Genomic DNA, 57,671 nt, shown 5'->3' on the forward strand with positions numbered 1-57,671 from the left:
ATATCAAAAGAAGGAAGCTGAAAACCGGCGGTTTCAACGGGAATATCACCCTCACCGCCTTACAGGGAAGGTACCCGGGTACTACACAAAGCCTCAATTTTAATTATAGCAACAAGCATATTAATTTTTATGGCAATGCCGGTTATAGTTACCGGAAGAGTTTTGAAGATTATTATATTGTACGTAACTTCCGGAATGCGGATCAAAAGGAAATAACCAGTATTTATGACCAGCATACTTACACCAAAACGACCGCACAAAGTGTTACAGCAAAATTGGGATTAGACTATTATGTTAACGCTAAAACCACGGTAGGCATCGCAGCGGGCGGTTTTCACAATCCTTCAGACGCCAGTAGCACCAATAATACGCTATTGAAAACCGGTGAAGGAGTGGCTACCACCAGGGTAGATGCACCAGCTACTACCAAAGGTAAATGGGACAATATGGAAGCAAATGTTAGCCTGAAACATGTATTTGGTACTGCGCATGAACTGCTGGTAAATGCTGATTATTTGTCGTACAACAGTACCAGCAAACAGCATTTTGATAATCATTATTATAAACCCGACAGCAGCGAGGCAGCACCCAACAAGCTATTCCTGGCAGACCTGCCGGCAAAAATAAATATCTACAGCCTGAAAGCAGATTATACCCATCCGTTTTCTGAGGATACCCGCCTGGAAGCAGGGGCGAAAACCTCCTTTGTCAATACCGATAACAATGCACAGTACTACGACGGCGTAAATGGTAGCTGGATAAAGAATGATACCCTGAGTAACCATTTTCTCTATAAAGAAAATATTAATGCCGCCTACCTGAATCTCCGTCATAAGCGCAATCAGTGGGAGTTTCAGGCTGGACTGCGCGCAGAACAAACCTGGCTGAAAGGAGAACAGAAAAATAACGGACAAACATTTTCACGCAGTTACCTGCAATTTTTTCCCACCGCTTTCCTGGCCTATGATGTAGATAAGCAAAGTAAAGTGACGTTTTCGTACGGCCGCAGGATAGAGAGGCCGGATTACCGTAGCATGAACCCGTTCCGTTTTTACCTGGACCAGTACACCTACGATGAAGGGAATCCATACCTGAATCCGCAGTACAGCCATAATTTTGAATTGAGCTACAGCATTTGGGAAGGTGCACTAACGACCACGTTGCTGTACAATAAAACCACCGATATCATCCAGGAAGTAATATTGCAGGATGCCGCAAAGAATGAAACCTATCAGCGCCCGGAAAACCTGAATACCCGCAAGGTATTAGGAGCTAATATCAATGCCCAGATCCCGTTAAACGATAATATGACCACCATTATCTACATGGACTATAACCATTATGATTATTCCGGTACCATCAATAACGGACCTTTCCAGCTAAAGGCAGGCGTTTTTACAGCCCAGCTGATGCAGCAGGTGAAGCTGAAAGATGGCTGGGGCTTCCAGTTTATGGGCACGTGGTCTTCCCGGAGCATCGACGGCACCTTCCTGCAACAGCCAATAGGTACGCTGCACGCAGGTATACAGAAGGATGTTCTTGGCAAACAGGGTACTATCCGCCTGAGTGCCTCCGATATATTCGCCTGGAGCCGGTACAACGCCACCAGCCGCTACCAGAATATTGACATTCATATCCGTGGACAATGGCAGTCACAGGTATTGAAGCTGACTTTTACTTATCGCTTCAATAAAAATGATAAGAAAGATGCCACGGATAAAAGGGAAAGTGGCGCAGCCGAAGAGCAGAAAAGGGTAAAGACAGAAAAGCAATAAAACAATTTTGAAAACCCTAATATTTTTATCATGACCCAAGCATTGAAACGTTTAGTGACGGTTGTAGTGATATTGCTGAGTACCATTTCTTTTTTAAAAGCACAAACCGCCAAAACCACCGCGGGTAAGGAAGATGTGGTACTGATGTTGAACGGGGAGGAAAAGCATGGCAAGATCACTGAAATGCATGCCAATACGATTAAATTTATTCATACCGGGGAAACGCTGGTGTATGAACTGAAGAAAGCGGACATCAATAAAATTACCTTTGCAAGTGGAAGGGTAGAAGTGATCAGCGCGCCATCTGCTAACGCAGACAAGGAGCCAATTGATAATGGCCGCCCTATTGAGCCCGGACTGGTGGCTATTCTGCCGTTTAAATATATCGCGATGAATGAACCCTTGCAGCAGGTGGTAGAGAAAGGGGAGAAGTTGCAGAATGATACTTACCTCTACCTGAGCAAGCGAAACGGATCTTATAAATTCCAGGACCCTGCCACCACCAACGCATTGCTGTATAGAAAAGGCATTGATGGCAATACCATTAAGGGATATACCTACGATGAGCTTTGTAAGATATTGGGAGCGGAATTTGTATTGCAGGGCACTTTGTCCCGTAGCGTAAAGGAGAGTGTGAACTCGTCCAGCAGCAGTACCACTAAGTATGAGGACAATAAAAAGCAACACGATAATTCCAACAACACTACCGTTGAAAACCAGTATGAGAATGAAGTGACCCTGGGGATTTTTAATAAACAAAATGAGAAAATATTTGCCAACAGGCGTACTGCTTTTTTAAATAATGAAGGATCGTACCACGATGCCCTGTTTTATATGTTGAAGAGAAGTCCCGTGTATAATAAATAAACGGCTGGTTGTGTGGGAGAATTTTGCTTAACTTTCCCGCGATCCAATGTACCATTCATGACAAGTGAGGAAATGATCGCCATTAAAGCGAATTTAAAACAGGCAGGGCTGCACATCATATCAGATCGTATTGCCGTTACTAAAGCGGCAATGGATAGCGCACAGGAGGCCGCCAACAACGAAGGTAAAAGCTCAGCCGGCGATAAATATGAAACTGGGAGGGCCATGGGGCATCTCGAAAAAGACATGTATGCCAGGCAGCTGGCAGAAACCATGAAAGAACTGGCCAGGTTACAGGAAGTAAAAGCCGACGTTATTTACACCACCGTTCAAACCGGCGCTTTTGTACAATGTGAAGAACAATCTTTTTTTATCGCAGCGGGACTAGGCAAGCAGCTGATCGATGGCCGCCCCATTTTTTTTATATCTCCCTATACTCCCCTGGCGAAATTGTTACTACACAAGAAAGCGGGAGATAATTTTCCGTTCAATAAAGTGGATATGGTGATCCTTGATGTATTCTGAGAATTATCCGATCTTAGCAAGATGCTTAGAGAATTTCAGATTGTTCCCGCTCAGCAGGCGTTGAATCAGCACCAGGTACAGATAAAGGTCCTTGAAAGTGAAGAAGCTTTCATGGATATGATCGGCACGGATGGCTATTTTTATGTACATAAGGGCGACCTTCACCTGGAGGGCGACTTGATACTCGATACCGATAAACTGGATAAAATGCCCGATGGCCGGCCCCTACAGGGGTTTGTGGTAATCGGTCATCTCACCGTCGATGGCGGCATACTCAATGAAGAAGGCGACTATGGCCCTTTCTTATATGTGGCCGGCAACCTCACCTGCCGCAATCTACTGATCGGTGGGGCGCCTGTTCGCGTGGAAGGAAATGTCAATGTGGCCGAGGTGATCATGTTGCACTATAACCATGGCTGGATGCGATGCGATGGTATATTTACCGCACCCATCATGGTCGTGGAAGATTATTACCTGATGCCCTTCCGTAAGGAGATCAGCCAGTTTTATTATAATGACCGTGATCCGGAAAGCCCCGAAATTAATCAATGCGGGGAATCTGACGACGGATCTCCGGTTATTTCGGAAAACTTACGGATGTTGCTCAGCAACCCTATGACCACCGACTTTGAAGAAATCCGCCGCGACCTGGCTGCCGGGGAGAGTGTAATACAACCACAGGAAAGGCCCCTCGAATATTGGCGTAACAAAGTTCGCCGTAACTGGCGCGATCTGAAACGCGTGCCCATGGAAATGCGTACAAACAACCTTTGCCAGGAAGCTATGGCCTATTATATCGGGGCGTTGCAATATTTCCCACCGGGAGCTATTACCCCCGAACTGGCTACTGCCGCAGCTGCACGCGATGGAAAAGCGTTACGTTACCTGCCACCCGAACTGATCACACGGGAACTCTGCTATATTGCCGCCGAACACGGGGCTATCCTGAAATATGATATACCAGAACGGCTATACGAACATGCACTGTTATGTACCGTCATCAAAAAGAATGACTGGCAGATGGAACATGTCCCCGTTGTTTTTATTACAGAAGACATGCTGGTGCTATATGTCAAGAGCGGTCGCGGTGCATGGCTGGACAGGTACTGTCAACAATCAGGCGTATCCAAACAGAAAGTACTGGAGCGGGTAATAGCCGATGATATTAAATACCTGGAGAATATTTTCAATTGGCACCTGTCGCCCGCTACGTATGCCTATGCGCGGCAGCGTTACGACAAGCCCGAATATGCGGAAATGTGGGAGGCGCTTCAACAGCGGTTTGCACGGAAAATAGGGCGGTTAAGTACACCGCCGTTGTAGTGCGGCGAAATACAGCGATGGAAAGTTGAAAAAACTGTTTCCCTTACAACCCTTCTTCCAACACCAGCTTCGCTACCCGCAATGCCGCAGGGAAATCTTTCACCACATAGCGCTTCCCGATCCTGAAAAGCAACCGGCTTTTCTGGAATGACTCCCTTACGTCAGGTTGCAGTCCTGATACAATAAGCCGGATATGCGCCCTGTCGCAGGTACGCAGTACGTCTTTGATCGTATGCAGGCCGGTGGCATCAATCACCGGTACATTGCGCATACGCACAATAAGCACACTGGGCTTTTTCTCGATCAGTTGCATGGAGTCCTTGAATTTGTAAGCGGCGCCAAAGAATAGGGGGCCGTTGAGTTCAAATACTTCCACGCCCTTTGGGATATTGAATTTGTTGACCGCCAGCGGATCATCTGTTTTGTCGTTTTCCTTTAAAAGGATATTTACGTCGCTGATCTGGATCATCCGGCGCATGAAGAGGAATGTGGCCAGCACCATACCTACTTCGATGGCGATAGTGAGATCAAACAATACGGTCAGGAAAAACGTAGTCAGTAATACAGCGGCATCGCTCCGGGAGCCGCGGGCAATGTCGAAGAAAGTTTCATATTCACTCATATTGTAAGCTACTATCACCAGTATCCCGGAGAGGCAGCTCATCGGGATAAAGGTGGCCCATTGGCCTACGAGCAGCAGGATGACCAGCAGCGTAATGGCGTGGACGATACCGGCAACCGGCGTGCGACCGCCATTCTTTACATTGGTGGCCGTGCGGGCAATGGCGCCTGTTGCAGGGATGCCACCAAAGAGGGCAGACGCAATATTGGCTCCTCCCTGGGCTACCAGTTCCATATTGCTTTTGTGATGACCGCCTATCATGCCATCTGCCACTACTGCGGATAACAGTGATTCTATCCCTCCCAGCAACGCAATGGTGATGGCAGGTTGAATGGCATCCCTGATCGTATGCATATTTAGGGGAGGAAGGATGGGCAGGGGTAGTGAGGACGGGATATGTCCAAACCGGCTGCCAATAGTTTCAACAGGTAAATGTAATAGTTGTACGGTGAAGGTAGTTAAAATGATCGCCACCAATGACCCGGGTACTGCCCGGGTAATACGTGGGAAAGATATGGATACCAGGATGGTAACCAGGGCGATACCCGCGGCATACCAGTTAATGGTTGATATATGCTGGAAATATGATTCCCATTTACCAATAAAATCGGCAGGTACGGCGCCCATTTGCAGGCCCAGAAAATCTTTTATCTGTGAGGAAAAGATAATAACGGCGATCCCGGTTGTAAACCCGACTATGAGCGGATGAGGAATATATTTGATCACGCTTCCCAAGCGGGCAAAACCCATCAGCATCAGTAATATACCGGCAATAAAGGTAGCGATGATCAACCCGTTTACTCCATTGGTCTGCACAATCCCATATACAATAACGATGAAGGCGCCGGTAGGTCCGCCTATTTGCACGCGGCTGCCGCCAAAGGCAGAAATAATAAAGCCGGCTATGATGGCGGTGTAAATCCCCTTTTCCGGGGAAACACCGGAAGCTATGGCAAAGGCGATGGCCAGTGGCAGGGCCACGATACCTACTATCACGCCGGCCAGCAGATCCTTCACCAATTGTGCCCAGGTATATCCTCTTAGTGTTTGAAATAGTTTTGGTGTAAACATGACGCTTTAATGGTTGTTACTGACCGTGGATATGCATTTGACTATTTTCGGGGAAATACAGGGATAAGGGGTGTGGGCGGGAAATAGTTGTAATATTCATACTGCAAAGGTACCTTTGTTGTAAGTTCGTTACATTGCAATTTCTCAATTCAAAAATTGATAAAAATCAATTTTTCTATACAGGTATATTTATGAGTTTAGAGGGTCTTTTCCCTATTGATAAATGGAACTTTAAATCACAGTCCATATTACATGATCTTCCGGCCGAAGAACACGAACAACTATTTGCCCATGCAACGGAGCAACGGATCCATAAAAACGAAGTACTGTTCAGAGAGGGGACTTTCCCCAAAGATATTTTCTTTATCAAACAGGGTAAAGTGAAAAAGTACCGGACAGACAGAGAAGGAAAAGAACAGATTATTTATATCGCGAACAACGGGGAGTTAATCGGCTATCACGCGGTATTGGCAGAAGAACGATATCCTGACGCCGCCGCCGCCCTGGAGGATAGCACTGTTGTATTCATACCCAAAGAGGACTTCCTCCTCACCCTGGAGCATTCAACCACCCTGTCGCAAAGGCTGCTTAAAACATTAAGCCATGAATTTACGGTGCTGACCACCAGCATTTCGGTGTTTGCGCAGAAATCCGTGAGAGAGCGGCTGGCCATTGCCTTAATTGTACTGCGTGAAAAATTCAAGGAAGGGGCTGCTGTCGGAAACACGGTAGAGATAGGCATTTCGCGGAGCGATTTGGCGGGTATAGTAGGTACCGGGATCGAAAATGTGGTCCGGGCTTTAACAGAATTTAAGAAACTCGGTATATTGGATACGCAGGGAAGAAAAATATTTATCTATGATGTAAAAAAACTAATCGATCTTTCTGGTTATACGCCAGCTTCGTCCTGATAGTCTACTTCCTCAGAATTTTCTCCAGTGCCTTTCCCTTAGCTAATTCATCTACCAGCTTATCTAAATAACGCACCTGTTGCATGAGTTTATCTTCGATATCTTCTACGCGATAACCACAAATGACACCGGTGATTTTTGAAGCATTCGGATTCAGCTGCGGCGCCTGGGCAAAGAAAGTTTCCAAATCACTTTTGTCGTCAATTTTTTGTTGTAATGTCTGCTGGTTATAGCCTGTCAGCCAATATATAATTTCATCTACTTCTGCTTTGGTACGACCTTTTCTTTTAGCTTTTTGTATGTATAACGGGTATACACTGGCAAAGATCATTTTGTAAACTCGTTCGTTATTATTCATGATAATTTTTTACAGATAATAGGTTAAAATAAATGGCATGAAAGCCCGGCACCGCGGCTTTGGTGCAAAAATAGGCAATTTTGTTTCGAAGAAGAAGGGTGCAGTTATCACAGGAATTTGATATCTTAAATTAAAAGAACTAAAATGCTTCCAGATTTAAGATCCTTAACTGTACTTGTTATTGTTTTGTCTAGCTCTGCGGCTGGTCTGGCGCAGGGAAAAAACAAATACGCCACGTTGTTTTATAACGGGAAGGACTATAGCCAATTAATTATTGACCGCATTCCTGATTATGGTATTGCCGGTAGAGATGGATGTGTCATTCAGAGAGAGATAAAACTAACCTTGAAGAATATAGATGGGGAAAAAGCGGCCGGTATGGTACAGGATGTAGAAACCAAAGAGCTGCTTCGGGGGGCCCGGATTAAGCTGAAGAGAAAGGACGGGAGTGATGAAGTCATTGATGCCGACGCCCAGGGCCGGTTTGAGGTGGGTACTTCTTCTCCGCTAAAGGAACTCCAGGTATATTATGTCGGTTATCGTACCTTAAAAGTCAAAGGTTCTAGGGGGCAATTGTTTTAGCAGCTATATTTATCGGGAGAAAATCAACAAAGATTGCCCGTTGATGAACCATTTTCTGTGAAATTCTTTTTTTTGTGTATGTTACACCCATATCGTACTATCAACACCCACTAAAATACCGGATACCCTTTTAAAAATAACCCAATAAAAATTTTGCCATGAATGAGAAAATGCAACCCACTGCGCCACAACAGGCATTCAACGACGCCCAGTGTGCTGTAACGAATACCCCTATAGGTGATATTCCATATGCGACAACGCCAACTTCAGAAAATTTGAGCGACGCCGAAAATGCGATTGCGAACCTGACATTCCCTCTTATCTGGGAACTTCCGCCTTACAGGACTTCATTAGGCACCATATTTTTGGAAGTATTTGCGGTTACTAACGACGGTGGCCGTAACTGGAAAATAATAAATGGATTGACAGGTAATAGCAGTATCGCAGATATTGAGATGTCGGGAAACCTGGCAACAGCATCCACTAGTGAGCGGCGGCAACATGTGTTGCAAATGGTGCAGTCTGCATTAACCGAGAGTCTGCAAACAGGGAAACAGGTGGCTGTTAATGGGCCATGCAAATAGTCATCGTGATGTATACAGATTGCAAGGGGGACATTTAATGTCCCCCTTACTTATATCATTAGTTATTCAACTGTAATGACGCAGGCCCAAATTCTTCGAAGTGAATCGACCCGCTATCCACCCCGTTTTCTACCAGGAAACCGTAGTGCTTGGCGATAAATGGCGCAGGGCCGCAGATATAGTAATCTGCATCGGTTTGTAATACTTCTTCTTTAATTTCAGCAAGATCTACCCAGCCGGTATGTTGTGCAGGTGCTCCCGGCTGATCATAGAATATATGACTACTCAGCTGGGAGTAAGTACCAGCTAATTCGTTCAGCTGGTCTTTGAATGCGTGTACCGCTTCATTGCGGCAACCATGTATCCAGGTGACCGGTGTGCCGGCCTGGGTATCGGCAAGTGCTTCCAGCATGGCCATCAGTGGAGTTTGACCTACGCCGCCACTGATGAATACCTTGGGCCGGGAAGTGTTTTCATTCAACGTAAAAGTACCCGCAGGCGCTGATAATTCTACAATATCTCCCTCCTGGACGCGATCGTGCAGGCGGTTAGAGATCAGCCCATCCGGGTGGACAGCGCCAGCTTCCCTTTTCACGGAAATGCGATAGTATTTGCCATTAGGCGCGCAGGAAATGCTGTATTGACGGGGCTGCAGGAGGTTCAACTCCGGCAGGAACAACCGGAGGCTGATATATTGCCCTGGCAGGAAATCGGCCACCGCGCCGCCATCGGCGGGGTGTAGATAGAAGGAGGTGATTTCGGACGATTCTTTTACTTTCTGTTGTACGATGAAAGGTTTCCAGCCGGTCCACCCCCCATTTTTACGTACCTGTTTCGCATAAAGACCTTGTTCATGACCTGTCATGATAGCGGCCAGTTGCTGGTAGGCTGCTGCCCAGGCATCCATCAGCTCCGGCGTAGCCGCCTCTCCCAGTACTTCCGAGATAGAAGCCAGCAGGTGATTGCCAACAATAGCGTAATGTTCCGGGCGGATATCCAGGCTGGTATGTTTATGCCCGATGCTATCTACCACCGGCATCAGTACAGCGGGATTTTCAATGTGCTCGGCATAGGCCAGTACAGCCATTGCCAGGGCAGTCTGTTGTTTCCCGTTTTGCTGGTTGCCCATGTTGAACACATGCTTCAACTCCGGGTTGTACGTAAACATGCGGTTATAAAAATGAGTGGTCAATAATACGCCATGCTCCCTGAGCACTGGCACTGTAGCGGTAACGAGCTGTTTCTGTTCAGTTGTCATCTTATATCTCTCTTTAATTAATAAAAGACTTTTTTATCCTTTATTATTATAAAAAAAACTATTTGTTCAGCGTAAACTTTCCCTTGATCAGGCCCAGGTTGAACTTCCCGATAGTGGTCGTGTGCAACATATGCGTGAGCTGGTTTCTCACTTTCTTAAACTCTTCATGCAGCGGGCAGGGATTGCTCTCGGAACAATAGGTGAGCCCCAGTCCGCATCCGGTAAATATATCATCGCCGTCAACTGCCGTCACTACATCCGCCAGCGGCCGGTTTAAGGAAGCGGCATCAAAGTAAAAGCCGCCGTTAGGACCTTTGGTAGACAGGATCACCCCATCCCGGCTGAGCTGCTGAAGAATTTTAGCCAGGAAAGGCTCAGGGGAGTTAATGTGTCCGGCAATTTCTTTAATACCCACCTTGTAGCCTTCATGGGACCGCTGCGCTACGTAGAAAACCGCGCGCATGGCATATTCGCATGTTTTTGAAAAGATGGCCATATAACTGCCTGAAGATTTAATGACGGCACAAAGATAAGCCGGGAATGATAAAAGACAAAAATATCTTTTATTGAAGTTGGGATAAATTCCGAATGGCAATAAGAAGGGCGTTCCGGATTAACGGAACGCCCTATACCAGGTGCTTTCGCAGCGCTATGGTTTATTCTTTATTTCCAATATTGATTTTGCACCATGGCAGGATTGGCATTTAATTCCGCCTGTGGAATAGGGAAGTAGTCGTTTTTTGCAGGCACAAAAAACTGGCGCCCTACTTTGTCGCTGTTGGTGAACTCCTGCTGGAGCAGTCCCCATCTTTTAAGATCGTAGAACCGCTGGCCTTCACGGGCAAATTCAAGCATCCGCTGGTGCCGTATTTCAGCCATCATCGCATCTTTGGAAAGGCCGTTGGCCAATGGACCAAGCTTAGCTCTGGTACGTACGGCCTGTAACCAGGGATAAGCTTCGGTGGTTTTACCTTGCATCACCAGGGCTTCCGCCAGCAACAGTTCAATATCCGCATACCTTAATGCCCGCTCATTATTGCTGGAAGCATAGTCGGCGGCGCCGCTGCTGCCAGATAGTTCATTAGCCTGCAGGTAATTCTGGTACTTTTTGAACATCGACTTATACCCAAACTGCAAGGTGAATGCACTGAACGGCTTCCGGTAGAAAACCGCACCGGGATAATCCCAGATCAGCGTGGCATACATGCGGGGATCCAGTTCGAGGGCGACAGTTTTTTCTTTCTGGAATTCATTGAAAAGTTTATCCGTAGGACTTACCTCAAACCAGCCGGCAACTTCCGATGGCGCAAATTCCTGCGCGGTAGTTACACCCAGGGCCTCGTTGGCATTTTCACCGGCCCATGGGTTAGTACCGCCCACATCGGCCAATTGTATTTCGAATACAGACTCGCTATTATTCTTCTTGGCCGCTGTGAAGTTATCGCTGTAGTCGGTAGTGAGACTATAGTTGAACGGGGCGGTGGTTAGCTGTTTGAGTGTTGATGCTGCGTTGGCCCAGCTCTTCATATACACATATGCTTTACCCAGGAAACCCAGCGCAGACCCTTTGGTGGCCCTGCCTGTTTCCGATGGGTCGCGTGTAGGCGGAAGGTCGGCAGCCGCTTCAGTGAAGTCTTTTACAACTTGCGCCCAAACGTCAGCTTCCGGAGATTTGGCAACGAAATAGTCTTCTTTCTTGGCAGGAACACTGGTACGTATCGGTACATCTCCAAAGTTGGTAACCAGGATAAAATAATTCAGCCCACGGATAAATTTAGCCTCAGCGATATAAGCTTTCTTTTTTTGATCAGTGAGCCCCGCTTTATCAATGTTTTCCATAATCTGGTTAGCACGGAAAATAGCCCGGTAGGAGATGTTAAACACATTGGTGGCTGCGGAGTTATCCGGTGTATTCGTAAACGTAGATAACTGGTACAGGTAACTTACATCGTTACGAATAAAGAAATCATCACCACGGCCATTGGATAATTCCACGCCACGTACGCCCCAATATCCGCCGTCTACGTTTTTGAATAACCCGTAGGTCGCTGCCATAGCGCTTTTAACATCATCTTCATTTTTCCAGAAAGTCTCCGTCGTAATCTGGTTCGGGTTAGTGAGTTGCAACGTATCGCGGGAACAACTGGCAAACGCCAGGGTAGCTGCGACCGAAATCAATATCTTTTTCATACGTTTCATCATTTTTTAAAATTACAGTGTCAGTTGTAAACCGATAGAAAGCACCCGCGCGAGGGGATAGGCCACATGGCCGAAATCAACGCCGCGGTCAAGGATGCTGCCCGTCCTTCCGATATCCGGGTTAGACCCGCTGTATTTTGTAATGGTAAAGAGGTTGTCGGCACTCAGGTAAGCTCTCAAACTGGTAATTCTCATCCGTTGTACCAGGCTTTCAGGAATGGTATACCCCAGCTGCAGTGTTTTCATCCTGAAATAGGAACCGTCTTCCAGGAAACGGGAGGATGTCTGGTCATTGAAATTCGGATCGTTGATCACCGCTCTTGGAATGGTGGTATGCGTGTTCTGTGGTGTCCAGGCATTGAGAGTAGCGCGGCTGTAGTTGAACTCCAGGTTCATCCCTTCCAGGTCCTGGCGCAACCCGTTATAGATCTTATTCCCGTGTGTTCCCTGCATGAAAATGTTGAGATCAAAATTATAAGCCTTCAGGTTAACGCCTACACCGTATTCAAAATTGGGGAAGGGGCTGCCGCAGTTAACACGGTCAGAATTGCTGATGATACCATCGCCATTGGCATCCAGGAATTTAATATCGCCTGGCGCCGCATTGGGCTGTATTAACTTACCATCTTTATCTTTATAGGCATCTATCTCGGCCTGTGATTGGAAAATACCCAATGACTTAATGAGATAGAAGGCGGCAATTTCGCCACCGGCCTGTGTGAGGGTGGTGGAGGCCCCATGGTGGGTTGGTTGTCCACCGAAAATCTGCTGTGAGCCAGTGCCCAGTGCGATCACTTTATTTTTCACGGCAGAAAAAGTACCTGTTACACTATAGGTCAGCACTCCCACTGTATTGGTATGATTTAATCCCAGTTCAAACCCTTTATTCTGGATGGTACCGGCATTGATGACAGGATTGGTGGAAGAGCCGGTAGAACCCGGAATCGGCACATTCAACAATACGTCGGTCGTGTTTTTCCGGAAGTAGTCGGCGCTCACATTCAACTTACCATTCAGAAAACTGACGTCTGCTCCGATGTTCATCGTCTCTGTATTTTCCCACTTAATATTGGGAGAGGCAAAGGCGGTTTGAATAGCGCCAAACCATTTTTGTTGATCGGCCCCGGTAACGTAGTTGATATTGGAGGAAATCGCCGCACTGTATTGGTAGTCGCCGATTTCCTGGTTGCCAAGTATACCATAGCTACCCCGCAACTTCAAGGCAGATATAATCCGGGGAGGTACAGACCAGAACTTTTCATTGGAGATATTCCAACCAGCTGCAATGGAAGGGAAGTTACCATATCTGTTGCCCGCTCCAAACCGGGAGGAACCATCACGGCGGAAACTGGCAGTGAGCAGGTAGCGGTTATCATAAGAATAGATAACGCGACCCAGCACCGACAACAGGGTGCTCACGGTGCTGTTACCGGCTACGTTGGCCGTACCGGAAGCGGCGTCCAGTTCTTTTAAGCCATCAGGAAGATTTGTTTTGCTGGCCAGCCAGTAGTTGTACTGTGTTTTCTGGTAAGAATAACCTGCCAGTGCCTGTATGCTGTGCTTGCCGAAATCTTTGGTGAAATTGAGCGTGTTCTCAGCTAATACGAGGAGATTGCGGTCTTTCGACTGGCTTAGATCATTTGTTGGATGCGAGAAAAGAGATCCTACATTGTATCGCCTTGCATAGTCGTCTGTGTTACCGAAGGAACTGGTATAACCGAGATTGAATTTATATTTCAGAGAAGGGAGAATAGATACTTCTGCAAACGCATTGGCAAGGATAGATGTCACTTCATAGCTGATATCTTCCAGGTGCAACTGTGCAACGGGATTGGCTACATTCACCACCGGGCCGGTAGCGCCGGAATATCCGCCAACAGCTGTACTATCGTAAATCTGGAATACCGGGATCATTTTAGCGGCGGAGCCTACTGCGTTTCCTCCTTGTCCGCCCCAGCCCCCCGGCATACGTATCCATTTCTCGCGGGAAAGCAACACGGTTTCGCCCACTTTCAGAATGCCTTTGGTGGTTTCCGATTTTACCCGGGCGCCGTATCGGCTGTATCCTGTTACATCTACAATGCCATCCTGTTTGTTATAGTTGCCCGATACGCTGAAGCGCGACGTTTCACTGCCGCCGCTCATGGTGAGCTGGTACTGCTGAATCATCGCCGTCCTGTAGATGGCGTCCTGCCAGTTGGTGCCGGCGCCCAGTTGGGATGGATTAGCGGCGATCGCCAGCCGGGGCAGGTTGGCCGCATCGTGCGCTGCATTGCTGACAGTGGCCCATTCCGACGCATTTAACACGTCCCAGGGATGATCAATTTTTTGCCGGCCGAAGTTAGTGCTGAACTGGATGACCGCCTTGCCCGGCTTGCCGGTTTTGGTGGTCACCAATACTACGCCGTTGGCTGCACGCGATCCGTAGATAGCTGCCGCGGACGCATCTTTCAATACATCCATCGATTCGATATCGCCCGGGGCAATGTTATTGATACCAGCTACCGGTACGCCGTCTACCAGGTAGAGAGGCGTAGCGTTGCCTAATGTACCCACGCCCCGTATCAGGATGCGGGTACCGGCTCCAGGATCACCACCGGCCGATTCTACGGTTACTCCCGGCAGTTTACCCTGCAAGGCCCTGCCTACATTGCTGACGCCTTCCGTTTTAAGGTCGGCTGCTTTCAGGGAGGCGATAGATCCCGTGAGATCTTTTTTCTTAACGGTACCATAACCGATAACCACTACCTCGTTGAGGCCGGCAGTGCTGCGCTTGAGCCGGATGTTCAGGGCGCTTTCGGCGCCCACAGTAACTTCCGTGGACTCAAATTCCATAGAAGATACCAGCAGCTTATCGCCGTCTTTTACCATGAGTGAAAACTGTCCTTTGTCGTCCGTTACCGTGCCCCGCGTGGTGCCTTTGACCTGGATAGACGCCATAACAACGGGTTGGTTAGTCGCTTCTTCGATTACCTTACCGGTTACTTTCTTCTGTGCATAGGCCGCAAAGCCGGATAAGATAAGAATAACAAGGAACGCATGCCTGCACCAGGCAGGTGGTGAAATACTCACCCCAGTGTAATTTTTCATACGGGAATTTTTAAAATGTCTGACTTTAGTTGATGACTTTATTAAGTGTCTAATATACATTTAAAAATTAATAATCAGATGGATAATTAAATTTTTTAGATGGACTATATTATGATTTTTGGAAAGGGAAGATCAGTGGTTTAATGGATCTATGAACGCAAGGAAGCCGCCTCAGTCAAGCTAGGCGGCTTCCTTGTGTTTATTTCAGCGCCGGTTTAGAAATCTACTTTTATCGTATCTATGCCCCAATTGGGGTTTACTTTTACCTGTACGCCGCCACTGGCAGGAATACTATCGAACAGGTAGCCTGAAAGAAGCGTGGTTTGATTATTTTTCAGGATAACGCTATTAATACCTCTTGCACCTATCATAGTATTGGCAGCATCTTTTACAGTAATGGTAATATCGGCGCTTATTGGCCCGGAAGGATTCATCATATAAGTAGTGACCGTAAGTCCTTCACGGCCCACCAACGAATCGGGTACGGGATAATCATAGGGACCATAAGTAAAATGCTGACTCATCATATTGGTACCCGAGTATAAATCAAGTAGCGAGCTTAATGCGTAGGGATCTTCCACTATATAAGGCCATATGGAAACTGTCTTCGCATTAAAAGGTACCCTGCCTTTGAATTGGTAAACTAATTTTGAAACGACTCTGTCAAGTACCATATTGGCATCTACACTGTTGTTTACACTGATAATAGCTCTTTTGTAGAAGACATCACTGCCCTGTTGCGTGAGCGCTACACCAGGAAAATCTATGGTAGTACGATAGGCACCGGTGGTGTCTTTAATACCGGTTACTGTTACTACATACCTGCCTACCGGCAGTGAGTCTCTGAACTCCCCAAAGGTAGTATCACCGGCGATGCTGGCTTGCTCACTTACAACTGCCTTTGTATTGGCATCGAATACTACATAAATAAGCTTCTGTGCATTCTGAAGTACACTGGTGTCGGCACTTCGGGCATTGCCAACAATGACCTGGGAAAAGCCGGTTACTTTAAAATTAACTGCAAATTTTTGTGTACTTCCCCCTGCACCTGGGCTTGGGTTGGATGACGGTTTCTGACATGCAAACACGGCTAACAGTATTGCCAGTAACGGCAAATAGTGCTTTTTCATAAAGATGTAGTTTAAACAATAAAGAAATAGGTGCTTGTCAACTATGGCCGGTCGGGTTTTCTTTTGCTGGGCTAAAATTCTACTTTTATCGTATCGCTCCCCCAATTGGGATTTACTTTTACCTGTACGCCACCGCCGGCGGGAATGCTATCAAACAGGTAGCCCGACAGGAGGGTAGTTTGATTGGTTTTCAGCATCACTTTGTAGATGTCCGCCCCGCCGAGATGCGGGTTTCTTACAGGCAAATACAGCTAACAGTACTGCCAATAACGACAAATAGCGCTTTTTCATAAAGAGTGGTTTAAGCTATAAAGAAATATGGTTATTATGAGCTACTGCTTATCGGGTTTTCTTTTTTTGAGAGAGTGTGACTATAGTTGTACGTAAATATATTCTTTATTTTTATTGGCTATATCATATTTATATATGAAAAGTAACGGACTGGTATCCACAGTGATAAATGACCGCTAATGACTAGCCCGTGCTTCCCATAAGCAGGTTCATGTTCCCCAAGCCACTGAAGACTTTTCTGTGGTGGCTTTTTTACTTCTCTCTGCCATTATCGGTCTGCCCGCATTTGTTTTATCTGAATTATATTTGTATATATGTATAAGTATTACATTTATAGGATATTTTGTAGTGCTGTAGTAGCCTTGTAGTTGCTTTTTTTCTGAGAAGTAGTCATTTTGTAGCAGGCCAGAAGTGGGTATTCATCTGTTCTTTCATCAAATTTGCAACAGGTTATGCTGATCTTGTTGTGTTATATTATTGCTAACAAAGAGGATGAATAGAACGGTAGCTCGGTGATTAGTGATTATTTTGCAGCTACCCGGAAAAGAAAAACCGGCTGTTACCCCGGCAGAGTATCGGAAACCGCTTTTAAAATGCTCACCATATGGGATTACCATTTATTGAAGTCATTGAATCGTTAACACCTGATCCGAATGCACTGATGTGGAAGTTTGCAGACGCAGACAAAGAAATTAAGAATGGCGCAATGTTAACCGTCAGGGAAAGTCAGCATGCGCTCTTGTTAAATGAAGGGCAGCTGGCAGATGTATTCCCCGCCGGAAGGCATGTGCTCAGCACAGAAAATATCCCTGTACTTACCCGGCTCCGGGGCTGGAAGTATGGTTTTGAAAGTCCCTTTAAGGCAGACATCTACTTCTTTAATACCCACCAGTTTGTGAACCTGAAGTGGGGTACCCCTGCGCCGGTATTAATGACCGACGCGGTTTTCGGACAGGTGCGCATCCGCGCATTTGGTACCTACAACGTACGCATTACAGACGTAGGACGTTTTTTCAAAGAATATGCCGGCACCTGGCCACGGCTGGGCATCACGGAATTGGAGTTGCAGCTCCGGGATTTTATTGCGCCTAAATTTGGCGAAGTCTTGTCACTGGCAAAGATCCCAGTAGTAGAAGCTGCGGCCAATGTGCCGGCATTGAATGAAAAAATACAGCCATTGATTCAGCCTTATTTCACTGACTTTGGCCTGGAAGTAACGCGTTTTACCATCACCAGTATAACCTTGCCGGAAGAAGTGCTCAAGCAATACGATAAGGTAACCGGCATGAACATGGTAACGGATATGAATAAGTTCAGCCAATACAGCATTGCCAACGCCATGGACCACGAGCGTTCCGATGTAGGCGACGGCGCCAGGCAGGCAGTGGTATTGGGCATGATGAGTAATATGATGAACCAGGGACAGGCGCAAAACAAACCTGCACCTGCAGAAGATATTACAGAAAGACTTAGAAAACTAAAGACGCTTTTTGAGGCACAGTTGATCACGGAAGCCGAGTATACGGCAAAGAAAGAAGAACTGTTGAAATTACTCTAACCAATGTAAACAGTATGGCAGAAGAGAAAGATAATAAACTTTCATCTTACCTGGAACGGCTCAAACAACAGGCCGCTACCCAGCAGCATTACGGTGGGGATATTACCCCGGAAGAGGCGAAGATGGACATGCGCGATTGTCCCGCATGCGGCGCCGGACGCGCCTTTGAAAAGGGCTTAACCTCCTGCGCTTATTGTGGCTTTGTATTCATGGATATAAAACTGACCGACGGGGTTAACATCAAAAAGGAAAATAATTCATAAAATATGTTCGGCTTTTTTAATAAGAAATATGATAACCCCGCGCTCCTCGAAGAAATGAAGACAAGACAGGAACGTTGGTTCGCGTTCCTCGATAAACTGGAAGCCCGGATGCAGGAGCTCACAACTGCTGCTATCCCCGGGCTTCGGGAGATCTTCGATCAGGACGCAGATCCGTATAAACGCGCGCATAGCAACATGCTGCAAGGATTGCTCGGGCAAATCAATCATATGCGCCAAAAAGCCAACGATATCAAGGACGAACAGATTATAGACTTTGTATATCAGGCGGAGGCAATGGTGCCGGCTGTCACCTCCACGGTGGGCCGCGACTATCACAATCGTATTATGAACTTCAGGATGGCTTGCCTTAACCGGCATTATATTTTTGATGAAAAACTGAACAAATGCATTCAGCGCCTGCAACTAGCGGCTGGGGAACGCGATCTGGAAAGGGCCTACCAGGAACAATTGCGGGCATTTGAAAGCATCCGTGATAAATTCAGCTGCCGGCAGTGTGGCGGCAATATCACCATCGAAAAAATGTTTTTCATCGATACTTATGTTACCTGTCCGTTTTGTCATTCGCAGAATACATTCAGCCCCTCTACCGGAGCACGCATGATACTGCACGATGCCCGCGCCCTGGCAGAACAACGCACAGCCCATCTGCGCCGGGCATACGAGAAGAGTGATCCCCGGGAGCCCGAGCTGGAAAAAGTATACCTACGGGCCATGATCGATGAGTGGAATAAGATCATACCAGATATGGCAGAAGAGAATGAAAAATTTTACCAGCGTTTATTGAGAGAACAATATTTTCATCATTTTAAATAAACACATGTATGTCTGATAATCCATTATTAGAACCCATTCACGGTATTACATTAGAAGATTACAGCGCTGCCTGCGCAAAAATGGGCAGCGGTTTAAGTGAAGCCGATATAGCAAAAGCATTGGGGGTAGAAGTACCCGTTTGGCAAGAAGCCAACCTGCTATGGCCCGAGCGTATGAAACAAGATGAAACCTTTCATATCGTGACGCTGTTTGGTCAGTACTTTGGCCAGGCAGACCAGCATCCTAAGTTCAGCAATTTAAAAGCAGCGGTTTCTGCGGAAGGCGGTGCTAATACGGATCGTATAAAATCAGATAAGCGTTTCTACGAAGAGTTGGAAGTAGCCAGGCAGGTAGCGTACGAGTATGGCCTCGATGGCGCCCAATGGATCGCTGATAAATATGGCATCACCTTGGGCGATTTCCAGATCGCGGCATCCAACTGGAATGCACAGATTCACCAGGATATAGCGGCCGACTTTGACGGCTACAATGAAAGACAGGCAGCCTACAGGGCAAAATATCAGCAACTGTTTGCTGATGCCCAGGGCGGCAATGTAGCTGACGATATCGAGTTTTAAACAACAAGGATATTGATAGGAGAAATGCCCTGTAAACAAGCCGTTTACAGGGCATTTTTATGATGGTCAGGATATGGAGATATGCCTTATAAGTGCAGGTCCCTGGCGCCTTTCACCTCAGTGGAGATTTCTCCCATCATGGTGCCCCCGCTGCAGTTCTGCCCGGTATATACTTTCACAAAATCAATGGCATTCAATGTCACCGGCGTACCGCTCGCATTCACCGCCCAGGCAATGTCAAACGTATTATAGCCCAACGTCGGATATTCGCTGGAATAGCTGTCGGAATACCCCCACGCAAAGGCGAGGTTAGTAACGATGCTACCGGTTTGTAACGTATTCACCAGTTTGGTGCCGGTAAATGTGATGGAGTCCTGGCTAGGCGCCATAGCCGGGTAGTAGTTGTTAGCGGTATGATAGCTGTTGGCGACTACATAACCACTAGCTCCCTGGTTATCTTTCCACAATACACTGGTGCCCGCCGCATGCGGGTTGTAATAGGTAATACGGTAATTTTTAATGGTGCTGGCAGCGGAATACTGGCTGCCGGCTAATTCATACCAGGCATCATCCGGTAAACCGTTACCATTGGTATCCTGGCTTACCATCACTACGCCCGGCTCCGACCATTGATAGGTAGGGCCCAGGGGATTGCCATAAATACCCAGGTCGTTGCCGGTACCATTCACTACCGAATGATCAAATCCAAATACAATATACCCGCCAAAGCCGCCCAGCGACACCATGTTGGCGGTGCTGCCCACCAGGCCCTGTGCGGCCGCTGTAGTACCCAACGAGGTTTCGTTGATAAATTGTCCGGCCGCCGGCATATAGGTAAATACCCGGCTGATCAGCGGACTGCTGGTCAGCAACGCCGGCCGGATGGTAACAGTGCTGACAATAGCAGCAGACCGGGTAGAAATAGGCTGCAGATTATCTGTCAGCGCTTCTTTTTGACAAGCAGCCAGCATCAGCAGGCTGCCAAGACCCAGGGAGGTCAAATAGGATTTTCGCATAGTACTTATAATTGGAAGTGTAAAAAAACTACTGATAAAATACAGGAAGGGTAGGGAAGTAGTAGCCGGGATAACGAAGGCTTTGTTTTAAAGCACCACTGGCTGTATCGTAAAATAACCACCTGTTGTCGTTGCTGCTGCCCCATTCGTCGGTCAATGTAAGCACTACTAACTCTTTCATCCGCTCATTCAACCGTATCGCCGAACCATAAAAATATTGGCCGTCAGGAATCGTAATGAAAGGCGTTGCAAAAGCGCTGCTATTACCGGGCGTATATTTATAAATGCGGGTACCGCTGTATTCCAGCGTGCCGCCAATGCCAGGACCCTCTTTACGCTCAGCGATGTATACGTCGTTGCCGGCTGTACTGGCTACGAGGCCACCGGAATGCCAGGCCCATAAGGCCCAGGGGTTGGTGACTTTAAAGGGTACATGCGTTTCCGTTATAGCCAGGCTGGCCGGATCGATGCGCATCAGCACTGAGTCGCCCGCTGCCCACACCGCGCCGTCTTTTGTACGGGCAAATCCCATCGTGGCTTTGGGAAATTTCTTAACGATGCTATAATCGGCGGTCCGCAATACAACAATCCCATCATCTGCTGTCAGCACAAAAACGTAATCGCCCGCAACAATCATATCGCCTGCATTGGAATTGATGCCATCTATTTTTGCGCCTATCGCAGGACCAGTAAGATTGAGCCTGTAAACGCCATCTACTGTGCTTAATAGCCCCCGCGCAGGATCGATTCCAAGGAAGGCATGCCCTTCGTCCTGCGGGAGATGATCTATCCGGCCGGTTTCCTTCATGGTATAGGCATCTGCTACCACTAAGGGGCCGCCTACCTTTGCCGTCATATATACCTTGCCGTTATAAATGGTGGCAAATTGCAAGGTAGCAGTGGCTGACCCAAAATCCTTATCCGGATTTTCTGTTTTAAAAACATTATACACCACTTTATTGCTGTCATAGCTGTAGTAGAATAAGTCGCCGGTAGTTGTGCCATACTGGCCTTCCTGTACCACCAGGAAACCATTTTCATATTTGCCCCATACCTTCACCTGGTAAATCGCAGAATCAGCGGTGGCGCTGTTGGTGGCAGTAAACACGATGTGGTAGTCGCCACGGGTAACGGCATTAAAAGTAAATACGGAATCATTTCCCACTACCTGTCCATTCACTTTCCAGCTGAAGGTAGCGCCCATCGGGCGGGATATTACAGGGCGGTAGGTAACGGAAGCGCCTAAACGCAAAGTATCTGAACCGCCGCTGTGGTCAACACCGGGAGAAGGAACGGTGTTATCATTTTTTTTACAGGAGGTGGCCAGCATAAAAAAGGCCGATACGAAAAGAATACTTCCTGGTAATCGCATGTTTGATATATTTAGGTGGATGATAATGCAGTAATAATGGTATGCCGCAAATGCCCGGTGTTAAAAGGGCGCAGCCTATGCGGGACATACGGGGAAACAGGGTTCCTTTTTTTATCGGGCATTACCTACAGTTATTAAACACCCGTCTGCGGGGAAGTCATTACATGATCTTCCACGACAACACGGCAATCAGAAACTACAGCACACGCAGAACACACATCATCAGATGTGATTCATTGCCAGCAATTTTGTTACAAAAAATGTCGAAAATATAAGTACGCTCTTCACCCGAAAACGTCCTATATCGTTGCAAGAGGCAGGTCTTCTGGCTTTCCTGCTTTTCCGGTCGCCTTCCCGTTCCGTATAGCCGGAACAGTGGCAAAGTGGAGTTGATTCCGAAAAAAACATACCTGTATAAAACAGGTGCAGGATTACAGCTACGGGGATAGCTCCGGTTTCACACCGGATTCCCTTTTAATATGCCAGCATAATGCTGGAATAACCAGTTGCGGCGGCAAATTAATGAAAGGAGATGGGATCACCAAAATATTGTGACCCGTATGGCGATATCAGTGCAACGGGTTTAACTCCCGTTGCACATTTTGGGAAGAGAAGTTATTGCTGGAGTATTTACACCGTGAGCGAGCCACGGAAGCCCCTGGCGGCATAATAAGAAGAAGCGCCATTATGATAAAGAAATACTTTATCGTAACGGCGGTCACAAAACAAGGCGCCCCCGAGCGCTCTTACATCGGCCGGCGTTTGTACCCAGCTCGATGTTTTGAGATCAAACTTGCCCAGCTGTTGTAGCTCCCGGTAGGCTGCCTCTGTAAGGAGTGTAATTCCCATGGCGGCGGCCATTTCCACAGCACTATCTTTAGGCGGATGATCTTTCCGGGAGGCCAGGGCTTCATAGTCATAGCAGGCATTCCGCCGACCCTTGGGGCTTTCAGCGGAGCAATCGCAAAAGGTGTAGGCGCCGGTTTTTTTATCAAATGCAACCACATCTGGTTCGCCTTCCGTTTGTTCCATTTCGTGCAATGACCACATCTTTTCAGGGTGGGCCATGAGCCGCTCCTGTACGTCATTCCAGTTGAGGCCTTGATGACGTTGCCCGTTTTTTTCAAAACGCGACTGCAATGTTTTGAGCAGCGTTGCCTGTTGCGCTGCTGTTAGCTTTTTTTTATGGGTGGGTGTTTGTTTCATACAATCTTTATCCTTTAAGACAGCGATTTTCTTTCCGGTCGCTATTGAGCCGCCCGGATCGATAATGCGTGATAAAATATATTCAACGGGTCCCATTTGGCTTTTACCTGTTGCAGCCGGGGATAGTTCGCTTTGTAATAGAGGGTAGACCAGGGGACGCCTGATTGATTCCATTCCGCTGTGGCCAGGTCGGTATCGGGATGGTTAATCATGGCCCCATCGGTTTGCTCATTTGGTACTGGTACGCCACCCGATCCGGGGAAGAGATCTTTGTAAAAGTTACGTACCCATTCCAGGCTGGGAGCGGCGCCTTCGGGGCTGATCCAGCCGGTATTGCAGGCCACGTCGAGTATGCTGTCGCGTTGCACAGAAGCCGTAGCGCCGGAAGCAATGGTATTTACTTTACCTCCATAGGTAGCCATTCCAAGCCCACCGCCTATGGGAGCCGCCAGGGTAAGGTATTTATAGGCTGTTGCAATTTGGCTGCCTGTGAATGGACGCCGGAAGAAGGCGTCTTTTACTTTGGCCTGTGCATTGTCGAAGCCGGGCTGGAACAGTTCCGGGAAGGGGTTGAGTGCAAATCGCAGCCACGGCGTTTCCTCAATCTGTTTCGTATAGGCGAGGCCGATAGGTTCCGCAATATCGGCCAGGTGTTCTTCGATGAGGCGCGCCGCCTGTGGGCCGGTAGCGAGACCTTTAATATCCAGTTTCCCGATGTTGCGGTGGTTAAGGAACAAAATGCTGAACAGCTGGCGGAAAGGCGAATCCGGACCACTATGTTGTGCAGCCCAGGCGCCAAAGTTACTGGCCAGCTGCGAAAAGGTACTTTCATCAAAGAGTGACCAGTCCCAGGATATACGAAACGTAGTAACTGTTGCCGGTGCAGCGGGCAAAGTGGTATATGGGTCCGTGCCCGTAGCATCGGGACTTCGCAGCCAGTAGCGGGTAACGATGCCGAAGTTGCCACCGCCGGCGCCGGTATGTGCCCACCACAAATCATGGTTAGGATCAGATACTTCCCGGGTAGCGACGACAGGAAGGGCCTGCCCCGACGCATTTACCGTTACCACCTCTACAGCGTAAAGATAGTCCGCCGCCAGGCCATATTCACGGCATAGAAACCCGAAGGCGCCGCCCAATACATGTCCGCCCATACCAATACCAGGATGCTCGCCGGCCGGAAGCACTACGCCCCAGCCCAGGAACAGCCGCCGGTAGGTTTCGCCTACCGTGACGCCAGCTTCCACCGCGAAGGCGCCCATGTCAGCATCGTAAGAAACGTTCGTCATCAGGGAGGTATCGATCAATACCTGTGCGGTCGGGTCGGATACAAAGCCCTCCAGGCAGTGGCCGCCACTGCGTACTACGGGCCGCCGCTTATTGCTCACGGATTCCTGTACTGCTATCACTACTTCGGCGGTTGTGGTGGGCAATACAATATATTCCGGCTTCCCGCTGAAGCGTTTATTAAACCTTTTTCCTGCGAGATCCGCATAACGTATATCCTTGGCGGTAATCTTTTCCATATGGTATTAAATTTAAAATTTGTTGTTGGCTTATACAAATTCATCGCCGGTCAAATGTAGAGAATTTAAAAAGTAGGAGAGGGCATGGGGTACGACATTTATCAGGCAATTTACGACAAGCCTTTTAGCTTTTTAATGGTGGAATATCACCACTATCGCAATTATTTTTTCCGGGATAAAAAAAATTTGTGTAGTTAAATGGCTACGCGTATATTTGTAGTCAAATAGCTACATAATGAATTTAAGACGAGATGTATTTCAGGCCATAGCAGACCCCACCAGGAGGGCTATACTGCTACTGGTGGCCTCCCAGGCGATGACGGCAGGAGCAATCGCCTCAAATTTTGATACAGCAAGGCCCACCGTTTCCAAACACCTGCAAATACTGACAGAATGTGAACTGCTGGAGCAAACGCAAAACGGCAGGGAAATTTACTATCATATAAATGCAAAGAAAATGAAAGCCATCGCAGATTTTATTGAACCATTCCGCAAAATGTGGGACGACCGTTTTAATAAACTGGAGTCGATCATGAAAAACTACAAACCCAAAAAATAATAGTTTATGGAACAAAAAACGAAAGTCAACGCCGAAGACGGTAAGCAGGAACTGTTTATTACCAGGGAGTTTGATTTACCGTTGGAATTGCTGTTCACTGCCTACACAGAACCTGAAATTGTAGAACAATGGATGGGAACAAAAGTATTGCAACTGGAAAGCCGGAAGTATGGCAGCTATCAGTTTGAAACCTCCGATCCTAAAGGAAATAAGTACCGCTTCAGCGGCGTAGCGCATGAATTTATCCCGGACAAAAAGATCGTGCGCACCTTCGAAATGGAAGGAACACCATTCGGCCTGCAATTGGAGTTCTACGAATTTGAAGCAGTTACTGATAGTACCAGTAAACTCCTGATGCATGTCATCTACGAATCTGTTGAAAAGCGGGATGCCGTTATAAAACAGGGCATGGTGCGGGGAATCGACCTGGCACATAACCGGATAGAAAAAATCTTACAAAAACAACTATAAAAACGTCATGACAAAGAGAAATAAAATCATCTACTGGATTGCCACCCTCTGGCTTGCCCTCGGCATGACCTCCACGGCAATTGTTCAATTATCCAACATGAAAACTGAAAATGATTTCATGGCAGGATTGGGTTATCCTATCTATTTTCAGAAAATCATCGGCTGCTGGAAGATCCTGGGCGTAATCGCTGTCCTGGTGCCTAAATTCCCTTTGCTGAAAGAATGGGCATACGCCGGTTTCTTTTTCGCCATGTCAGGCGCTTTACTTTCGCATATCGCTGCCGGCGGTGTGATGAAGGATATGTTTCCTTCGTTATTATTACTTATCTTGACAGCCATTTCCTGGTATTTCAGGCCGGCCGATAGAAAAATCCTTTCCTTTAATTAAAAACAGCGTAACATGAATAATAAGGTCGATGCATTTATAGGTAGGGCGGAAAAGTGGCAGGAGGAATTTGATAAGCTGAGAAACATTATATTGGAATCTCAACTCACAGAAAGCCTGAAATGGGGTGTTCCCTGCTACTCACTACATGATAAGAACATCATCTTAATGCATGGATTTAAAGATTACTGTGCAGTGCTGTTCTTCAAAGGCGCATTGATCAACGATGTACACGGTGTACTGATCCAGCAAACGGATAATGTACAGGCAGCACGGCAGATGCGGTTTACCAGTATGAAAGACATTAATAAGATGAAGAATATACTGGTGAACTATATTCACGAAGCCATTGAACTGGAGCAATCCGGTGCAAAAGTGCAGTATAAAAAGGCCACTGAGTATCCTGTGCCGGAAGAATTCCAGCAAAAGCTGGATAGCCTGCCGGCATTAAGAACGGCCTTTGACGGCCTGACACCAGGCCGTCAAAGGGGATACTTGCTCTATTTTGCCGCCGCTAAACAGTCAAAGACCCGGGCCTCCCGCGTGGAGAAATATATGAAACATATCCTTGCCGGAAAGGGACTGGACGACGAGTGAGGTGACACATTTCATCCTGAAACATACAACCCATGATGAGAACACTGATCATGAACAAAGATTATGAAGGGATCCGGCAAGCGCTTGTTCAAAATCCGGCATTAGCCAATGAAGGCATCTCTTTTGACGAAAACAATACTACCAAAGCACATCCCTTACACCGGATTTGTGATGGTGTTTTCGCCCACGCATTTACAGACCAGGAAGGCGTTGAAATAGCCCGCATCTTTTTAGCGCATGGCGCCAACGTTAACGGCTATCCGGTAGCGGCAGGCGAGGATACCCCCTTGGTGGCAGCTGCCAGCTTGCATGCGGAGCAGGTAGGTATTTTGTATATAGAAAATGGCGCCGACATCCATCATGCCGGTTGCTATGGCGGAACAGCCCTGCACTGGGCTGCCTGGGTAGGTAGAGATCAATTGGTAGCAAGGCTGATCCGGGAGCACGCCAATATTCACCAACTATGTACCGAATTCCGCAGTACGCCATTATTCTGGGCAGTGCATGGCCTGAAACTCGGCGGCCCCGGAAATCAATCCCGACAGGTAGAATGCGTAAAGCTGCTCCTCTCCGCCGGCGCTGACAAAACGGTACCTAACCTGAACGGCACTACGCCATTTGAATTGCTGGAAGAAACAGATACGGAACTGATAAGTTTATTGAAATAAAAACAGGTGTCTCTCTTGAGACACCTGTTTTCGTTATTATTATTGATGGACATCTACGCTTTCTTCAAGTCAAACCTGTCAAGATTCATCACCTTATTCCAGGCAGCTACAAAGTCTTTCACAAATTTACCTTGCGCATCAGCGCTGCCATATACTTCGGCAATGGCCCGCAGCTCTGCATTGGAACCAAATACCAGGTCGGCCCTGGTAGCGGTCCATTTTGCTTCGCCGGTAGCGCGACTGCTCCCTTCATAAACTTCACGGTCGGCGCCTGTTGCCTTCCAGGCGGTATTCATGTCCAGCAGGTTCACGAAGAAGTCGTTGGTCAGCTGACCCGGACGCTTCGTAAATACGCCATGTGCAGATCCATCGTAGTTGGTGTTTAATACACGCATGCCGCCTATCAATACCGTTAATTCCGGTACGGTCAGCGTGAGTAATTGCGCTTTGTCAACCAGCAATTCTTCTGTAGATACAGGAATTTTGGTTTTCCGGTAGTTGCGGAAGCCATCGGCCAAAGGTTCCAGGTGACCAATAGATTCTACGTCGGTTTGGTCCTGGGAAGCATCCATGCGGCCAGGTGTAAATGGTACGGCAATGGACTGTCCTGCATCTTTGGCGGCTTTTTCGATACCAGCTACGCCGGCCAGCACGATGAGGTCTGCCAGCGATACTTTTTTGCCATCCGGCTGGGCACTGTTAAATGCCTGCTGAATGCCTTCCAGTTTGTCCAGCACCTTCTGCAGCTGTGGTGGATTGTTGACCTGCCAGTATCTTTGTGGCGCCAGCCTGATACGGGCGCCATTGGCGCCACCCCGTTTGTCGGAGCCGCGGAAAGTAGACGCGGATGCCCACGCGGTAGCTACCAGCTCCGATATGCTTAGCCCGGAAGCCAGTATTTTTGCTTTCAGCTCCGCAATATCGCTGTCATTGACTAATGGATGATTAACAGCAGGAATAGGATCTTGCCAGATCAATATTTCTGACGGCACTTCCGGTCCCAGGTAACGGGCGCGCGGTCCCATATCACGATGGGTAAGTTTAAACCAGGCCCGCGCAAATGCATCAGCAAATGCGTCTGGGTTTTCCAGGAAACGCCGGGATATTTTTTCGTAAATAGGGTCAAACCGTAAAGAGAGGTCGGTGGTCAGCATAGTAGGCAAATGTTTTTTGCTGCCGTCATATGCATCGGGGATAATCGCTGTTGCATTTTTTGCTACCCATTGGTGCGCACCAGCCGGACTTTTAGTCAGTTCCCATTCAAAGCCAAACAGGTTTTCAAAGAAGTTATTACTCCATTGTGTAGGTGTTTTGGTCCATATCACTTCCAGTCCGCTGGTAATAGTATCGGCGCCTTTACCGCTACCATAACTATTGCTCCAGCCCAGGCCCTGCATTTCTAAGTCGGCGCCTTCCGGTTCTTTTCCCACATGGCTGGCAGGCGCGGCGCCATGGGTTTTACCAAAGCTGTGTCCACCCGCTATCAGGGCTACCGTTTCCTCATCATTCATGGCCATACGGCCAAAAGTATCGCGGATATCTTTGGCAGCAGCAATCGGATCGGGATTGCCATCCGGACCTTCGGGATTTACATAAATCAATCCCATCTGAACAGCTGCTAAGGGGTTTTCCAGGTTGCGGGAGTGGACATCGCCGTCGGCTTTTTCATCGGCAGACAATACGGCGTGTGATTCCACTACACCCGGGGAGCCATGTGCGTAACGGAGATCGCCACCCAGCCAGGTGGTTTCGGAGCCCCAGTACACCGCTTCATCTGCTTCCCATACATCCTCACGTCCACCGGCAAAACCAAAGGTTTTAAAGCCCATCGACTCCAGGGCCACATTACCGGTAAGGATCAGTAAATCCGCCCAGGAAATGTTGCGGCCATATTTTTGTTTGATAGGCCATAGTAACCTGCGGGCTTTATCGAGGCTCACATTATCAGGCCAGCTGTTGAGCGGTGCAAAGCGTTGTTGTCCTGCTCCTGCGCCCCCACGGCCATCACCAATACGATAAGTACCTGCGCTGTGCCAGGCCATACGGATAAATAAAGGTCCGTAGTGCCCAAAGTCGGCCGGCCACCAATCCTGCGAGTCAGTCATCAACGCATGCAGGTCTTTTTTTACCGCTTCCAGGTCCAGACTTTTAAAAGCTTCAGCATAGTTAAAATCTTTCTCCATGGGATCAGATAGGGACGCATGCTGGCGCAGGATACTCAACTTTAAGTGATTAGGCCACCAGTCGCGGTTCCTGGTGCCGCCGCCGCCAACGTTGTGCTGCATGCTGCCATTATGAAACGGGCATTTACTGATGTCGGTTAATTCTTTTTCCATTTTTAAAAAGTTTATGGTGAGGATGAGCACTTGCCTGCACCAGTTTATTAGTGCAGGTTTGGTAAAAGTAAATACATTGATGGTATAAGTAAAATCAATTAGTTCTATGTTTTTATAGTTAAAAACTATTTATGTGGCTGAGGGAGTAGTTACCAGTCTATCGTCACCGTCCGGGGTACAGGGGGAAACAGGAATGATCAGCGGGAGGAAATCCTATACGTCATTCCTCCCTATGATGGCTTATCGCAATATACTAAAGTTAAGGTGTATTACCTGCTGTTGATGGGGGATTTACCACTTATAAATGGAGGTACATTTTCTACCTCAGCGATCCGTTCTAAATGGTGAAGCCGGCAACCCTTCCCGGTTACACAAATTCGGCTGCAGGGGGTTATCCGACCAGGCATACCGTACATAAAGCGGAGTGCTTACCGCATCGCTCCATACAGTTACCTGGTTGCCATTGATGCTGGCTTGAGCCCATACAAATTTTTTATCGGCGCCGGCGATCTCAAATGCCGATAAGGGATCACCATCTATTGTAGTGAGTCCGCTGCCTGTATGAGTAAAGCTGACTTCAATTTTGTTTCCGGTAATCGTGGCGGCATGGAACAGCGGACCCGAATAGGTAATTGGCGCTGCGTAGGCCACCCCTCTCGCAGCGAGTGCCAATCTTTCGCCTACCGATTTTTTGTTATCCGGATGGATGTCATTCCATTCACCCAGGTCAATAGCCACTGCCATGGCAGTGCGGGGCACTGACAAGGATTGTAGCTGCGCTTCCCTCAACCTGGCCCAGTTGCTTTCGGTGGGCAGATAGTTGTAGTCCATGAATCCGGGTAGTTGTACATAGAGAAAAGGGAGCGAGTCCTGCAACCATTGATGGCGCCAGTCGTGGATCAGTGCTGGTAATAATTGCTTATACTGATCGGCGCGATCGGTATTGGCTTCCCCCTGGTACCAGCAGATGCCTTTGATGGCATAGCCCGTAAATGGCGCCACCATGGCGTTGTATAAAGCGGCTGGCTGGTATTGTGGCGGCGCCGGATTACTGCTGTTGACCGGAGCGTACACTGCACCCACCTTATATTGCCAGTAACCTTTCAGGTCGATGGTATCTGTTTGGGAGAAAATGCAATACGGCTTGTCCGGCACAAATCCTCCTTTGCCGCCTGTGTTGGTGACCCGTACCACGAAAAGATTCCGGCCTGTTTTTAATACGCCCGCCGGCACCTGGTATCGACGCTGCGGGTATTGATAGGCCGTGCGGCCCACCAATACTCCATTGATATATAATTCGTCGGCGTCTACAATGCGTCCCAGGAAAACACTGGCAGCCTTACCTTTCATGGAAGCCGGTAATGTAATATCGTTGCGGTACCACACCACGCCGTTCAGGTCCTTTGCCCCCTGGTCTTCCCAGTAGCCGGGGATGTTGATCGTCCGCCAGCCTTTGGGGATATAGGCCGTATCGTACCACCGTGGCGATTGTACAAGACCTGCATCCGGCGGCAGCGTGATGGCCACTGGTGTATGCATCCGGCGGAACGCCGCCGTATCTTTATTTTGTTGCAGGAGGGCAGTTGGTTCCGGAAATTCCTTCAGACCGTCCTCACTTATCCAGGCTTCTATGGGCGTGCCTCCCACACTGGCATTGATAATGCCCACCGGTATGTGATACGTGTCGTGAATTTTTTTTGCGAAGAAATAGGCCACAGCAGAGAAAGGTCTTACCTGTTCCCCAACAGCCGGCGCCCAGTAACCATCCGGTAAATCGGCTTGCGGCCCGGTCAGGTCATAGCGCATGGGTACCGCAAACTGCCGGATATCCGGATCGTTGGCGGCCAGGATGTCCGCACGATACGTAACATCGTGAACGTTTAGCTGGTGAAACATATTGGATTGCCCGCTGCATAGCCACACGTCGCCGAACAGGATATCATGCAGCACGATTTTGTTGCTGGCGGCAATGGTGAGATTGTAAGGTCCGCCTGCCTTCGTGGGTGGTAGGTATACTGCCCAGCGGCCATCCGCACCGGCTGTTGTTTGAAAGTTGGCGCCCCTGAAATGTACTTTTATTTTTTCTGCAGGGCCTGCCCAGCCCCATAGTTTTATCTTCGCGTCCCGTTGCAGGATCATGCTGTCACGTACCAGCCGCGGAAGTTTTACCTGCGCTGTTGTTTCATAAAACCAGCAGCAAAATAGAGAAATGATGATTAACTGTTTCACAAGAAAGGATTGATGAATGATTAAAAACCGATGCTGTTACCACCATCTACCGGCAATACTACGCCTGTGATAAACCGGGCGGCATCGCTGGTAAGAAAAACAACAGCATCGCCAATATCAGCAGGTTGTCCCATGGTACCCATCGGCGTACGGCTAAATACTTTGGCTTTTCTTTCCGGGTCGCTGTCGAGGGCTTTGGCAGTCATATCGGAATAAATAAATCCCGGCGCAATAGCATTTACCCGTATTCCTTTAGGCGATAATTCTACCGCCATGGCCCGGGTCATACCCTCTATGGCCGTTTTGCTGGCAGAATAGGCGATCACCTTCGGAATACCATATTGGGCCGCCATAGAGCTGATGTTGATAATACAACCAGCTCCCTGCGGTAACATAGATTTTACCACTTCACGGCTCAGGGTAAATACGGCCGTCACATTGGTGAGCATTACCTGTTGAAATGCTTCATCGGTGACTTCCGTAAAATCTTTTTTATGGTTGATGCCCGCATTGTTGACCAGGATGTCGATTGGGCCATGGCGCTCCACAATACTGTCGACCAGTACCGGGATGCCGGCCAGGTGCGTAATATCTGCGGTAATAGCGTGACAGGCATCCCCTAACTCTTGCTTTGCACCTTCCAGTCTCTCCGCATTTCTTCCCAGGATAATTACTTTCATATCCTGTTGTATTAACTTTTCGGCGATCGCGAAACCTATGCCTGAGCCACCGCCTGTTACAATGGCTAATTTTCTTTTTAGTGCTGTCATCTTTCTTCGGCTGTTAAAAATGTATTTATCAGTTACCCGGTGCAAAGGGAAACTGTAGCTTTTTATAGTACTCCAATGTTTTGTCTGGTGGTGCATAGCCTGCTGGTAGCGGCATATGGCTAAACGTCTGGAAGTATAGCAGGCAGGCGTTTCTCCACCAGGAGGCTTCGTATTGCTGAATTTTCAGCAGCATAGTTACCTGCGCAAACCGCTGCTGATCTATAAAAGGGCGCAGGCTTTCCCAGGTATGCTGCATACCGGTTACCCTGCTCGCGCCGGTATAGTATTGGTAACATAGTTCCTCCCAAAGGTTCCTGCCGCTTTTCATGCGAAAATGCCAGGGCACATGATGAAACCAGAGCAGGTATCTTTCATCGCAGGTGTTGATGTCTTCCCATTGCCGCTGTACGGCCGGCTGGTATTGTGCCAATGCATTGCTGCCGGTGGCGGTACGATCGAAGCCGATACCAACGCTATCTGCTTTGTGGTAGTAAACGGGATTCCATTCGGGCCGATGCTGGTTATTGACCCAGGGCGCTGGCCCATAGTGATGCCCCGTGCCCATGATATGATGTAATCCGATGGGGTTGGAATACTGTACGATAATATCACGGCTTTCCAGCATCAACCGGATGGCACTTTTTAGGAAAGTAAGATCATTGGAGAAAGTCATACGCAACCATTCTTCCGCTATCTGCTCACCGGAAAGAGTATGATCCCATGCTAATCGCCCCAGTGCATACCAGTTGGCCTGCGCAAAGGGATGGCCGCACCAGTTGATATCGTTGCCGATATTGGCTACGCCGGCCATGCCGCTGAGCATATGTTGATCCAGGCTCCCATCAATGACTTTAGCTACGGTGCTGCCGGCGCCTTTACTATAAGTATCGCTTTCCAGCGTTTCTTTGAACAGGGGAGCCAGGAAAACAAGGCTGGTTCCTTGTCCCAGGTATTCCTGCGTAAGCTGGAATTCCATCATCAACGATGTTTTAGGCATGGCGCCAAACAGGGGATGAAAAGGTTCACGCGGCATGAAGTCGATAGCGCCGTTTTTTACCTGCAACAATACGTTAGGCCTGAACTGCCCGTCGAGCGGAACGAAGTCGTCGTAAGCCTGTTTATGGCGGTCTGCCGGGTTATCGTGACTGTACACGAATGCGCGCCATATCACGATGCCTTTATATGGAGCGATGGCATCTGCCAGCATATTGGCGCCGTCGGCATGGGTACGGTGATAGTCCTGTGGTCCTGGTTGCCCTTCGCTGTTGGCTTTTACGAGAAAACCACCGAAGTCGGGAATATAGGAATAGATCTCCTTTATTTTTTCTTTCCACCATCCGCGTACGCTGTCATTCAACGGGTCGGCGGTGGTAAGTCCACCAAGTTCCATCGGGGCGCTGAACCGGGCAGTGAGGTATACCCGGATGCCATAGGGGCGGAACACGTCTGCGAGGGCTTTTACTTTTTCCAGGTAGGCAGGCGTCAAGGCCGTGGCGTTAGCGTTAACGTTGGTAAGTACCGTACCATTGATACCGATGGAGGCATTGGCCCGGGCATAGTCGATATAACGCTGATCAATATACGTAGGGAGTGTATGCCAGTTCCAGATGGAAAAACCCGCATATCCTCTTTCTACGGTGCGGTTGAGGTTATCCCAGTGATCCAGCATACGTAACCGGATTTTAGGCGCCGATACAATAGGTTGATCGGGAAGAGGCTGAGCAGTTTGCAGCAGGCGCAAAAAATGAAATACGCCGTAAAGTACGCCTATGGAGGTGTTGCCGCTGATGAGGATACAGCGCTTTCCTCGCAGTGTTTTGGGAACGATCACGAAGCCCTCGTTGCCGGCGGCTTTCAACAGACCGGTGATGCCTGCCTGGGTAATGAGCGTGGACTGTTGCGGCGTGCCGGCAATCACCGTTCCATCCTGGTGTAGGGTAGTGGTGGCAGACAGTTGGGTTTGCAGCAGGTGGGAGAGGCCATTGAGCAGCTCCTGCCTGGCAATAGTCAGCGTGGCATCGGAGGGATTGATCATGACGGTGCTGATGTGGTGGCGATAGGTTGCTTGCAGCATTTTATCGGCTACCGGCGGATACCTCAGCCAGAGGTCATACCCGTTTTCTCCTTTGGCGGGAAGAAAGCAACAGAGACATAAGAACAATAACGTGGAATTTTTCATATCGACAACTACCTATTTGATGGATTTAGTGTTATTTTTCAATTATTTTACGCAATCGGTTGCGTATCATAATCCCAAAAAAGCTATTCGGGGTTCTTATTTTTCAGGGATGAAGCCCGTATTACCAAATCAGCCCGGAGGGTGATGGCATTGGTGGCGTGCAGATCGCTGATACCTTTCAGGTGGTTAATCAGGTAGGTAGCGGCCGTGTGACCAATGCTGTCGCCGGAGTATTCGACCGTAGTAAGATTGGGCGCAATCACTTTGCTGATCGGGTCGTTGTTGAAACCAGCGAAGGCAATGTCTTCCGGGATACGGAGCCCAGCACCCTGCAGTGCCAGCATGCAATAAACCGCCGCGGTGTCATTGGCCGAAAAAACAGCATCCGGGCGTTTGTTGGGCGACAGTTCCAGGATATGCCCGGCCGCGTCAGTGCCGGCCTGTTCAGAGAGGGGACCGGTAAGGTGCAGTTGCTCAGTAAAAGGCAGGTGATGGTCCTGCAGCGCTTTCCGGTATCCATTGAGCCTTTCCTGGTATACATTTCTCAATACATTACCTCCCAGGTGCATGATTCGTTTACAACCCTGGTCTATCAGGTGTTTGGTGACCTGGTATGCCGCCTCGAAGTTGTTGATCCCCACTGAGGTGCTTTCGTCATGCGGGTATACGCGGTCGAAGAAAATAACCGGAATTTTTCGTTTAAAGAACGGCTCCAGGTGATGGATATGCTGTGTGTTGGAAGATAATGAGATAAGCAGCCCATCCACCCGTTTGTTAAACATCGTGGCGGCATTGCGCTTTTCTTTTTCCACGTCCTCAAGCGATTGCGCAATGATCAGGTTGTAACCATACCGGTTGGCAGCGTTTTCCATGCCCGCCAGGGCGGAAGACATGAAGTAGCTGTTGAGCCGTGGCACAATAACTCCCAAGGTATGCGTATGCCGGCTTCTCAGGTTGCTGGCAAATGCATTGGACTGGTACCCCAGCGTTTGCACGGCATCCGTGATCTTTTTCCGGGTAGCTTTGCTGATCATGGGGTTGTTTTTTAACCCCCGGCTTACCGTGGCTGCCGATATATTTAGGTATTTGGCGATGTCGTATATCGTGATTTCCCGTTCGTCTGACATGTTGCTTCAACTTGTACTTCAAAGGAAGTGAACTTTTTTTGAATAAAAAAACGCAATCGGTTACGTTGTATTCGGTTTTTATTATATTCGTTCCCATGGACGCCTGATATTGATCGGCACGGGAGCTGCCTGTCAGCCAGGCTCTGTGCCCTTCGTCCGCCAGCAATCCATCGCGCCGCGCAGGTAGTTATTCCTGCGCAGTAATCGATTGAATAATTAAAACAACCTATTATGTTAATGCACGAAACCATGCGGTGGTTTGGGCCGCAGGACCCGGTAAGTTTAAACGATATCCGGCAGGCCGGTTGCGCAGGAGTAGTCACCGCCCTGCACCAGGTACCGGTGGGCGAGGTGTGGTCTTTAACTGCCATCCGCGAGCGGCAGTCCCTTATCGAACAGGCAGGCATGAGCTGGACGGTGGTAGAAAGTTTACCGGTAAGCGAAGATATAAAGCGGCGAAGCGGCCATTATCTTACCCATATGGCTAACTATCTGGAAAGCCTGCATCACCTGGCCACCTGTGGAATTAAAGTCGTTACCTATAACTTTATGCCCGTGCTGGATTGGGTGAGAACGGATATCAGCTACCCGCTTCCTGATGGCAGCAAGGCGCTTTATTATGAAAGGGCGGCCTTTGTGGCATTCGATCTTTTTATGTTGAAAAGACCAGGCGCCGCAAGCGATTATAGTTCCACAGAAATAGCGCTGTCAGAGGCCTGGTGGCAAACCCACACCGATGAGCAAAAAGATACCGTGTTCCGGAATGCACTATTGGGTTTGCCCGGGAGCACCGGTCGTTTTGAACCGGCTGACATATTAACTGCCTTAACCGCTTACCAGCAGATTGATGCCAACCAATTGCGAGAGAACTTATTTTATTTTTTGAGAGAAGTAATCCCGGTAGCGGAAGCCCTGGGTTTGAAGATGGCGATCCATCCAGACGATCCTCCCTACCCGGTGCTGGGGTTACCCCGTATTGTAAGCACGGAAGTGGATTTACTTCGTGTCATACAAGCCATACCCTCGCCGGCAAATGGCTTCTGCTATTGTACCGGTTCGCTCGGCGTAAGGCCAGGCAACGACCTTACAGGAATCATTCAACGATTAGGCACACATATTCATTTCCTGCACCTGCGCAATACCCGTCGCGACTACGCCGGAAATTTTTTCGAAGCAGCGCACCTGGATGGAGATACAGATATGGTGGGCATTGTACGCGAATTGTTACTGCTGATGCAACAGCGGAATATTGCGCTGCCGGTAAGGCCGGACCATGGTCACCAGATGCTGGATGATTTGCATAAAACAACCTATCCGGGGTATTCATGTATTGGACGGTTGAAGGGACTGGCGGAGTTGCGGGGATTGCAGATTGGATTGGCAAATGTGTTATTGGAGAAAATACATTAAGAGATATCATTGATTCCTATTTTTCGGAGCTCCTAATTGTTAATACACTTTTAATCGCATTTGCCAGGTATATTTCGCCTATGCCGCTACTAGCTTTGTCAATTTACCAAACGCGGAGCGCGTTTTATACTAAACTGGCAATTGTTTATGCAGGAACCAACAAAATATAGAATACAAGCAATCATGGAGAGATGAACACCTGAAATGGGTATGCGGATTTGCGAATACCCCGGGGTGGTAAATTATTTATCGGTGTTGATGATAGAGGGACGGTGGAATGACTATTATGCACGGGTGGAGAAAGTTAAGCGAAATATAGGCGACTCGATTAATATCAAGGAAATCCAATCAACTACGTCGTTAAGCCATGGCGTTAATTGTCACCAGGAGAAGAACGGCCCCGTACTACCGGATGTAGTAATTAAAAGCGATATCCTGGGAGAAAAAGACCCGGTATTAACTTACCTGCTTCAGATGATACAGTAAGCCCGCGACGACTAAAAAACAGCTATTTGTTAAACTCTTTTATGTCTTTCACTGTTTTAATAAGATAATCATTCTTCTTCTTCCGTTGTTAAGGAAACTGGTAAAACAATACCAGCAACGGTTAACCTACCATAAGGATGTGGCCGGAATATTTCATATATTAGGTTAACTATTATCTATGAGCTTGTGAATGTATTTTAGGCAGCGCATGATTCTTTTTGTTCAACTTATTCGCTTGTCGGTTCCATCTATTTTTTATCTATAGGATGTATCATTTTTAGCAATTATCAACCAGTAATTCTATAACATTAAACATCAGATGTATGTGGAAACAGCTTCCTACCTGTACAGGCTTCATGATATTATCATGCCTGCTACTCAGCCTGTCTATTACTGTAAATGCGCAGCAAACAAAAATTATAGGTAAGGTTACCGGCGCTGGTAACTTACCTGTACCCGGCGTTACAGTTCTTATCAAAGGCAATACCACCAGGGGTACTGCTACGGATCTCAATGGTAATTATACCATACAGGCAACCGCAGACGCCACCCTCACTTTTACTGCTGTTGGTTATATCAAACAGGAAGTACCAGTAGGCGGAAGAAGCATTATCAATATCACCCTGGCAGAAGACAACAAACAATTGGGCGAATTGGTGGTAACTGCTTTGGGTGTAAAGAAAGAAAAGAAAAAACTCGGGTACTCGGTAACAGAGCTCAAAGGAGAGGAGCTGGCTGTTACCAATGAAATCAACCCCGTCAATGCACTGCAAGGCAAGGTGGCCGGTGTGCAGATCGACCAGGGCGCCGGCGGATTGTTTGGTAGCACCAAAATCCTGATCCGGGGTAACTCTACACTGGGTAACAATAACCAACCTATTTTTGTCATTGATGGCGTAATCATGGATAATAATACCTTCAGTGGTACCGGACGTGACTTTGGGAACGATCTTAAAAACCTCAATATGGAGGATTTTGAGAGCGTATCTGTCCTGAAAGGCTCCGCTGCCGCCGCACTTTATGGCTCCCGCGCTATCAATGGGGTGATATTGATCACCACCAAAAAAGGGAAGGCGCAGAAAGGTATAGGCGTTAACGTTACCCAGTCATACAATGTATTTAAACCTTATTCTGGCCCCGATTTTCAGAACGAATATGGAGGAGGTACTGTCGGCGCCTTCTTTACTGATAACCGCGATCAAAACTATAAACCGGAAGATGCCTGGAGAACTAAGGTATTTCCGATAGACCCGGTCACCGGCAAGCCATATATCGACCGGCAGGTAGGGCGTGAACTGGAAAACTGGGGCCCTAAATTTACAGGACAGGAAGTCACCAACTACGATGGGACCACCACCCGCTATGTGGCCCAACCACATAATTTCCTGGATGCTTTCCAGACAGGACGAGGCTATGCCACCAACATTGCCATGGATGGCGGAAATGATAAATCCACCTTCCGCCTGTCGTACACCCGCGATCAAAGTGATGGTATTGTACGCATGAACTCCATGGTGAAAAATGCCTTTGATCTTCGCGTTACACATAATATCAATAAATGGATCACCGCAGACGTAAGCGCCAACTACACCGTTTTTAACGGTAAAAACCCGCCCCGCCTGGGGGGCCTCGATGCCTTTGCTTCCTATAATTTCGGTAAACTGTTTTCCTGGGTGCTGCCACGTAACTATGATACAAAGTATTGGATGCAGCGCGATAAATACGTAAGCGTATTTGGCGGTACCCCCAATCCCGGAGATCCGGCGGAACCCAATAAGGCGCCCGAATCACGCTTTTGGTTTAATTTATTTGAAAACAGCTATATCCAGGACGAACAGAATATAAGGGGACGTATTGTCTTAACTGCTACCCTGAATCCATGGGCCAAATTGCAACTGGAAGGAAACGTCAATAACCTGTATCTCCGCAATGAAAATAAGGAATTGGGACAAGGACATGACTTTACCGGTGGCTTGTATGGACTGGGACATACTTCCAAGGAAAGTTATTTCCTGAAATGGATGCTGATGATCAACAAAAATCTTACTAAAGACCTGGAATTAAATGGATATATCGGCGGTGAAACACAACGTTATAATACTACTTACAACTATAGCGAAACCCGCGGGGGACTGAGCTACCCGGGGAATTACTTCATCGCCAACTCTGTACAAACACCCTATACAGAAGGAGGCGTGAAAAGCCGGAAAGCATTTAACTCATTATACGCCAGCGCCGATCTCGCATTTAAAAACCAGCTGTTCCTCCTGGCTACCTTGCGCGGCGACTGGTCCTCTGCATTAACTTATACAAATGGTACCGGTAATAATTTTTATAACTATCCGGCAGTCAGCTTATCCTGGCTGTTTTCAGAAACCTTCAAATTGCCCGACTGGATTAGCTATGGTAAGCTGAGAGCCAACATAGCCGCACTCGGAAAGGATACGGATCCTTTTGGTATCAACCCGGGTTTTGCGTTTAACGGTTATACCAACAGCAATACCACCGACTACCCGATTTCTACCTATACACGGTATCCGGACCCGCTTACCGGTAAGTTCATTGCGCTGGTGCCCAACCTGAAACCAGAAAGGAAAATTGCCAAAGAAGTAGGCGCGGAAATGCGTTTCCTGAAAAACCGTATCGGGTTTGATATCTCTCTGTACCAGGATAACACGAAAAACCAGATTATTAGCATCGGCACACCACCGGAAACAGGCCTGGAGGGGATTATTATCAACGCAGGAAATATCCAGAACAAGGGTATTGAACTCATGGTAACCGGTACGCCCGTGCAAACGAAGAATTTTGAGTGGAATACCAGTTTCAACTATTCCCATAACCGTAATCTCATTGTAGACCTGTATGCTGGCCGTAATGAGTACGACCTGGGCGCTAACATTGGTGAAATCAGTACCTGGGCTATTGTGGGAAAATCTTACGGCACCCTGCGCACAACTATTCACTCTTCGCCTTACCAGGCTACTGATGCCAATGGTAATCCCATTGCTAGTCCGAACAACGGGAAGCCAATACTGGCCTGGCGTTCCGACGCAAGAGCAGCTTTCCCTGCTCGTAGCAATACCCTGCAGGATGTAGGTGACATCAATGCGAAATTCCGCGGCGGCTGGGAAAATACATTCCGGTATAAGAACTTCAGCCTGGGCGTACTGCTGGATGCTAAATTCGGAGGCGACTTTGTACTGCTGACTTACCGCTATGGTACCCATACCGGCGTATTCCCCAATACCCTGGCAGGTCGCGACGCCAGCCATGGCGGTATTACCTGGACCAGCAAATACGATAACCAGACTTATGACGATGGTCTTATCCCCGACGGCGTTTTTGCCAAAGGGCAAATGATAACGCAGCCCAACGGCAGCCAGGTCGACGTTGGCGGCATGTCTTACCTGGAAGCCTATAACAAAGGATATGTAGAGCCTACGCATGCACCGCAATTCTATTATCGCTATGGCTCTTCTTCTACCGGCGTGGCTGATTACTGGATCAAAAAGAATTCATGGATCTCCCTGCGGCAGGTATCATTGTCTTATCGTTTCTCACCGAAGATATGCGAAAAGCTGCACCTCAATAACCTAAGCCTGGCAGTAGTAGGACGTGATTTGCTTTATCTGTATAACAGTTTGCCTTTCAACTACAACCCGGCCTCCAACAACTCTAATAACACGGCATTTTCCGGTGAAGAGGGTTTCCTGCCAATGGTACGGTCTATTACAGGAACCATCAGAGTGGGCTTCTAAATAAAATCTAAACTGATTAGCTATGAAAAAGATAATAAACATATATATAGCCGCTGCGGGCATGCTTTTGTTAGGAGGGGTGCATTCCTGTACCAAAAACTTTGGAGATATTAATACCAATCCCAGTGTAGTCACCAACCCGGATGTAAAGTACCTGCTCAGCTATTCGGAAGATAAGATGATTACTTACCAGGGAACGGAATGGGTATGGGAAAGCATGGAGCAACTGTTGCGGTATACCCAGCACGTAACTGCCAGCCCATATGAAATCACCAACAACGTAAATACCCGGTACAACAATTACTATCTACAAATATTACCCAACCTGTTTGAAATCCGGCGTCAGGCAGATCTCAAACCGGATAAAGACCGGTACCAGAAAATAAAGGCAGTTACCTATGTGCTGCAGGCATTGCATGGCATTAAAGTAACGGATGTCAATGGCTCCATTCCTTATACTGAAGCCATAGAAGGACGATACCAAACCAGGTATAACCCGGTATATGATAACCAGCAAACATTGTTCAATACCTGGTTATCAGAGCTGGACAACGCGATCAAGGTGCTATCTGATAATAGCCTGGCCAACCAGGCGGATTATGGGAATTCTGATATCTTCTATCAGAGCAACTGGACCAACTGGGTAAAGCTGGCCAATACCTTAAAGCTCCGCATAGCCGCAAGGTTGGAAAATGTAGACAATGCTAAAACCAAACAGGTATTTCAACAGGTGATGCAGGATGGCACCGGGCCTATTGATGTAGTAGCTGCACAGCCCCGGTATATGAATCCAATATATACTCCGTTTGGAACGGGCGGTGATATTGATTATCGCAGCCGCAGGTATGCGACCAATTCTATTATGATGTTCCTGAAAAACAGCAGCGATCCGCGGTTACCCATCTATTTTGATAAAAATGATATCCCTGTTGGCTTCAAGGATTCCCTGATCAAGTATGGGGTTACCGCACCTGCCTTTATCGACCTGAATGATCCGTTGATCAATTTCCAGGGAGGCCCGGCCGACTGGACCACCGATCCGGTAAAAGCTACTTTTTTGAGTAACAGCCTGCCGGTAGGTCCCAATAAATATTTCCTGATCTCACCGTTGAATAGGAGATTCTTTTCACCTAAGCTCAATGGCGCTACCGGTAATTTTGAAGACGTACCGGTAACCTGCGCAGAGTCTTGTTTACTCGTGGCCGAATTTATCCAGAAAGGCTACGCCGGGGGAGTTGATACAAAAGGTAATGCCAATGCCTGGTATATAAAAGGGATTACTGCCAGCATTGTTACGATGAATGAAATAGCTGGAAATGCCGGTTCTACCACCGCCTTTACCGGTGATGGAAGTACACTGATACAGGCTTATCTCAATAATAACCTGGTAAAACTCAATGGCGCCAATGACCTGGAAAGAATTTATATCCAGGCCTACCTGAATTATCTGCGTTCACCTAATGAAGCCTTTGTTTTTTGTCGCCGTACCGGCTACCCTAAACTGGGTTCTGCCTATTATTCCAGGGAAGTGTCTAACGAAACCATCCCGCGGCGTTTCTGGTTATTGGATCCGGGAGAAGTAAACCGCACCAACTGGAACAATGCCATGACAGACCAGGGATTTACCCCTAATGCCCAGGATATCAATACTCTGAGCACGCAGCGTGTATGGTATGACAAACCTGCACCCGACCTGGGTAAAGGACAGTAAACAATTATATTTCCTCCATACAAAAGCACCGGTACCTTTACCGGTGCTCTGTTTTATGAATGGTGCCTGCGTTCAGCGGCCTGTTTAATTTTGACCAAGGTGGTTCTCCAATAAAACTGCAAATGTTTAAAAATAGTTTCCGTTGGAAAGTTTTCAATGCGCAGCTGAAGGATGGTTTGATCAGTGGCAGGCGTAAGCCGGAATTCGAGCAGGGAGTAGTTTTCGGGAACGTCGGGTAACCTGGATACAGAACTGAAATGGGTGTAACTCAATCTTTTCGGCGCTTCATGAGCAATAACAACACCCTTGTTCTCGAACCGGACATGATGAAAACCACGGATGATAAAAGGAGTATTTACCCGCCAGGTTGTCGTTATTTCCAATTGCATATCCGGTTCTCCCATCCAGTTCTTCATATCAGTAGTATCGGTCAAAACCCGCCATACATCAGCAGGAGCAGCGGCAATGGTCACCTGGTCGGAGAATAAGTGGTTCATTTCAGAAGAATGTTTTTAAGGGCTGGTAATTTAGTTCTTAATCTGATTTTAAAGATGAAAAAAAGAGTAAATATTATATTTTTTATAATATGGCATCAATCTTGATAAGATGAGTTTGCAAACAAACCTACAATTGTCATGAAAAACCAAATCTTAGGGGCTTTAGCGCTGATGGCTGTCACCGCATTTTCATTAACTTCCTGCAGCAAAAGTAGCGATAGTTCTTCCGGTAATAGTAAAATGAGCGTGTACCTGACGGATGCACCTTCTCCTTACGATGCAGTATGGGTAGATATCCAGGATGTACAGGTAAATGCATCTACTGATGCTTCGGCTTCCACCGGTTGGCAATCTATTCACATTTTAAGACCAGGCGTTTATAACCTGCTGCAATTTAGAAATGGAGTAGATACCTTGCTAGCGTCACAAGACCTGCCGGCCGGAGCGATTAATCAAATCAGGCTGGTGCTGGGTTCCAACAACAGCGTGGTAATTGACGGTACTTCGCATCCGCTGGAAACACCATCTGCTCAGCAATCTGGTCTGAAACTGAACATCAATGCTACCCTGGTAGCGGGAGTGGAATACCGGTTGTGGCTCGACTTTGATGCCAATCGTTCTGTGGTGGTTACCGGCAACAACAAGTACATCCTGAAACCTGTGATCAGAAGTTATACACAGGCTACCAGTGGTGCTATTAAAGGAATTGCATTGCCGCTGTTGGGAGTAAAAGGAGTATTTGCGATCCAGAACACAGACACGATCGCTTCAGCGATTCCTGATGCAGCCACCGGTGCTTTCCTGTTGTCTGGCTTAAATGCCGGCGCTTACAATGTAGCCTTTAGCGGCAACACGATCGTAAAAGATACGACGCTGCTGGGCGTAAATGTAACCGTAGGACAGTCAACCAATCTGGGTACCATACAGTTGCACTAAGTTTTAAGAGATGATGTTATGAACCGTGATCCTTGTAAACAGGGATCACGGTTTTTTTATTTATGTCCGGTATCATTCCGCCCGCAAACTGTTAACCGGGTTAGACAACGCAGCTTTGATAGCCTGGAAGCTAACCGTGCTCAGTGTAATAAACAGGGTGGCAAAAGCAGTTCCGGTAAAGATCCATACGGAAAGGTCTATACGATATTCATACCCTTCCAGCCAGTGGTGCATCACGTAGCCGGCTGCGGGCATGGCCACGCAGAAAGATAACATTGGCAGCAAGAGGAACTCTCTTGATAATAGTCCCCACAAACTCATCACAGATGCGCCCAGTACTTTCCGGATGCCGATTTCTTTGGTACGTTGTTCCGCCATAAAGGATGCCAGTCCGAAAATACCGAGACAGCTGATGAACACTGCAAATACAGCGAAGAAAGCAGACAGTTTACTGATGCGATCTTCTGCAGAAAATTTCCGGGCATAGTCATCGTCGGCAAAGGTGTAATTGAAAGGCGCCGCGGGACTATATTTCCGGAAAATGGCAGCTATCTTGTCCAATGCATCAGGTGCGCCCATGGCGGGATTGAGCCGGATCGTAATTTCACTGACGTTGCCGTAGTCCATCATGAAAATGGTGGGCACGGGGGTGGCGAAAGGAGATTCCATCACCACATTTTTTATCACACCAACAACATGGAAATTGTTGTCGTTAAATTTAATGGTGGCGCCTACCGGGTCTTTCAATCCCATAAAGGCGACTGCACTTTCGTTGAGTATCATACCGGTGGAATCAGTAGCGTATTCCCTGGAAAAGTCGCGGCCGGCAGCAAATTGCCAGTTGACCGTTTTCCCGAAGTCGTGGCTGACCCAGGATACAGCGAACGCAGGATTGATGGAAGGATCTTGTCCCGGCCACTTAAAGCCAATGAAGTGGGCAAAGATATCGGTAGATGGATTGGATGCGGCAGCCATATCCACCGCGGCGCCGGATGCGAGAAGGTCCTGGCGTAGCGTGTTATACTTTCCGTAGAGCTCCGGTGTAACCATGCTGACATTAATCAGGCCATTGCGATCGAAGCCCAGTGGGCGGTTTTTAGCGTGTTGTATTTGCAGGTAAATAACAGTGGTACCAATAATCAATGCAACGGATACGGTAAACTGCACTACTACCAATACTTTGCGGGGAAGTGCAGCCGCCCGGCCGGCCTTAAAGGTACCCTTGAGCACGCGGAGCGTGTTGAGTGAAGAAAGATAAAAGGCGGGGTAACTGCCTGCCAGCAGCCCGGTGAGCAGTGTTAAGCCAAGAATACTGCCCCAGAAAGCCGGCATTTGCCAGGGAATATGAATGGTTTTGTTGGCCAGGGTATTAAAGAAGGGGAGCGCGAGCTGTACAAGTAGTACTGCCAGCAACAAGGATAGGGCCGCCACCAGCAGGGCTTCTCCTAGGAACTGCCGCATCAGCTGAAGCCTTCCGGAGCCTATCGCCTTGCGTACGCCTATTTCCCTGGCCCTTTTTTGAGAGCGGGCGGTGTTCAGGTTCATAAAATTAATGCAGGCCAATATCAGTACAAAGATCCCGATGGCGCCAAAGATCCATACATAGCGGATATTGCCACCGGTATTTTTACCATTGGTGAAGGCATCGTACAGGTGCCATTTACTCATAGGGTGCAATAGTACTTCCGGGTTATCGCGCCTGCCGGGTTTCCCTTTCAGGGCGTCTTTTACGGTGGCAGATACCTTGTTGAGATCTGCTTTATCTGCCAGTTGCGCCAGTATGAAAAAGGAGTTATTATTCCACTGATCATAGGCTTCCTTTACCCAGCTCCGGTCGGCTACGAGATAGGCCCAGGAAACGAGGTAATGTACGTCCTGCAGATGGCTGTTGGCGGGGAAGTCTTCAAATACACCGGTTACCTTCACGTTCTTTTTATTATCTACATTGATCATTTTATTGATCGGATCTGTATCCCCAAAAAATGACCTGGCCAGGGTTTTACTGAGCATAATGCTATTGGGCTCTGTAAGTCCGTGTAAAGGGCCTGCTATCATTGTGGGCGCCAGTATGTCCATCATCTCCGGCTCTGCAAACCATCCATCCTGGCTCAATTTTTTATCGCCATAGGCAAGTATGCGGGAAACGCTTGGCTTGTATAAGGCAATATGGCTGAAATCCCCGCCATACTTCGACCGCAGCTCTTCCACCAGCGGGATAGGCATGGAATAGGTGGTGGTAATGGTATGATAGGCGGTGTTATCCCAGTTGTGTATGACCTGTGTAATGCGATGATAGTTTTTAAGAGATTTATTCCAGGTAAGTTCATCCCGGATCCACAAACCAATTAACATGACTATCGCCATGCCGATGGCAAGGCCGAGAATATTAATGAAAGCAAAACCTTTGTTCCTTTTCAGGTTTCGCCAGGCTACCTGGAGATAGTTGCTATACATAAGTCCAATAATTTGTTGATGACAGGAACGGACACACAATAATGTGCCATTGTATAACTGCGGCAGGTAAATGGGTTATATATATGTATTATTTATATTTTGTTCGTTTTCAGTACAGCATTCGTTCGTTGATGAACAGGTGCTACTCCAGCAGGGCAGCCAGCTTTCGCAGCGATTGCCGGCTGCCTTCATCATTGTCTTCCGGCCGGATACCCGGTGGAATATGATCGAACCGCAGGTTAACAGCAGTGCCGCCGGCTACATCGGCGAGGGTAACGGTCATCGTCATTTCGCCAGCATATTTTTCATCGTTAGAATCGAATACGATGATCTCTACAATCTTTTCAAAAGGTATCAGGGTGGCAAACCGGCCCTGGAACATATCCTTGTCGGCAGTGGTTTTCCCGGGGGCCGACTGTTCGGGGTCCAGGTAAGTGAGCGACATCCGGAAGAAGCCATTTTCCCTGGCATCGAAATCGTGTACTTCTGCGCGCATATCGTCGGGCGCCAGCCAGGCAGCGACGGCTGTGGGATCGATAAATGCATTGTAAACCGCTTCCCGTGGGGCTTTGATGATGCGGCTTGTTTCCGAACTGTGGGTGGATAGTGACATATGCGTTGTTTTATATTGGGTTTTTATATTCTCTGCGCAGCAATGAAAAAGCAACAGAATCTTCCAGCCGACCGTTTTTCATATAATGCTCTCTCAGTAATCCTTCTCTCGTAAATCCCAGCTTCTGCATTAACAACAGGGAGGGGGTATTTTCAGGTCCTACAAATGCTTCGATCCGGTTAAGTCCCATGTCTTCAAATCCGAACTTTATAATGGGAATCAGGGCTTCTGTCATCAGTCCCCTGGATTGCAGGGACAAATCCGTCAGCGTATACCCGATTTCGGCCCGGCGATGCTCCAGGTACCAGGTGTGAAAGCCGCATCTGCCGATGACCCGCTGTTCCGCTTTCAGGTACAATTGGAATACCAAAAATGATCTGTTGAAACCGGTAAGGCCGCCTTCCACTTTCTTTTTCTCTGTCTGCAATTCCTCCTGGTTATGCAGACCCAATTGCTCCATTGCCACTGTATCTGATGAGTTTTGGAAGAGATACTGGTAAGTGGGAATGGTAAATTTCCGAAGGAGTAACCGGGACGTTTCTATAGTCTTTGTCTCCATTTTTTTATAAACAAAAGTACATGTTTTGTCCCCATCAGGTAAAGTCGTTCGTCGTGTTGTTAGTGTATTCACCATTTTAAATTTTTAAGAAATGAAACTACTGGAGACCTATCAACTCGGACCTTTTATGTTGCGCAACCGGGTAGTGATGGCGCCTATGACCCGCAACCGGGTTACCCCGGAGGGATTGGCAGGCGCATTAGCTGCTGAGTACTATCATCAGCGGGCGACCATGGGCTTACTGGTTTCCGAAGCTATTGCTATTTCTGCAGATGCAATAGGTTACCCGATGATACCTGGCATTTATAACAAGGTGCAGGTGGAGTCGTGGCGTGGGATCACAGACCGGGTGCATGAGGCAGGCGGGTTAATATTTGCGCAGCTCTGGCATTCGGGGCGGGCAGGGCATTCATCCGCCAAAGATGGGGGCGTTATGGTAGCGCCTTCAGCGATCGCCATCCGGGGGCAGCAGATATTTACAAAAACCGGGTTGAAAGATTTTGAGGTTCCCCGTGCACTCACCACTGCTGAAGTAGGGGCGATTATCCGCGATTACCAGGATGCCGCAGAAAGAGCCATGGAAGCGGGATTTGACGGCATAGAGCTTAATGCGGCGAATGGTTACCTGCCTAACCAGTTCCTGGCAGATGGCGTTAATACCCGCGATGACGAATATGGAGGAGGGGTTGAAAACCGTTGCCGCTTTATTTTGGAAGCTATGGACGCCATGGTGCAGGTGTGTGGTCCGGGAAGGGTAGGAATTAAATTATCTCCTTCTACTGACCGGTATGATATCACGGAAAGTAATCCATTAGCCTTGTATGGTTACCTGGTAGGGGCTTTGAACCCTTTGCCACTGGCGTACCTGCATTTTATGCAGCCACTGTCGACCGTAGATGCCGCTTATTGGCCCAAAGATGTGATCAGTGCGTTTGGAGGCTTAACAGTACATACGGTGATCGCCAATGGGGGATACAATCAACAACGCGCAGAGCAGGAGGTGGAAAGCGGTCGCGCCCAGCTGGTTTCCTTTGGTGCACTGGCGCTGGCCAATCCTGATCTCCCGGCACGTTTTGCCGCCGGGGCGCCGCTTAATACGCCAGATGCCAGCACGTTTTATGGAGGTAACGAGCATGGCTATACGGATTACCCATTCTGGAAGAAGTAAGGCGCCGGGAAGCTGTTGTCGGCGGGATAGTTGCTTTAAACGAAGGCGTGCAGCATACTCATGTGCGCGCCTTCGCTGATATGCCACCTGGGGAGGCCTTTGCGGGCGAAATTCATTGCTGACAGAACGGGTAACAAAGGAAGGTGCACAAGATAAGTCTATTGTTTTTTTTAATTATAGATAATAAAAATATCTATCTTTGCGCCGTAAAATCCCGTACCTACGTTCATATGTCACCTAGTAAATTACTGTTAGCTGCAACAGCGTGGCTGTTGACTCACACCATTATATCCGCCCAAAACAATAGCTTGTACAGTTATCAGGATTTGTCGCATATCCGCTACGAGCGGCAGAAAGATTCCCTGAAGAAAGCCTGGGTATGTCCTGTTATTTATAAAGAGAAAGAAACACAAAAGCAATATAAAGAGATCTGGAACGGGCGCACGGATTTTGTCGTGAATGCGATAACCGACGACGGCTACGTATATGAGCCGGAGTTATACGGGTATGTATCCGGCGTGATAGACCAGCTGGTAAAATCGAATAGCCAGTTAATCCAACAACCGTTATTGTTGATGATAGACCGTAGTTCCTCTGTGAATGCGTATGCGATAGGAAGCCGCACCCTGGCCGTGAATGTAGGCCTGCTGGCATTTATCAAAACCAGGGAGGAGTTGGCCCTGGTGCTGGCACACGAGCTGGCGCATAATATCCTGCTGCATCCGGAAAACGGCATGAAGAAACGTGCTGAGTGGCTCACCTCCGATGAATATAAGAAATCGCTCGACGCCGTATTGGATTCCAAATACGAACGGCTCACCCGCCTGAAAAAAGTTTTCCAGGGCTATTCATTCGACCGGAGCAAGCATCAGCGCTATCATGAAGGCGACGCCGATTCACTGGCCATCGTGTTGCTGAAAAACAGCCATATCCCGGTGGATGCCTCTTTCTTTATGCGCCTCGACAGCGCTGACCTGCAATACCGCCAACCGCTGAAACAGCCGCTGAAAGACTATTTTGCGCCATATCGCCTCCAGCTGGAAGATGCCTGGATGGTAAAGCGCAGTAAAGGTTTGTCGGCCAAAAACTACAACTTTGTAACTACTACAGGGCTGGAAGACTCTTTGAAAACGCATCCCGATTGTGAAGAACGATACAGTAAGAATAAGTCTTACCAGGAGGCCGGCGCCCGGTTTACCCCGGTGCCAGCCAGTATACAGGACAAAGCCATGAAAATGATGGTATGGAATATCTATTGCAACGGCAACCTTACCGCCTGTATGTACCGCATTTTATTACAGAAAGATAAAGGCAGCAAAGACCCGTGGTACGACTTTATGTTTAACAACGTGATCTCAGGGCTTTTCTTCGCCGACAAGAAACTCAGCCGGTTCAATGCGATCAGGGTAACGCCCAAAGAATATATCTCTAAAAATTACTACGAGCTGCAAACCATGTTTGAACAGATGCCGAGGGAGAAGCTGGAAGAGTATTACAAGCATATGCAACTGGCCGCGTTCTGGAGCGGCATGCCTGCGCCCGAACAGGCATTTAAATCTTTCATCGGCAACCTGATTACCGCTGGGGAAAACAGCGAAGAACAAAAAGCAGCCAAAGCGTTTACCACAGCCCATGCCAACAGCCTGTACTGCGAGTATGCAATGCCGTTTGCCCAAAAATAATTATTAACCTGTAATATCCCTAACACAGACTATATGAAGCGTACACTCGTAGCATTGTTGCTGCTCCTCCTGGTGGCCGGAAGCAGCAAAGCCCAAACCAAAGTATTTAAAGAAGTGGGAGAGGGTATCTCTTCCCGTATGCGTACTATCTTCCAGGATGGTACCCTGGTAGGCTACCTCCTTTTTACAGAGCTGGAAAAAGCCGATAAAGACTCCTTCAACTACCGGATCACCATCATGGACGAAAACCTGAATGATATTGGGTTGGTGAATTTCAGGGAATTGAAACTGGACCTGCGTGCTGTAGCATTTGAACAGGATGTGCTCTGCCTTTCTTATATGAAAAGTAACTTGTTAGGTCATGCAATAAAAAAACGGAAAGAGATCAAAGCAGCCGTCGCCAAAGGATACATGGCTATTTTTACCCAGTTTATTAACCTGAATGGAAAGATTCTCCGGTCTAATACCATCAAGGTGAATGTAGACCTGGACCATGAGTTCCGGACTGGGCAACTGGTGATCGGCAACGGAGGACTGAAAGAGCCCTTCCGTGTGCAGAATGTTCCCGGTAAAGGCTTTGCCTGTTTTTACGGGGATAACCGCGGAAAATATCTCCTGGTATATGATACCACTGGCCGCCAAACCTGGCAGAAAAGGGTAGGGATGGATGACGGCGATTATGACATGCTTATCTCTGGTCATGCGGCCTATTTTCTCGTTAAGAAAAAACATGATATGGTAGAAGGCGGTTATATGGCTTTTGGCTTTAACCTGGACGATAGTACGTCTTTCAACAAATACTTCCTGAAAGATAAAAAAGGAAACCAGTTGAGCGTATCATCTTTCATGAACGATCCTAATACCGGTAAGCCTTTTATCGCAGGTAAAATTATCAATCCCCGGCGAGGCAAGGAATATGGGTCGGCCAGGTTGATCAGTAAAGGTGCTTATCTCGGTGTATTTACCATCAATATTGATCACGACAAGCAGACTACCCAGCCCATCTACAATTACTGGAAATCGAACGATACCGCGCGTATCGCCAATTCCAAAGGCCGGCTGCTGGCTAATAAATCCTATATGCTGAATGGCCCTTCCTTCAAGGATTATTATGGGAATACCTATTTTACTGGTTCTGCTATTAAACGTGGCATCAACCCAGGTATGGTGATTGCAGAGGTATTGACGGTTCCAACTATCCTGGTGCCCACCTTCCTGCTGACCAATTTTGGTACGAGAAGAATGAAGGCCTATGATGCCCTTTTGCTGAAGCAATCTGCTGATGGAAAGCTGACCTTCGAAAACAGCATCCCTTCTGCTCACAGCCATTTTTATCCCGGACGTTTCAACCTGTTGCTGACCGATAATAAGGCATATTATACGGTTACTTCTCCCGAAACCAGGTTAACACACCTGATCATTACCGAAAATAAAAACATTACCTTCTACTGTGTAGACCAGAAAAAAGTGACCCGTACCATTCCACGGGTGAAGGATAATATTTCTACCATAATATATCCTGCCAAAGAAGGGCACATTATGGTGGCCGAATATGATAAGAAAGAACGTTCTACTAAATATTCCATAGAGGCGATATAGCTTAGAAGCAGAAAGCACAAAGCACCAAGCCCTTAAAGCGAATGATCTTAGCGGATATTAAAAACCGTGATGGTCATTCGCTTTAAGGGCTTGGTGCTTTGTGCTTTCTGCTTTCTGCTTTGAGCTTTCCGCTCCTTATTGCATATATCCAATTTTAACTGTATTTTGCTATAACGATTTTGCAAATAACAAATACCCATGAAAGCTTTACTTACGACCGCCTTATTGGCTGCTGGTTTGTATACCAGCCACACTGCTGCTGCGGCAGACGTTATCCGTCGCGACTCCCTTACCCGGGGCGGTTATACCCTCATCTTTATCAATGAGGACCCTGCCTTTGTCAACACCGGCAAGGAGGTACAGGAAAGGATGATCAATACTTTTTTCGATGTATATCCTAAGCTGGCTGCTGCCTACAACCCGGAAACATTGAAGAAAGTGGTGTTTAAGATAGACCCGCATTACGATGGCGTAGCCGCTACGGCCAATGGGGTGGTGACCTATAACCCTGCCTGGATGCTGAAACAGCCTACCGACATCGATGTGGTGACGCATGAGGTGATGCACATTGTACAGGACTATGGCAACAGCCGCGGACCCGGATGGCTAACAGAAGGCATTGCCGACTACGTACGGTACAAGTTTGGTGTTGACAATGCCGGCGCGCACTGGGCTTTGCCTGCTTTCAATGAAAAGCAGCACTACAGCAACAGCTACCGTATTACCGCCCGTTTCCTGGCCTGGCTGGAGAAAGGCGTACAACCCGGAATAGTGAAAGTTCTGGATAAAAGTTTAAGGGACCATACTTATACGGCGGGCCTTTGGAAAGAACAAACCGGTAAATCGCTCGATGAATTATGGGCCGCCTATAGCGTGAATCCTGCCTTGTAACCAGGGCGGGGATCATTCATAAAAAGATTTCGTTGCTTGACAGGTAATTATATACATTTAGTCTTCGCTAATTATTTTGTAGAGTATGAAGATTGCTTATGTAGGATACCTTGTGCAGGAGAAATATGCCACTGCACACGACGAAGACGCAACATTACTGGCATTCCTGAAAGCACGCGGACTGGATATTACCCCGGTAGTCTGGAATGATCCGGAGGTAAACTGGGCAGCGTTTGACCTGGCCATTATCAAATCACCGTGGGATTACCATGAAAAATTTGCCGGATTCAAACAATGGCTGCATGACCTGGAAGCCGCCGGTGTAGCTTTATTGAATCCTGTTGATACCATCCGGTGGAACAGTGATAAACATTACCTGGAAGAGATTGCTGCAGCGGGGCTGCCAGTAATTCCTTCCCTGTTCCTGGAAAAAGGTACGGCGCCTGCATTGGCAGGTTTCTTTGCGCAGCTGCAGGCAGATAAACTGATCCTGAAACCCTGCGTCAGCGCCGGCGCTAAAAATACGCTGATATTGCAGCCAGGCAGTGTCGCGCAACGGGAAGCGCAGGTGCATGAATGGCTCCGGGATGAAAGTTATATCATTCAGCCTTTCATGGAAGAGATTAAAGAAGGAGAGTGGTCGTTCCTTTTCTTTAACGGGAAATATAGTCACAGCCTGCTGAAAGTTCCCAAGGCCGGTGACTTCCGCGTGCAACAATCTCATGGCGGCAGCACACATGCTGCCACTGCCACAACGGCGCAGGTAATTGCTGCCGCTAAGTTTGTAACGCAGTTTGCACCACAAACACTCTACGCCAGGGTTGATGGCGTGATGTCGAAGGGCGACCTGGTACTGATGGAACTGGAGCTGATAGAGCCTTACCTGTTCCTGGAAACCCATCCGGATGGCCTGGAAAACTATTACCAGGCGCTATTGCAAAGAATACAATTACTTAACTAAGTATTTAACGGATAGATATGAGCACGGAAACCGCTATCCCGGCATCGAAGCAATTGCATGGACTGGATCACTTAAGGGCGCTGGCCATTTTAATGGTGCTGCTGTATCATTACCGGATGTTTGGACATCCCGCCTGGTTGGATGACGTGATACATTTCGGATGGTCGGGGGTAGACCTGTTCTTTGTTTTGAGCGGTTACCTGATTTCCTCGCAGCTGTTTGTTACCATGGCGCAAGGGAAGCCGGTTTCTTTCCCTGAGTTTTTTATCAAACGTTTTTTCAGGATCATTCCTCCGTACCTGCTGACACTAAGCATTTACTTCCTGGTGCCGGCATTCTGGGAGCGGGAAACGTTGTTGCCATTATGGCGATACCTGACCTTTACCCAAAACTTCGGACTAAACCTGAAGGTGTTTGGTACCTTCTCGCATGTTTGGTCGCTTTGTGTAGAAGAGCATTTTTATTTGTTGTTTCCGTTCACCCTGTTTTTATTGATCCGTACAAAAAGGGTGAAAGCAGGAGGATGGTTGTTATTCGCCATGTTTATGGCGGGGTTTGCGATACGCCTGTTTTGCTGGTACTGGTTGATTGCGCCGCATGCGGGGCAGGATGATGCCTGGATGTATTGGTATATGAATATGTATTATCCCACCTATACCCGTCTGGATGGGTTGTTGGCAGGGGTGGCTATTGCTGCTTTATTTACTTTTCGTCCGGCCATCCGGGCGCGTGTTACCCAATTTGGTAATGCATGGTTGCTGGCAGGGTTGCTGGTGTTGACCGGGGCCTGGTTCCTGTGCGATACACAGAGCAGTTTTGGCGCTTCTATCTTCGGGTTCCCGGTGGTAGCGTTGGGGTATGGGTTGCTGGTGATAGCAGCAGTAAGCCCTTCGTGTATCCTGTACCGTAATAACCGCGTTACGGCCCTGATAGCCAAAGTGTCTTTTGTGTTGTATTTATCCCACAAAGGCGTGATACACCTGGTGCAGCCATTGTTGGCCAAAACGGGGATGGCGCCTCAGGGTACATTGATGATGTTGCTATGTGTGGTGATCGCGATAGGGGCAGCCTGGATGATACACCTGGCCATAGAGCGGCCGATGTTGCGGCTCCGGAAAAAAGTGCTGGCAAACAGGAAAGCGCGCAGGCAGCCGGCAGTGGCTCTTCAGATGGAGTGGCAGGATAAATAATTTCGTGCTCAATCGACACAGGTGCGCAGGCGGGCTTCAATAATTTTTTTATCGGCCGCAGAAGTAGCCAGTTGCAGTGCCTTTTCAAAATGTGCCCTGGCTTTAGCCGGCGACAATTCCTGGTATAATTCTCCCATTAATAACTGGTACAGGTGAAGATGATCCAGCGCCAGTTTTTCTGCTGCGGCAATGGCTTCTGCTTTCCCGTTGGCTTTCGAAAGGGCATAGGTCCTGTTCAATGCTGCCATGGGAGAATACTCCAGTTGCAGCAGGTGATTGTATAACTGCAGGATACATTCCCATTTTTCTTTTGTGTCGGCTTTGATGGTATGCCACCAGGCAATGCCGGCCTCCAGGTGGTACCTGGATAATTTATCTCCTTCAGAAGCCATATTCAGAAAGTGTTCGCCCTGTTGGATCAGGGCATGATCCCACAGATTGGGATCCTGGTCAGCGTACAGTACAATTTCCCCGGCATTGTCGATGCGGGCATCAAACCTTGAGGCATGAAAACTCATCAGGGCCAGTAGTGCATTGACGGCAGGCTGGTTGGTGGCGGGATTATCCAACAGTAATTGGGCGAGGCGCATGGCCTCAAAACATAATTCTTTCCGCAGGGTGTTATCGTGGCTGCTGGAATAATAGCCTTCGTTGAAGAGGAGGTATAATGTTTTGAGTACTGTTTCCAGCCGCTTGTCTATTTCCGAAGGCGGAGGAAAGATAAGCGCTACCTGCGCTGTTCTCAGTTTATCTTTAGCCCGTTGCAACCGTTTGGCAATAGTTTCCCGGTTGGTTAAAAAGGCATCCGCAATTTCGTTGATACCAAATCCGCAGAGGATGCGCAGGGCGAGACCTATCTGCGCTTCTGCCGTAATAGCCGGATGGCAGATGGCAAAGATCATCTGGAGTTGGCTGTCGTGGATGTTTTGGGGCGACAGGTCTATTTCCGGTATATCCGTTCCCGTTGGCTGGTGTTTAAGCTGTGGCGTAATTTTCTGTTGGAAGACAGCCTGGTGCTTCAGGTAATTTTTTGCCTTGTTTTTTGCCACGGTATATAACCATGCCACAGGGTGTTCCGGTAATCCTTTCAGGCCCCATATTTCAGAGGCTGATAAAAAAGTATCGCTGGCAATATCTTCTGCAGTTGCTATCTGTTCAAAGCCAAACAGCCTGCACAATACAGCAGTTATCTTGCTGTATTCCGTTCTGAACAGGTGTGGTATGAGCTCTCTTTCATCCATGACATAAGGGCTTCCTCAAAAGTAGGTAAAGAAGTCACACAAAGAAACAAAGTAGCAAAGACGCAGGGAAATTTCCTTTGCGTTGTTGCTACTTTGTTTCTTGCGTGCGTATTTTACATAACGCTGATTTCCCTTACTTCTACGTTACCTCCGGCGGCGAGGATAGGGCAGCCTTTAGCCAGTTCCAGCGCTTCTTCCAGTGAATTGGCTTTCACGATAGAATAGCCAGCCAGCGACTCTTTGATTTCCGTA

General features: G+C 48.0%; 50 protein-coding genes and 1 riboswitch (2 of these 51 only partly in view). Of the genes, 27 read left to right on the top strand and 23 right to left on the bottom strand.

Annotated features, from left to right (window positions below):
• The 4 genes in view from HGH90_RS26140 to HGH90_RS26155 are tightly spaced (at most 57 nt apart) and all read left to right on the top strand, a layout consistent with a single transcriptional unit that may run on beyond the window.
• Positions 1-1,775 carry the 3' portion of an outer membrane beta-barrel family protein gene (locus tag HGH90_RS26140; RefSeq protein WP_169192232.1) on the top strand. It extends 700 nt beyond the left edge of the window, so the window shows 1,775 of its 2,475 coding nt (coding positions 701-2,475); its start codon lies off the left edge, out of view; it ends in the stop codon at positions 1,773-1,775.
• Between the two features lie 30 nt (positions 1,776-1,805).
• On the top strand, positions 1,806-2,642 hold the full coding sequence (locus tag HGH90_RS26145; protein ID WP_168762700.1) for a hypothetical protein: 837 nt from the start codon (positions 1,806-1,808) through the stop codon (positions 2,640-2,642).
• 57 nt (positions 2,643-2,699) lie between these two features.
• The gene (locus tag HGH90_RS26150) at positions 2,700-3,167 is read left to right on the top strand and encodes a hypothetical protein (protein ID WP_168762701.1); all 468 of its coding nucleotides are present in this window, start codon (positions 2,700-2,702) and stop codon (positions 3,165-3,167) included.
• A 21-nt stretch (positions 3,168-3,188) separates the two neighbouring features.
• Complete coding sequence (locus HGH90_RS26155; protein WP_169192233.1) at positions 3,189-4,490, top strand: polymer-forming cytoskeletal protein; 1,302 nt, start codon at positions 3,189-3,191, stop codon at positions 4,488-4,490.
• 43 nt (positions 4,491-4,533) lie between these two features.
• On the opposite strand, the gene HGH90_RS26160 is transcribed toward HGH90_RS26155, so the two are convergent.
• Positions 4,534-6,183, bottom strand: coding sequence for a SulP family inorganic anion transporter (locus HGH90_RS26160; protein ID WP_168762703.1), 1,650 nt, complete (start codon positions 6,181-6,183; stop codon positions 4,534-4,536).
• Positions 6,184-6,374: 191 nt separating this feature from the next.
• On the opposite strand from HGH90_RS26160, the gene HGH90_RS26165 reads away from it, so the two are divergent.
• On the top strand, positions 6,375-7,094 hold the full coding sequence (locus HGH90_RS26165) for a Crp/Fnr family transcriptional regulator (protein WP_168762704.1): 720 nt from the start codon (positions 6,375-6,377) through the stop codon (positions 7,092-7,094).
• A 4-nt stretch (positions 7,095-7,098) separates the two neighbouring features.
• Here the strand turns inward: HGH90_RS26165 and HGH90_RS26170 are convergent, their stop codons facing one another.
• Positions 7,099-7,452 (bottom strand): DUF2200 domain-containing protein, encoded by a 354-nt coding sequence (locus HGH90_RS26170; protein ID WP_169192234.1) that lies wholly within the window; start codon positions 7,450-7,452, stop codon positions 7,099-7,101.
• A gap of 144 nt (positions 7,453-7,596) precedes the next feature.
• Between HGH90_RS26170 and HGH90_RS26175 the strand changes: the two genes are divergently transcribed.
• Together HGH90_RS26175 and HGH90_RS26180 are read left to right on the top strand one after the other, a co-directional pair.
• Complete coding sequence (locus HGH90_RS26175; RefSeq protein WP_169192235.1) at positions 7,597-8,034, top strand: hypothetical protein; 438 nt, start codon at positions 7,597-7,599, stop codon at positions 8,032-8,034.
• A gap of 158 nt (positions 8,035-8,192) precedes the next feature.
• Positions 8,193-8,618: a hypothetical protein gene (locus tag HGH90_RS26180; RefSeq protein ID WP_168762707.1), complete on the top strand. Its 426-nt coding sequence runs from the start codon at positions 8,193-8,195 to the stop codon at positions 8,616-8,618.
• 58 nt (positions 8,619-8,676) lie between these two features.
• Here HGH90_RS26180 and hmpA read toward each other — a convergent pair whose 3' ends face one another.
• The 6 genes from hmpA to HGH90_RS26210 all read right to left on the bottom strand — a co-directional run bounded on the left by hmpA (position 8,677) and on the right by HGH90_RS26210 (position 16,540).
• Positions 8,677-9,876, bottom strand: coding sequence for an NO-inducible flavohemoprotein (gene hmpA, locus HGH90_RS26185; protein WP_168762708.1), 1,200 nt, complete (start codon positions 9,874-9,876; stop codon positions 8,677-8,679).
• A gap of 58 nt (positions 9,877-9,934) precedes the next feature.
• A complete protein-coding gene (locus HGH90_RS26190; protein WP_168762709.1) occupies positions 9,935-10,372 on the bottom strand; it encodes an RrF2 family transcriptional regulator in 438 nt (145 codons plus the stop codon).
• Positions 10,373-10,539: 167 nt separating this feature from the next.
• Complete coding sequence (locus HGH90_RS26195) at positions 10,540-12,066, bottom strand: RagB/SusD family nutrient uptake outer membrane protein (RefSeq protein WP_169192236.1); 1,527 nt, start codon at positions 12,064-12,066, stop codon at positions 10,540-10,542.
• Positions 12,067-12,087: 21 nt separating this feature from the next.
• Positions 12,088-15,165, bottom strand: a complete 3,078-nt coding sequence (locus tag HGH90_RS26200) for a SusC/RagA family TonB-linked outer membrane protein (RefSeq protein ID WP_169192237.1) — start codon at positions 15,163-15,165, stop codon at positions 12,088-12,090.
• Between the two features lie 215 nt (positions 15,166-15,380).
• On the bottom strand, positions 15,381-16,295 hold the full coding sequence (locus HGH90_RS26205; RefSeq protein ID WP_168762712.1) for a hypothetical protein: 915 nt from the start codon (positions 16,293-16,295) through the stop codon (positions 15,381-15,383).
• Between the two features lie 71 nt (positions 16,296-16,366).
• Positions 16,367-16,540 carry a hypothetical protein gene (locus HGH90_RS26210; protein WP_169192238.1) on the bottom strand — a complete coding sequence of 58 codons (174 nt, stop codon included), beginning with the start codon at positions 16,538-16,540 and terminating at the stop codon, positions 16,367-16,369.
• 650 nt (positions 16,541-17,190) lie between these two features.
• Between HGH90_RS26210 and HGH90_RS26215 the strand changes: the two genes are divergently transcribed.
• The 4 genes from HGH90_RS26215 to HGH90_RS26230 are packed head-to-tail and all read left to right on the top strand — an operon-like array spanning position 17,191 to position 19,819.
• Positions 17,191-18,144: an SPFH domain-containing protein gene (locus HGH90_RS26215; RefSeq protein WP_169192239.1), complete on the top strand. Its 954-nt coding sequence runs from the start codon at positions 17,191-17,193 to the stop codon at positions 18,142-18,144.
• Between the two features lie 14 nt (positions 18,145-18,158).
• Entirely contained in the window at positions 18,159-18,407 is a 249-nt protein-coding gene (locus tag HGH90_RS26220) for a hypothetical protein (protein WP_168762714.1), read from the top strand.
• A gap of 3 nt (positions 18,408-18,410) precedes the next feature.
• Positions 18,411-19,241 carry a hypothetical protein gene (locus HGH90_RS26225; RefSeq protein ID WP_168762715.1) on the top strand — a complete coding sequence of 277 codons (831 nt, stop codon included), beginning with the start codon at positions 18,411-18,413 and terminating at the stop codon, positions 19,239-19,241.
• A gap of 8 nt (positions 19,242-19,249) precedes the next feature.
• Positions 19,250-19,819: a DUF6620 family protein gene (locus tag HGH90_RS26230; RefSeq protein WP_168762716.1), complete on the top strand. Its 570-nt coding sequence runs from the start codon at positions 19,250-19,252 to the stop codon at positions 19,817-19,819.
• Between the two features lie 86 nt (positions 19,820-19,905).
• Here the strand turns inward: HGH90_RS26230 and HGH90_RS26235 are convergent, their stop codons facing one another.
• The 4 genes from HGH90_RS26235 to HGH90_RS26250 form a co-directional block, all read right to left on the bottom strand.
• Entirely contained in the window at positions 19,906-20,835 is a 930-nt protein-coding gene (locus HGH90_RS26235) for a PKD domain-containing protein (protein WP_168762717.1), read from the bottom strand.
• Positions 20,836-20,863: 28 nt separating this feature from the next.
• Positions 20,864-22,207: a DUF5074 domain-containing protein gene (locus HGH90_RS26240; protein ID WP_169192240.1), complete on the bottom strand. Its 1,344-nt coding sequence runs from the start codon at positions 22,205-22,207 to the stop codon at positions 20,864-20,866.
• Between the two features lie 297 nt (positions 22,208-22,504).
• Positions 22,505-22,729, bottom strand: a riboswitch (cobalamin riboswitch).
• Between the two features lie 108 nt (positions 22,730-22,837).
• The gene (locus tag HGH90_RS26245) at positions 22,838-23,413 is read right to left on the bottom strand and encodes a DUF4256 domain-containing protein (protein ID WP_169192241.1); all 576 of its coding nucleotides are present in this window, start codon (positions 23,411-23,413) and stop codon (positions 22,838-22,840) included.
• A gap of 41 nt (positions 23,414-23,454) precedes the next feature.
• Entirely contained in the window at positions 23,455-24,939 is a 1,485-nt protein-coding gene (locus HGH90_RS26250) for an FAD-dependent oxidoreductase (RefSeq protein ID WP_169192242.1), read from the bottom strand.
• Positions 24,940-25,174: 235 nt separating this feature from the next.
• Between HGH90_RS26250 and HGH90_RS26255 the strand changes: the two genes are divergently transcribed.
• From HGH90_RS26255 to HGH90_RS26275, 5 genes are read left to right on the top strand one after another with little or no spacing between them, the layout of a single operon-like run.
• Positions 25,175-25,498, top strand: coding sequence for an ArsR/SmtB family transcription factor (locus tag HGH90_RS26255; RefSeq protein WP_168737513.1), 324 nt, complete (start codon positions 25,175-25,177; stop codon positions 25,496-25,498).
• Positions 25,499-25,504: 6 nt separating this feature from the next.
• Positions 25,505-25,969, top strand: coding sequence for an SRPBCC domain-containing protein (locus HGH90_RS26260; RefSeq protein ID WP_168762721.1), 465 nt, complete (start codon positions 25,505-25,507; stop codon positions 25,967-25,969).
• Between the two features lie 7 nt (positions 25,970-25,976).
• Positions 25,977-26,357 carry a DoxX family protein gene (locus HGH90_RS26265; protein ID WP_169192243.1) on the top strand — a complete coding sequence of 127 codons (381 nt, stop codon included), beginning with the start codon at positions 25,977-25,979 and terminating at the stop codon, positions 26,355-26,357.
• A gap of 12 nt (positions 26,358-26,369) precedes the next feature.
• Entirely contained in the window at positions 26,370-26,951 is a 582-nt protein-coding gene (locus HGH90_RS26270; protein ID WP_169192244.1) for a YdeI/OmpD-associated family protein, read from the top strand.
• A 32-nt stretch (positions 26,952-26,983) separates the two neighbouring features.
• Positions 26,984-27,619, top strand: coding sequence for an ankyrin repeat domain-containing protein (locus HGH90_RS26275; protein ID WP_169192245.1), 636 nt, complete (start codon positions 26,984-26,986; stop codon positions 27,617-27,619).
• Positions 27,620-27,672: 53 nt separating this feature from the next.
• Here the strand turns inward: HGH90_RS26275 and katG are convergent, their stop codons facing one another.
• The 5 genes from katG to HGH90_RS26300 all read right to left on the bottom strand — a co-directional run bounded on the left by katG (position 27,673) and on the right by HGH90_RS26300 (position 36,260).
• On the bottom strand, positions 27,673-29,955 hold the full coding sequence (gene katG / locus HGH90_RS26280) for a catalase/peroxidase HPI (RefSeq protein WP_169192246.1): 2,283 nt from the start codon (positions 29,953-29,955) through the stop codon (positions 27,673-27,675).
• Between the two features lie 324 nt (positions 29,956-30,279).
• Complete coding sequence (locus HGH90_RS26285) at positions 30,280-32,184, bottom strand: sialate O-acetylesterase (RefSeq protein ID WP_317166180.1); 1,905 nt, start codon at positions 32,182-32,184, stop codon at positions 30,280-30,282.
• 20 nt (positions 32,185-32,204) lie between these two features.
• Positions 32,205-32,954 (bottom strand): SDR family NAD(P)-dependent oxidoreductase, encoded by a 750-nt coding sequence (locus tag HGH90_RS26290; protein WP_168762726.1) that lies wholly within the window; start codon positions 32,952-32,954, stop codon positions 32,205-32,207.
• A 28-nt stretch (positions 32,955-32,982) separates the two neighbouring features.
• Positions 32,983-35,133 (bottom strand): alpha-glucuronidase family glycosyl hydrolase, encoded by a 2,151-nt coding sequence (locus tag HGH90_RS26295; protein ID WP_168762727.1) that lies wholly within the window; start codon positions 35,131-35,133, stop codon positions 32,983-32,985.
• Between the two features lie 83 nt (positions 35,134-35,216).
• On the bottom strand, positions 35,217-36,260 hold the full coding sequence (locus HGH90_RS26300; RefSeq protein WP_168762728.1) for a LacI family DNA-binding transcriptional regulator: 1,044 nt from the start codon (positions 36,258-36,260) through the stop codon (positions 35,217-35,219).
• A 231-nt stretch (positions 36,261-36,491) separates the two neighbouring features.
• Between HGH90_RS26300 and uxuA the strand changes: the two genes are divergently transcribed.
• From uxuA to HGH90_RS26320, 4 genes are all read left to right on the top strand, one after another.
• On the top strand, positions 36,492-37,670 hold the full coding sequence (gene uxuA / locus HGH90_RS26305) for a mannonate dehydratase (RefSeq protein WP_317166181.1): 1,179 nt from the start codon (positions 36,492-36,494) through the stop codon (positions 37,668-37,670).
• Positions 37,671-37,922: 252 nt separating this feature from the next.
• Positions 37,923-38,156 (top strand): hypothetical protein, encoded by a 234-nt coding sequence (locus HGH90_RS26310; RefSeq protein WP_169192247.1) that lies wholly within the window; start codon positions 37,923-37,925, stop codon positions 38,154-38,156.
• Positions 38,157-38,479: 323 nt separating this feature from the next.
• On the top strand, positions 38,480-41,917 hold the full coding sequence (locus HGH90_RS26315) for a SusC/RagA family TonB-linked outer membrane protein (protein ID WP_169192248.1): 3,438 nt from the start codon (positions 38,480-38,482) through the stop codon (positions 41,915-41,917).
• Between the two features lie 22 nt (positions 41,918-41,939).
• A complete protein-coding gene (locus HGH90_RS26320) occupies positions 41,940-43,628 on the top strand; it encodes a SusD/RagB family nutrient-binding outer membrane lipoprotein (RefSeq protein WP_211172688.1) in 1,689 nt (562 codons plus the stop codon).
• 53 nt (positions 43,629-43,681) lie between these two features.
• Here HGH90_RS26320 and HGH90_RS26325 read toward each other — a convergent pair whose 3' ends face one another.
• Positions 43,682-44,125, bottom strand: a complete 444-nt coding sequence (locus HGH90_RS26325; RefSeq protein WP_169192249.1) for an SRPBCC domain-containing protein — start codon at positions 44,123-44,125, stop codon at positions 43,682-43,684.
• A gap of 138 nt (positions 44,126-44,263) precedes the next feature.
• On the opposite strand from HGH90_RS26325, the gene HGH90_RS26330 reads away from it, so the two are divergent.
• Positions 44,264-45,061 (top strand): DUF4382 domain-containing protein, encoded by a 798-nt coding sequence (locus tag HGH90_RS26330; protein WP_168762732.1) that lies wholly within the window; start codon positions 44,264-44,266, stop codon positions 45,059-45,061.
• 72 nt (positions 45,062-45,133) lie between these two features.
• On the opposite strand, the gene HGH90_RS26335 is transcribed toward HGH90_RS26330, so the two are convergent.
• The 3 genes from HGH90_RS26335 to HGH90_RS26345 all read right to left on the bottom strand — a co-directional run bounded on the left by HGH90_RS26335 (position 45,134) and on the right by HGH90_RS26345 (position 48,687).
• Positions 45,134-47,515, bottom strand: a complete 2,382-nt coding sequence (locus HGH90_RS26335) for an ABC transporter permease (protein ID WP_169192250.1) — start codon at positions 47,513-47,515, stop codon at positions 45,134-45,136.
• A 142-nt stretch (positions 47,516-47,657) separates the two neighbouring features.
• On the bottom strand, positions 47,658-48,128 hold the full coding sequence (locus HGH90_RS26340) for an SRPBCC family protein (RefSeq protein WP_168762734.1): 471 nt from the start codon (positions 48,126-48,128) through the stop codon (positions 47,658-47,660).
• A gap of 10 nt (positions 48,129-48,138) precedes the next feature.
• Complete coding sequence (locus HGH90_RS26345; protein ID WP_168762735.1) at positions 48,139-48,687, bottom strand: GNAT family N-acetyltransferase; 549 nt, start codon at positions 48,685-48,687, stop codon at positions 48,139-48,141.
• A 91-nt stretch (positions 48,688-48,778) separates the two neighbouring features.
• On the opposite strand from HGH90_RS26345, the gene HGH90_RS26350 reads away from it, so the two are divergent.
• The 6 genes from HGH90_RS26350 (at position 48,779) to HGH90_RS26375 (ending at position 56,178) form a co-directional block, all read left to right on the top strand.
• Positions 48,779-49,855: an alkene reductase gene (locus HGH90_RS26350; RefSeq protein ID WP_169192251.1), complete on the top strand. Its 1,077-nt coding sequence runs from the start codon at positions 48,779-48,781 to the stop codon at positions 49,853-49,855.
• A 308-nt stretch (positions 49,856-50,163) separates the two neighbouring features.
• Positions 50,164-51,537 (top strand): M48 family metalloprotease, encoded by a 1,374-nt coding sequence (locus tag HGH90_RS26355; RefSeq protein ID WP_248277069.1) that lies wholly within the window; start codon positions 50,164-50,166, stop codon positions 51,535-51,537.
• A gap of 33 nt (positions 51,538-51,570) precedes the next feature.
• The gene (locus HGH90_RS26360; RefSeq protein WP_168762738.1) at positions 51,571-53,136 is read left to right on the top strand and encodes a DUF6770 family protein; all 1,566 of its coding nucleotides are present in this window, start codon (positions 51,571-51,573) and stop codon (positions 53,134-53,136) included.
• A gap of 198 nt (positions 53,137-53,334) precedes the next feature.
• Entirely contained in the window at positions 53,335-54,027 is a 693-nt protein-coding gene (locus tag HGH90_RS26365) for a basic secretory protein-like protein (RefSeq protein ID WP_169192253.1), read from the top strand.
• Positions 54,028-54,112: 85 nt separating this feature from the next.
• Positions 54,113-54,988: a RimK family alpha-L-glutamate ligase gene (locus HGH90_RS26370; protein ID WP_169192254.1), complete on the top strand. Its 876-nt coding sequence runs from the start codon at positions 54,113-54,115 to the stop codon at positions 54,986-54,988.
• A gap of 17 nt (positions 54,989-55,005) precedes the next feature.
• Positions 55,006-56,178: an acyltransferase family protein gene (locus tag HGH90_RS26375; protein ID WP_168762741.1), complete on the top strand. Its 1,173-nt coding sequence runs from the start codon at positions 55,006-55,008 to the stop codon at positions 56,176-56,178.
• Between the two features lie 8 nt (positions 56,179-56,186).
• On the opposite strand, the gene HGH90_RS26380 is transcribed toward HGH90_RS26375, so the two are convergent.
• Together HGH90_RS26380 and HGH90_RS26385 are read right to left on the bottom strand one after the other, a co-directional pair.
• Complete coding sequence (locus tag HGH90_RS26380; RefSeq protein ID WP_168762742.1) at positions 56,187-57,419, bottom strand: RNA polymerase sigma factor; 1,233 nt, start codon at positions 57,417-57,419, stop codon at positions 56,187-56,189.
• A 113-nt stretch (positions 57,420-57,532) separates the two neighbouring features.
• Positions 57,533-57,671, bottom strand: partial view of a YciI family protein gene (locus HGH90_RS26385; protein WP_169192255.1) — the 3' end only. 203 nt of this gene lie beyond the right edge of the window; 139 of the gene's 342 nt are visible here — the last part of the coding sequence; its start codon lies beyond the right edge, outside the window; it ends in the stop codon at positions 57,533-57,535.

The organism is Chitinophaga sp. Ak27 (genome assembly GCF_012726295.1).
Lineage (GTDB): Bacteria > Bacteroidota > Bacteroidia > Chitinophagales > Chitinophagaceae > Chitinophaga.

Excerpts from the sequence above, each read along its gene's own strand:
- HGH90_RS26145 (WP_168762700.1), top strand. The coding sequence starts at position 1,806 with ATGACCCAAGCATTGAAACGTTTAGTGACGGTTGTAGTGATATTGCTG.
- HGH90_RS26150 (WP_168762701.1), top strand. The coding sequence starts at position 2,700 with ATGACAAGTGAGGAAATGATCGCCATTAAAGCGAATTTAAAACAGGCA.
- HGH90_RS26155 (WP_169192233.1), top strand. The coding sequence starts at position 3,189 with ATGCTTAGAGAATTTCAGATTGTTCCCGCTCAGCAGGCGTTGAATCAG.
- HGH90_RS26160 (WP_168762703.1), bottom strand. The coding sequence starts at position 6,183 with ATGTTTACACCAAAACTATTTCAAACACTAAGAGGATATACCTGGGCA.
- HGH90_RS26165 (WP_168762704.1), top strand. The coding sequence starts at position 6,375 with ATGAGTTTAGAGGGTCTTTTCCCTATTGATAAATGGAACTTTAAATCA.
- HGH90_RS26170 (WP_169192234.1), bottom strand. The coding sequence starts at position 7,452 with ATGAATAATAACGAACGAGTTTACAAAATGATCTTTGCCAGTGTATAC.
- HGH90_RS26175 (WP_169192235.1), top strand. The coding sequence starts at position 7,597 with ATGCTTCCAGATTTAAGATCCTTAACTGTACTTGTTATTGTTTTGTCT.
- HGH90_RS26180 (WP_168762707.1), top strand. The coding sequence starts at position 8,193 with ATGAATGAGAAAATGCAACCCACTGCGCCACAACAGGCATTCAACGAC.
- hmpA (WP_168762708.1), bottom strand. The coding sequence starts at position 9,876 with ATGACAACTGAACAGAAACAGCTCGTTACCGCTACAGTGCCAGTGCTC.
- HGH90_RS26190 (WP_168762709.1), bottom strand. The coding sequence starts at position 10,372 with ATGGCCATCTTTTCAAAAACATGCGAATATGCCATGCGCGCGGTTTTC.
- HGH90_RS26195 (WP_169192236.1), bottom strand. The coding sequence starts at position 12,066 with ATGAAAAAGATATTGATTTCGGTCGCAGCTACCCTGGCGTTTGCCAGT.
- HGH90_RS26200 (WP_169192237.1), bottom strand. The coding sequence starts at position 15,165 with ATGAAAAATTACACTGGGGTGAGTATTTCACCACCTGCCTGGTGCAGG.
- HGH90_RS26205 (WP_168762712.1), bottom strand. The coding sequence starts at position 16,295 with ATGAAAAAGCACTATTTGCCGTTACTGGCAATACTGTTAGCCGTGTTT.
- HGH90_RS26215 (WP_169192239.1), top strand. The coding sequence starts at position 17,191 with ATGGGATTACCATTTATTGAAGTCATTGAATCGTTAACACCTGATCCG.
- HGH90_RS26220 (WP_168762714.1), top strand. The coding sequence starts at position 18,159 with ATGGCAGAAGAGAAAGATAATAAACTTTCATCTTACCTGGAACGGCTC.
- HGH90_RS26225 (WP_168762715.1), top strand. The coding sequence starts at position 18,411 with ATGTTCGGCTTTTTTAATAAGAAATATGATAACCCCGCGCTCCTCGAA.
- HGH90_RS26230 (WP_168762716.1), top strand. The coding sequence starts at position 19,250 with ATGTCTGATAATCCATTATTAGAACCCATTCACGGTATTACATTAGAA.
- HGH90_RS26235 (WP_168762717.1), bottom strand. The coding sequence starts at position 20,835 with ATGCGAAAATCCTATTTGACCTCCCTGGGTCTTGGCAGCCTGCTGATG.
- HGH90_RS26240 (WP_169192240.1), bottom strand. The coding sequence starts at position 22,207 with ATGCGATTACCAGGAAGTATTCTTTTCGTATCGGCCTTTTTTATGCTG.
- HGH90_RS26245 (WP_169192241.1), bottom strand. The coding sequence starts at position 23,413 with ATGAAACAAACACCCACCCATAAAAAAAAGCTAACAGCAGCGCAACAG.
- HGH90_RS26250 (WP_169192242.1), bottom strand. The coding sequence starts at position 24,939 with ATGGAAAAGATTACCGCCAAGGATATACGTTATGCGGATCTCGCAGGA.
- HGH90_RS26255 (WP_168737513.1), top strand. The coding sequence starts at position 25,175 with ATGAATTTAAGACGAGATGTATTTCAGGCCATAGCAGACCCCACCAGG.
- HGH90_RS26260 (WP_168762721.1), top strand. The coding sequence starts at position 25,505 with ATGGAACAAAAAACGAAAGTCAACGCCGAAGACGGTAAGCAGGAACTG.
- HGH90_RS26265 (WP_169192243.1), top strand. The coding sequence starts at position 25,977 with ATGACAAAGAGAAATAAAATCATCTACTGGATTGCCACCCTCTGGCTT.
- HGH90_RS26270 (WP_169192244.1), top strand. The coding sequence starts at position 26,370 with ATGAATAATAAGGTCGATGCATTTATAGGTAGGGCGGAAAAGTGGCAG.
- HGH90_RS26275 (WP_169192245.1), top strand. The coding sequence starts at position 26,984 with ATGATGAGAACACTGATCATGAACAAAGATTATGAAGGGATCCGGCAA.
- katG (WP_169192246.1), bottom strand. The coding sequence starts at position 29,955 with ATGGAAAAAGAATTAACCGACATCAGTAAATGCCCGTTTCATAATGGC.
- HGH90_RS26290 (WP_168762726.1), bottom strand. The coding sequence starts at position 32,954 with ATGACAGCACTAAAAAGAAAATTAGCCATTGTAACAGGCGGTGGCTCA.
- HGH90_RS26295 (WP_168762727.1), bottom strand. The coding sequence starts at position 35,133 with ATGAAAAATTCCACGTTATTGTTCTTATGTCTCTGTTGCTTTCTTCCC.
- HGH90_RS26300 (WP_168762728.1), bottom strand. The coding sequence starts at position 36,260 with ATGTCAGACGAACGGGAAATCACGATATACGACATCGCCAAATACCTA.
- uxuA (WP_317166181.1), top strand. The coding sequence starts at position 36,492 with ATGTTAATGCACGAAACCATGCGGTGGTTTGGGCCGCAGGACCCGGTA.
- HGH90_RS26315 (WP_169192248.1), top strand. The coding sequence starts at position 38,480 with ATGTGGAAACAGCTTCCTACCTGTACAGGCTTCATGATATTATCATGC.
- HGH90_RS26320 (WP_211172688.1), top strand. The coding sequence starts at position 41,940 with ATGAAAAAGATAATAAACATATATATAGCCGCTGCGGGCATGCTTTTG.
- HGH90_RS26325 (WP_169192249.1), bottom strand. The coding sequence starts at position 44,125 with ATGAACCACTTATTCTCCGACCAGGTGACCATTGCCGCTGCTCCTGCT.
- HGH90_RS26330 (WP_168762732.1), top strand. The coding sequence starts at position 44,264 with ATGAAAAACCAAATCTTAGGGGCTTTAGCGCTGATGGCTGTCACCGCA.
- HGH90_RS26335 (WP_169192250.1), bottom strand. The coding sequence starts at position 47,515 with ATGTATAGCAACTATCTCCAGGTAGCCTGGCGAAACCTGAAAAGGAAC.
- HGH90_RS26340 (WP_168762734.1), bottom strand. The coding sequence starts at position 48,128 with ATGTCACTATCCACCCACAGTTCGGAAACAAGCCGCATCATCAAAGCC.
- HGH90_RS26345 (WP_168762735.1), bottom strand. The coding sequence starts at position 48,687 with ATGGAGACAAAGACTATAGAAACGTCCCGGTTACTCCTTCGGAAATTT.
- HGH90_RS26350 (WP_169192251.1), top strand. The coding sequence starts at position 48,779 with ATGAAACTACTGGAGACCTATCAACTCGGACCTTTTATGTTGCGCAAC.
- HGH90_RS26360 (WP_168762738.1), top strand. The coding sequence starts at position 51,571 with ATGAAGCGTACACTCGTAGCATTGTTGCTGCTCCTCCTGGTGGCCGGA.
- HGH90_RS26365 (WP_169192253.1), top strand. The coding sequence starts at position 53,335 with ATGAAAGCTTTACTTACGACCGCCTTATTGGCTGCTGGTTTGTATACC.
- HGH90_RS26370 (WP_169192254.1), top strand. The coding sequence starts at position 54,113 with ATGAAGATTGCTTATGTAGGATACCTTGTGCAGGAGAAATATGCCACT.
- HGH90_RS26375 (WP_168762741.1), top strand. The coding sequence starts at position 55,006 with ATGAGCACGGAAACCGCTATCCCGGCATCGAAGCAATTGCATGGACTG.
- HGH90_RS26380 (WP_168762742.1), bottom strand. The coding sequence starts at position 57,419 with ATGGATGAAAGAGAGCTCATACCACACCTGTTCAGAACGGAATACAGC.